General features: G+C 46.8%; 48 protein-coding genes. All 48 read left to right on the forward strand.

From position 1 onward, the window contains the following. Positions 1-164: 164 nt before the first annotated feature. The 48 genes from cpaB (at position 165) to lysS (ending at position 40672) form a co-directional block, all read left to right on the forward strand. On the forward strand, positions 165-893 hold the full coding sequence (gene cpaB / locus POF51_RS30985) for a Flp pilus assembly protein CpaB (protein ID WP_069853045.1): 729 nt from the start codon (positions 165-167) through the stop codon (positions 891-893). Continuing rightward, complete coding sequence (locus POF51_RS30990) at positions 890-2293, forward strand: AAA family ATPase (protein ID WP_069853043.1); 1404 nt, start codon at positions 890-892, stop codon at positions 2291-2293. The genes cpaB and POF51_RS30990 overlap by 4 nt, the downstream gene beginning before the upstream one ends. A gap of 11 nt (positions 2294-2304) precedes the next feature. After that, positions 2305-3792: a CpaF family protein gene (locus POF51_RS30995; protein WP_271756712.1), complete on the forward strand. Its 1488-nt coding sequence runs from the start codon at positions 2305-2307 to the stop codon at positions 3790-3792. 11 nt (positions 3793-3803) lie between these two features. Then, positions 3804-4700, forward strand: coding sequence for a type II secretion system F family protein (locus POF51_RS31000; protein ID WP_106835746.1), 897 nt, complete (start codon positions 3804-3806; stop codon positions 4698-4700). An 11-nt stretch (positions 4701-4711) separates the two neighbouring features. Next, positions 4712-5626 (forward strand): type II secretion system F family protein, encoded by a 915-nt coding sequence (locus tag POF51_RS31005; protein WP_271756713.1) that lies wholly within the window; start codon positions 4712-4714, stop codon positions 5624-5626. A gap of 90 nt (positions 5627-5716) precedes the next feature. Continuing rightward, on the forward strand, positions 5717-5893 hold the full coding sequence (locus tag POF51_RS31010) for a hypothetical protein (protein ID WP_012683911.1): 177 nt from the start codon (positions 5717-5719) through the stop codon (positions 5891-5893). Then, complete coding sequence (locus tag POF51_RS31015) at positions 5890-6387, forward strand: A24 family peptidase (protein ID WP_069853033.1); 498 nt, start codon at positions 5890-5892, stop codon at positions 6385-6387. The genes POF51_RS31010 and POF51_RS31015 overlap by 4 nt, the downstream gene beginning before the upstream one ends. Next, positions 6384-6815 (forward strand): TadE/TadG family type IV pilus assembly protein, encoded by a 432-nt coding sequence (locus tag POF51_RS31020; protein WP_069853030.1) that lies wholly within the window; start codon positions 6384-6386, stop codon positions 6813-6815. The genes POF51_RS31015 and POF51_RS31020 overlap by 4 nt, the downstream gene beginning before the upstream one ends. Further along, on the forward strand, positions 6812-7321 hold the full coding sequence (locus tag POF51_RS31025) for a hypothetical protein (RefSeq protein WP_069853028.1): 510 nt from the start codon (positions 6812-6814) through the stop codon (positions 7319-7321). Before POF51_RS31020 ends, POF51_RS31025 begins: the two co-directional genes overlap by 4 nt. Before the next feature lie 97 nt (positions 7322-7418). Then, on the forward strand, positions 7419-8036 hold the full coding sequence (locus POF51_RS31030; protein WP_069853025.1) for a hypothetical protein: 618 nt from the start codon (positions 7419-7421) through the stop codon (positions 8034-8036). A gap of 108 nt (positions 8037-8144) precedes the next feature. Next, positions 8145-8423, forward strand: coding sequence for a hypothetical protein (locus POF51_RS31035; protein WP_017246987.1), 279 nt, complete (start codon positions 8145-8147; stop codon positions 8421-8423). Positions 8424-8571: 148 nt separating this feature from the next. Beyond that, positions 8572-9336, forward strand: coding sequence for a hypothetical protein (locus POF51_RS31040; RefSeq protein WP_069853023.1), 765 nt, complete (start codon positions 8572-8574; stop codon positions 9334-9336). 2 nt (positions 9337-9338) lie between these two features. Next, positions 9339-10217 (forward strand): hypothetical protein, encoded by an 879-nt coding sequence (locus POF51_RS31045; protein WP_069853020.1) that lies wholly within the window; start codon positions 9339-9341, stop codon positions 10215-10217. Then, positions 10214-11002: an SAF domain-containing protein gene (locus POF51_RS31050; protein ID WP_017246990.1), complete on the forward strand. Its 789-nt coding sequence runs from the start codon at positions 10214-10216 to the stop codon at positions 11000-11002. Before POF51_RS31045 ends, POF51_RS31050 begins: the two co-directional genes overlap by 4 nt. After that, on the forward strand, positions 10999-12117 hold the full coding sequence (locus POF51_RS31055; RefSeq protein WP_271756714.1) for a hypothetical protein: 1119 nt from the start codon (positions 10999-11001) through the stop codon (positions 12115-12117). The genes POF51_RS31050 and POF51_RS31055 overlap by 4 nt, the downstream gene beginning before the upstream one ends. After that, positions 12117-13469 carry an ATPase, T2SS/T4P/T4SS family gene (locus tag POF51_RS31060; RefSeq protein WP_271756715.1) on the forward strand — a complete coding sequence of 451 codons (1353 nt, stop codon included), beginning with the start codon at positions 12117-12119 and terminating at the stop codon, positions 13467-13469. Before POF51_RS31055 ends, POF51_RS31060 begins: the two co-directional genes overlap by 1 nt. 191 nt (positions 13470-13660) lie before the next feature. Continuing rightward, positions 13661-14365 (forward strand): type II secretion system F family protein, encoded by a 705-nt coding sequence (locus tag POF51_RS31065; protein WP_238144591.1) that lies wholly within the window; start codon positions 13661-13663, stop codon positions 14363-14365. Next, a complete protein-coding gene (locus tag POF51_RS31070; RefSeq protein ID WP_069853010.1) occupies positions 14365-15204 on the forward strand; it encodes a hypothetical protein in 840 nt (279 codons plus the stop codon). Before POF51_RS31065 ends, POF51_RS31070 begins: the two co-directional genes overlap by 1 nt. Before the next feature lie 14 nt (positions 15205-15218). Further along, positions 15219-15365, forward strand: a complete 147-nt coding sequence (locus POF51_RS31075; protein WP_007725181.1) for a hypothetical protein — start codon at positions 15219-15221, stop codon at positions 15363-15365. Between the two features lie 29 nt (positions 15366-15394). Further along, positions 15395-15598, forward strand: a complete 204-nt coding sequence (locus POF51_RS31080; protein ID WP_016738853.1) for a hypothetical protein — start codon at positions 15395-15397, stop codon at positions 15596-15598. A gap of 251 nt (positions 15599-15849) precedes the next feature. After that, complete coding sequence (locus tag POF51_RS31085; protein WP_232030497.1) at positions 15850-16173, forward strand: hypothetical protein; 324 nt, start codon at positions 15850-15852, stop codon at positions 16171-16173. A gap of 3 nt (positions 16174-16176) precedes the next feature. Continuing rightward, the gene (locus POF51_RS31090; protein ID WP_007725191.1) at positions 16177-16329 is read left to right on the forward strand and encodes a hypothetical protein; all 153 of its coding nucleotides are present in this window, start codon (positions 16177-16179) and stop codon (positions 16327-16329) included. Continuing rightward, the gene (locus tag POF51_RS31095; RefSeq protein WP_069853008.1) at positions 16329-16745 is read left to right on the forward strand and encodes a hypothetical protein; all 417 of its coding nucleotides are present in this window, start codon (positions 16329-16331) and stop codon (positions 16743-16745) included. Before POF51_RS31090 ends, POF51_RS31095 begins: the two co-directional genes overlap by 1 nt. A 55-nt stretch (positions 16746-16800) precedes the next feature. Next, the gene (locus POF51_RS31100; RefSeq protein WP_069853005.1) at positions 16801-17364 is read left to right on the forward strand and encodes a hypothetical protein; all 564 of its coding nucleotides are present in this window, start codon (positions 16801-16803) and stop codon (positions 17362-17364) included. 137 nt (positions 17365-17501) lie between these two features. Then, positions 17502-17843, forward strand: coding sequence for a DUF3870 domain-containing protein (locus POF51_RS31105; RefSeq protein WP_012683929.1), 342 nt, complete (start codon positions 17502-17504; stop codon positions 17841-17843). A 163-nt stretch (positions 17844-18006) separates the two neighbouring features. Continuing rightward, positions 18007-18945: an ABC transporter permease gene (locus tag POF51_RS31110; RefSeq protein ID WP_017246999.1), complete on the forward strand. Its 939-nt coding sequence runs from the start codon at positions 18007-18009 to the stop codon at positions 18943-18945. Between the two features lie 26 nt (positions 18946-18971). Then, positions 18972-19859 carry an ABC transporter permease gene (locus POF51_RS31115; protein WP_371736826.1) on the forward strand — a complete coding sequence of 296 codons (888 nt, stop codon included), beginning with the start codon at positions 18972-18974 and terminating at the stop codon, positions 19857-19859. A gap of 5 nt (positions 19860-19864) precedes the next feature. Next, on the forward strand, positions 19865-20890 hold the full coding sequence (locus POF51_RS31120; RefSeq protein ID WP_069852998.1) for an ABC transporter ATP-binding protein: 1026 nt from the start codon (positions 19865-19867) through the stop codon (positions 20888-20890). Positions 20891-20993: 103 nt separating this feature from the next. Beyond that, positions 20994-22652, forward strand: a complete 1659-nt coding sequence (locus POF51_RS31125; protein WP_069852996.1) for a peptide ABC transporter substrate-binding protein — start codon at positions 20994-20996, stop codon at positions 22650-22652. Between the two features lie 148 nt (positions 22653-22800). Continuing rightward, positions 22801-23895, forward strand: coding sequence for a dipeptide epimerase (locus POF51_RS31130; protein ID WP_106835731.1), 1095 nt, complete (start codon positions 22801-22803; stop codon positions 23893-23895). Position 23896: 1 nt separating this feature from the next. Further along, entirely contained in the window at positions 23897-24814 is a 918-nt protein-coding gene (locus tag POF51_RS31135; RefSeq protein WP_069852991.1) for a C40 family peptidase, read from the forward strand. Between the two features lie 25 nt (positions 24815-24839). Further along, entirely contained in the window at positions 24840-25799 is a 960-nt protein-coding gene (locus POF51_RS31140; RefSeq protein ID WP_271756718.1) for an ABC transporter ATP-binding protein, read from the forward strand. Positions 25800-26049: 250 nt separating this feature from the next. Then, positions 26050-26994 (forward strand): sigma-70 family RNA polymerase sigma factor, encoded by a 945-nt coding sequence (locus POF51_RS31145; protein ID WP_017247006.1) that lies wholly within the window; start codon positions 26050-26052, stop codon positions 26992-26994. 187 nt (positions 26995-27181) lie between these two features. Then, positions 27182-28054 carry an Hsp33 family molecular chaperone HslO gene (gene hslO / locus POF51_RS31150; RefSeq protein WP_017247007.1) on the forward strand — a complete coding sequence of 291 codons (873 nt, stop codon included), beginning with the start codon at positions 27182-27184 and terminating at the stop codon, positions 28052-28054. 28 nt (positions 28055-28082) lie between these two features. Further along, positions 28083-28985, forward strand: a complete 903-nt coding sequence (locus POF51_RS31155) for a peptidyl-prolyl cis-trans isomerase (protein WP_069852987.1) — start codon at positions 28083-28085, stop codon at positions 28983-28985. 82 nt (positions 28986-29067) lie between these two features. After that, the gene (gene cysK, locus POF51_RS31160; protein WP_017247009.1) at positions 29068-30000 is read left to right on the forward strand and encodes a cysteine synthase A; all 933 of its coding nucleotides are present in this window, start codon (positions 29068-29070) and stop codon (positions 29998-30000) included. 120 nt (positions 30001-30120) lie between these two features. Beyond that, complete coding sequence (locus POF51_RS31165) at positions 30121-31614, forward strand: anthranilate synthase component I family protein (protein WP_069852984.1); 1494 nt, start codon at positions 30121-30123, stop codon at positions 31612-31614. Positions 31615-31631: 17 nt separating this feature from the next. After that, positions 31632-32216, forward strand: coding sequence for an aminodeoxychorismate/anthranilate synthase component II (pabA, locus tag POF51_RS31170; protein WP_017247011.1), 585 nt, complete (start codon positions 31632-31634; stop codon positions 32214-32216). 181 nt (positions 32217-32397) lie between these two features. Next, positions 32398-33759 carry an alkaline phosphatase gene (locus POF51_RS31175; RefSeq protein ID WP_069852982.1) on the forward strand — a complete coding sequence of 454 codons (1362 nt, stop codon included), beginning with the start codon at positions 32398-32400 and terminating at the stop codon, positions 33757-33759. 141 nt (positions 33760-33900) lie between these two features. Further along, positions 33901-34071, forward strand: coding sequence for a twin-arginine translocase TatA/TatE family subunit (tatA, locus tag POF51_RS31180; protein WP_012683944.1), 171 nt, complete (start codon positions 33901-33903; stop codon positions 34069-34071). Positions 34072-34109: 38 nt separating this feature from the next. Continuing rightward, a complete protein-coding gene (gene pabC, locus POF51_RS31185) occupies positions 34110-34955 on the forward strand; it encodes an aminodeoxychorismate lyase (RefSeq protein WP_069852979.1) in 846 nt (281 codons plus the stop codon). 52 nt (positions 34956-35007) lie between these two features. Continuing rightward, positions 35008-36204, forward strand: a complete 1197-nt coding sequence (gene folP, locus POF51_RS31190) for a dihydropteroate synthase (protein WP_170831642.1) — start codon at positions 35008-35010, stop codon at positions 36202-36204. Beyond that, positions 36197-36568, forward strand: coding sequence for a dihydroneopterin aldolase (folB, locus tag POF51_RS31195; protein WP_069852977.1), 372 nt, complete (start codon positions 36197-36199; stop codon positions 36566-36568). Before folP ends, folB begins: the two co-directional genes overlap by 8 nt. Continuing rightward, positions 36565-37095, forward strand: coding sequence for a 2-amino-4-hydroxy-6-hydroxymethyldihydropteridine diphosphokinase (gene folK / locus POF51_RS31200; protein WP_069852974.1), 531 nt, complete (start codon positions 36565-36567; stop codon positions 37093-37095). The genes folB and folK overlap by 4 nt, the downstream gene beginning before the upstream one ends. After that, a complete protein-coding gene (locus POF51_RS31205; protein ID WP_012683949.1) occupies positions 37047-37256 on the forward strand; it encodes a helix-turn-helix domain-containing protein in 210 nt (69 codons plus the stop codon). The genes folK and POF51_RS31205 overlap by 49 nt, the downstream gene beginning before the upstream one ends. A gap of 70 nt (positions 37257-37326) precedes the next feature. Continuing rightward, on the forward strand, positions 37327-38355 hold the full coding sequence (dusB, locus tag POF51_RS31210; protein WP_069852971.1) for a tRNA dihydrouridine synthase DusB: 1029 nt from the start codon (positions 37327-37329) through the stop codon (positions 38353-38355). Between the two features lie 217 nt (positions 38356-38572). Further along, positions 38573-39049 carry a transcription elongation factor GreA gene (gene greA, locus POF51_RS31215; RefSeq protein WP_007725265.1) on the forward strand — a complete coding sequence of 159 codons (477 nt, stop codon included), beginning with the start codon at positions 38573-38575 and terminating at the stop codon, positions 39047-39049. 102 nt (positions 39050-39151) lie between these two features. Beyond that, positions 39152-40672 (forward strand): lysine--tRNA ligase, encoded by a 1521-nt coding sequence (gene lysS, locus POF51_RS31220; RefSeq protein WP_069852969.1) that lies wholly within the window; start codon positions 39152-39154, stop codon positions 40670-40672. Positions 40673-40972: the final 300 nt, after the last annotated feature.

Raw genomic sequence — 40972 nt, forward strand, 5'->3', positions numbered from 1 at the left:
GAGACGAAAAGCTGTATTCCCGATTACTTGTAAAAAGTAATCGGGAATACAGCTTTTTTTGTGTAATAAGTGTAACCGTGCAGAATGAATGCACGGTTTTTTTGTTTTCTTTTTTTGTCCCTCTATCATCCCCTACGCTAGAAACAATGGAGAGGAGGGGGAGAATGTCTATTCATCCGTTACGACTGTTGGCTATATTGCTTCTCGCTACATGTATAGGTATAGCGTCTTTCACCATTTTGAAACCACATCAGGTGACCTATATACAATTACGATCATCAGTAGAAAAAGAAAGTGGCCAATTACTGGAAGCAAAGGATATGGAGCCATTGACATTGAGACTGGGAGGGATTTTTCAACGACCCTTTGCTCCAATTCCAGGCTTGATTCCATGGGAAGAAGGACAGAGTCTTGTCGGTTTAGCATTCACTCGTCACGTGAAGGGAGGCCGCCCGTTATTGCAAAGTGATTTGGAGCAAACAAGTAGTGTACAAGGCAGTGGGGTGATAACAGAAGAAATGACAGGTATGAGCATTCCCATAGACAATGTAGCAGGAGTTTCACCGCATGTATCAAGCGGAGAAAGGGTACACGTCTATGCTTCTTTTGAAGATGAGACAGGAGCACATTCTGGACTCCTATTGCAAAATATGCCGATCATTGGCATTCAACGCGAAATGGAAGGTGATCACCCCAATCTGGTAGCTGTTACTCTCTCCCTGACACGTGATGAGGCTGTTCTGCTAACACACGCACTTCATTATGGAAAAATCAGATTGGGCTTGGCTGCAGTGAAGGATGGGGGAAATCCGGGAATAGGAGACGCAAAATTCGCTGCAGAGTTAATGAAGACGAAAACACGCTGGGGTATTCAAAAGGAGGAGCAGGAGTGAAAAGGCGTTTGCTCATAGTAGATGATGATCGAGATTCAGCTCGTTTGTTAACGGCTCAACTTATTAACAGCAGATGGGTAGAAGTGTGCGGGGAAGCACTCGGAGTGGAAGAGGCATGGGCAAAATTACAGGCAAACCAACCCCATTTGGTATTGCTCGGTGGTATAAAGGGAACGGAAAGAGGTGTGTTGTGTCAGCAATTTCGGCTAGCCTTTCCTCATCTTTCATTTATTGCCGCTTGCTCAAGCGATGAACTGATGTGGGAGCCGTTTTTCCGGAACTTAGGCTTATGGGTTATTGCCAAGCCCATTGAACCAGGGCAAATCGAAGCGTTAGCAATGATGATACAGCCTCAAGGCATGGGAGCAGAAGCTACGCCACAACAACACCAGTATGTAATCCAGGAACAAACCAAGAGCTATCCGAGCCAGCCGCCTTCATTCTCAGAGCCGATTACAGATAGACAAGTCCCTGAAATGACTCGTTCCAAACAGCTTATTACTGTTTACGGTCCAAAAGGTGGCGTAGGAAAAACATTTATTTCTCGTGAGCTAGCGGTTTTCTTTTCCATGCAAAAAAAAGAAGGTCTCCCATTGCGGGTAATTGCTGTTGACTTCAATCTGGATCTCGGTACATTTGCAACTACCTTGAATCTCCCTCGTACCCCTAATCTTTTTACGTGGGTAAAGGATCTTGATGCTCAGTTGCATTCGTTTATTCAGAGTCAAGAAAATGACCCTTATTCCATAAGCAGTGAGGAATGGCAGAAATACGCACAAGCCTTGCCGTTATCTCCACAACAAATCGAGAAATATGTGGTTGCTCATTCTGATACGGGATTGCATGTACTTACCTCCCCCCGTGATATTCGACAAAGCTTTGAAATCCGTGACTATCATTTATATCTGATTCTCGAAACGTTAAAACAAAGCGACTACGACGTCATTCTGATCGATACGGCTCCTGATACAACAGATGCAACGATTCAAGCTCTGTTTTTTGCAGAACATGTCGTGATGGTGGGAAATCCGGTGGTAGACTCCATTGAAAATATTCAACGATTGCTGAAACTGTTGAGAGAAGCAGAGTACCCTGAAGAACGCATTCAAATTTGCATGAATCGGTTGCAACGGAAAGAAATGTTTACCTTAGATGAAATTCGTGCCTACTTTCAACTTCACTCTAGCAAAAAAATCTTCTCAATACCTGACGATGTAGAAGTAAAAAAATCGATTAACACCGGAACGCCAGTCATGCTCCAGTCAGGGAGAATTCCGGCCAAGGAAGCCATTAAGACACTAGGAAAAGCACTGTTTCCTGTAGATGGGGAACAAGTTAAGGCTATTGGAAAAGAGAAACAAAAAGAGAAAACATCTCTCTTCAAGTGGTTATGGGGATAAGGGAGGGTATCATGTTCGATAAAAAACAGTTACTAGGCATTTCTAATCAAGTCCGCACAGCGCAAGAATTACGGTCAGCGGGGAGGGGAATGGCGGGAGTACCTTCGACGCTTCACGAAAAAATGCATGCCCCCGACCACGAGCGGACGAATGAAAAATGGGTCGGGACAGATAGGGAAACATCGATTCGTACCCAGATTGTTGAGAAATACGGAAAACGATTATGGGAGGAAAAGCAGTCCCCACTCTTTTTAGATGAGTTGATGACAGATCTTCGAATGCTGTTGGAGTCGCAAACGACACTGACATCCATACAAATGGAAGCAGAAGTAAAACGATTGCTGCATTCTTTGACGGGTTGGGGGCCATTAGATGCTTTGTTAGAGGATAACGACATTACGGAGATTCTTTTTCATCGCTATAACTATCTCGTCATTGAAAGAAAAAGTACTGGTCGTCTTGAATCGCCAGACATTGCTGTTTTTCGCGATGAGGAAGAGCTGCTGCGCTTATTGGAACAAATTGCAGCGACAATGGGGCGTGAGTTTAATGAAACAAAAGCAGAGCTGCATACACAGCTTCCGGACGGTTCCCGGGTTGCTGCTACGCATCGCTCTATTTCTCCTGATGGTCATATGCTCACGATCAGAAAACACCGTGAGTTATTCAGCGAGTCCGACTACTTGCGGTATGGTTCCATTTGCGAGCCGATGCTTCTCTTTTTAAACAGAGCCGTCCGATTATCTCGTGCATCTGGCATTGTTAGTGGAGGAACAGGCTCAGGCAAGACACATATGCTCAATCTCATCTCCCAATATGTTCCTAATCATTTAAGTATTATTACGATCGAGGATGTTTTGGAGATGAAGCTTCAGCATCCTTTCGTGCGCAGATTTTTAGCGAAACCTGCGAATTATGAGGGGAAGGGTGGGTTTTCGATCAAGGATTGTGTTCGTTTGTCCTTGAGAAAAAGGCCGGATGTCATTATGGTCGGTGAGACACGAGGTGGCGAAATCGTAGATATGCTTTGGGCGATGAATACGGATCACCCTGGTAGCTGGAGCACAGCACATGCAAACTCACCGCGAGCTTTGGTCGATTCAACATTGCCCATTTTATTTGGAAAAGTAGATGAAGGGTATAGTGCTGAGGAGCGCAATTTAATGATCGGTTCAGCACTGGATCTGATTGTTCAAGTAAAACGTTTTGAAGAAGACGGCAGTCGCAAGGTGGTTGCGATAACGGAGGTAGTGGGGACGGGTCAATCGCATGAAGAATGGATAAAACGAGCTTGCAACATTAAACAGGTTCTCCCTGATCGGGTGTACTTACAGGATATTTACGTGTACGAAGCAACTGGGGTGGAGAATGGGAGAGTAAAGGGCCACTTCAAATGGACAGGCTATCGCCCAGAGCGACTGATTAAGCGATGGCTAGAGAAAGGCCTGTCACGAGAGGAGATTGAGCAAGTCTTTTTCACCACACCAATACCGCTATAGGAGGAGAAGGCATGGATATTAGCTTACCTATTGCGATAGGGATGGGGATGGCCATCCTGTTATTGATCATGCCCAACAAATTGTATATGCGAGAACCGACGGGGAAGCACGAAATTGTAGAAGTCCTGCAACAGGACAGAAAAACAATTTGGAAGCAGTTTGAGGAGAGGTTGGCCAAATCGCGCTCAGGATGGGGGATAAACCAGTATGTGACCCTCTCTTTTTTATTGGGGATCGCGTCCTTTGGTGTGAGTAGTCAGATCCTACAGTCTTGGTGGATGGCATTGCCTGCTTTGCTGGCAGGGATTATGTTTACCGAACGGTTGGTGAGTGTATGGGGAGCTCGTCGAAAGGACGATTTCGAAGCAGGCAATGTAAAAGCGATTCGTCTCATGGCCAGTTCTTTACGTACTTCACCATCGTATTTGCATGCGTTTGAACAGGTAGCGGCTAGTCCATTCTTATCAGAAATTGTATTAGAGGAATACAGGCGTATTGTAGAGCTATTGCGGGCACAAGTCCCGTTGGAGCACGTAATGAATCGATTCTTTGAACGTACAGGATCAGCAGATGTCAAATATTTAGCGACCATTGTCCACATTCAACGTGAGATGGGCGGAGATATGGCCAAAACGCTCGATTTGGCTGCCTCTTCGATATTGCGGCGCCGACAGTCGCTCCGTAGACAAAAAGCAGCAATGGCGCAGATCGTCGCACAAGTGAATTTACTAAGTGTCATGCCGTTTGTTTTTGTCATTGCGTTGTATGTGAATAATCCTAATCATTTCGACCCACTAACGGCCACAGTGGGGGGAAGATTGCTTATTTTGGGAAGCTTGGCTTCTATTTTGATTGGGGGAGAAGCAATTCGTTATGTTGCGCAAAAAAGCATAAGCAGGGGAGCATAGGAGAGGGTGCAATGTTCGTTCTCGTTACTAGTATATTGGTGAGTGTTGCTATATTTCTGTACGGTCTTCCGTCATGTGTGAGTAAGGAAGAACCATTCTCCGCCACGCTTTTGGGCAGGATTGATTCCGAGAAACAAGCCAAGCTTGAGCAATCTTTTCAACATGGACGAAAAAGGTGGACACTGGTTCGAGGCTTGGAGAAAAACCAGGTACTGCTACAGCATTTTTACAAATGGACGGGTGTCGATAAGAAAAAAATAGAGGAAACATTGGCTCGTTTGGGGATCGAGATAAGCCTGACAGAGATTGTCTTGTTCCGGCTCATCAGTATGTGTTTCATAGCTTCATCTCTAGCTTCATTGGCAACAAGCATGGTTAACGGTGAAAAAATCGGTACGGTAAATGGTCTCCCCTTAACGTTTAGCTTATTTTTGTACTTGCTTCCAAACATGCTGCTAGATTGGGCGGACAAGCGGGCAAAAGCTGAAATTCGTGCGCAGGTTCCTATTTTTTTCAGCATAGTGCAATCACTGGTGGAAGCAGGCATGCCATTGCAGCAGGCTGTTAAGCAGACAGCGAGACGGTTTGATGCAAGACTGGGCAGAGAGCTTGCGAGCCTAGAAATGGGAGAGAAAAGGCATGGGAACTGGAGAAAGGCGCTTGAAGAGTTGGCCTTTCGGTGGGAGGTAGATTCGTTGACTACCATCGCGCTGGAGATGAACGAGGCGATGAAAAAAGGGGTTAGCCTATCACAAATGTTGTCTGTCCAAGTAGAGGAGCAAGTGAGACACCAAGAAGACGAAGCTACTACCCATATGAATCGGTTAAATATCAGGTTATTGCCTTTTGTCATTTTGTTAATGGGCCTGCCGCTGTTGTTCTTGGTGATGGGTCCTGCATTCATCGGCATCGGAGAAAGCTTGTAGAAAAATTAGCGAATGTAAATATTTTTGCGAGAGGCACTGTCTTTTGGCAGAGTGAAAATAGAACCAAAATCTCAATGAGGAGTGAATGGAATGGGAACCATCGCAGATTACGTCAAGCGTTTTTGGTATGAGGAGGACGGTGTTACGATCGTGGAAATGGTCATTATTATTGCCGTCATCTTGATTGTACTTATTCCGACACTGACACAACTAGGCACTGCCGAAGACGAGAAGCTGAAGGAACTGCAAGAAAAGATAAGCAAATGACAAACGTAATCTTGCTGGGCGTGTTAGGAGCGGCAGCATGGACGGATTGGAGACTAAGAAAAATACCGAATACTCTTGTTTTTCCAGCGATTACTGTCGGCTTATGGTATCAGTGGGAAGGTGAATTATTAGCCGGAGCATTGTTAGGTGTGGCAGGAGCCTTTTTGTTGACAGTTGGTCCCGTAATCTTAAAAGGGATGGGGATGGGGGATCAAAAGTTGCTGATGGCTGTTGGTGCTTGGACGAGCTGGAGTGTGGTGTATTCTTTGTTTTTGCATTCCATCGTTTTGTGCCTGCTTGTTATGGTGTTCTATCCGCAAAATTGGGCTCGCTTATGCAACAATCTTCAAATCATAGCAGCCGGATGGTCAGCTCATCGACAAGTATGGCTTCCAGGCAGGGAAAAAACAGCCTTTTCATTCCCCTACGCGGTATATTTGCTGGTTGCTTTTGTGTTCCAATCCGTACGAGATGTCATCGGAGCAAGCGGATGATCACACGCATGGGACGAGTGATACGTGCGAGGGTGAAAGATGAGCGAGGCAGCCAAATGATTGAGTTTATTTTGGTGTTTCCTTTAGTTTGGATCTTGATCGTATTCTCCTTTGACCAATTCAGCATGATGTACAACAAGCAAAAGGCATTGGCGGCTGCGTATGAGGCAGGGAGAATTGCTGCAGTGCAGCCCAATTTCGGGTTGGCCAAATTCCATGCGAAAGAGCGAGGTACATCAGAATTAGAACAAGGTATCGGAGTCCTTCACAAAGATGTGCACCTGGAGCTTGATGGGAACGGCTGGAGAAAAGGCAGTCATGTAAAAGCTGAAGCAACAGTTTCATTTCGGCTTCTCGCTACGGGGGAATTATACGAGATAACCGAAAGCTATCACCTGATGGTTGAAAATGCGGAGGAGAAGCAATGAATGATCAGTTGCACCATTTTTTGTTTCGAGTGAAGGAAGAGCGCGGGGCAACCATGATTACTGTGCTCTTCTTTCTCTTCTGCTTAGGCAGCCTGCTCTCTATCCTGTTATTTTTGGAGCAGACAGATTATCTAAAAATGAAGATGCAACATACAGCAGATCTGATTACCAAAGGATCGCGTGCGGCTGGAAAATGGGAATACGAGGATTCAAACGGTGATAAGCAAATCAGATTGTTTGCGACAACAGAAGAAGCAGAACGGCGTGATGCGGATATCATTCGTGGGGCACGTGAAGAAGCTGGGATTCTTTGGAGATTAAACAGGCCGAATCTGGAGGGGACAAGTGATGGGGTCTCTGTCATTCACCAAAAAGGTGAACGGCCTTATTTGTACTTGCAAGGAATCTATCATTTAGAAGTAAAGGTTGAGAAGAATATACCTGTATTTTGGGATGAGCTGTTTGTAAAAATGAACAGAGTCTCCCAGTCTGGAGTCTATGAATAAAGTCACAATTTTGAACAAAGGTACTGTTATTTTTGTCCTAATCCCGCATGGTAATTTAGTAGTATATTCCATAAATGGGGATAGGAGTGAGATGACAGTGCCTTCAAAAATAGTCGATCGGTACAAACGAATTCTTAACGGAGAGCAAAAGCGTTTTTCCCCGTATGAGTTCGAAGATGTGCAGTACCGTAAGCAAAAAGTCCAATTAGTTGTCAGATATGCGATTGAAAATGTGAAAAGATGGACGCCAGAGCAGGCGCGGCGTGAATTGAGCTTGCAAGATGTTAAAGAATTGAAGCTGCATTTAGTAAGGGAATTTATTGAACCGCCTATCGAGGCAAAGGCTGAGGATGTGTATTATTTCGTCGAATTTGCTTATCCGTATTTACCTCGGCTTTCAGAAGAGCAACGAGTGCTATGGGTTTACCAAGAAGTGCTTTCAGGCATAAGACGTCATTTTCCCCCATCTTATTTTCAGAGCATAAAGGGTGAGGAACGGGCAAAAATATGCGTCGACTATATGTGCAGGCATCTACTAAAGCTGACAGATTTGCGTCAACTGCCAAGTATCTTCAGCAAAACAGAGAGAGCATATACGCTCCTGAAAACATATAAACTCAAGATTCTCGTCGATACACTCTACTTTTCACCATTTGATATGGTCACGGAAATGTATCCCGAACTTAGTGATCCCTCTTATTGGGAAGAGTTATAAAAATATTTGCACAACCCTGCTGTCTTTTTTTACGGTAGAGATAGTTTCATAGGCTTATAAGCAGATGAAACGGCCGTACTCTACAGGTGAGAGAAGGAGGCGTTGCGTATGGCAACAGTAGAGGCTCACCAGAAATGCTCTGCATCCGTGGAGCAGCTTCTAGGGCGACAAGTACGCTACCAGAAGCACAAACCCGGCAGGTATCTTTCAGTGGAAAGAGTTCCGCAGGGAGCGTTCCAGATCGAATCCGTACATCGATTTGGAGACAGAGTAGTACTCAATGACGGACTGATTGTAATGGAGAATGCTCCAACCGTCATGGAGCGCGGGGGAAGGATCGCTCTTCTTTTCGCGACCGGAGAAGAACTTTACTTTGTAACTGAGTAGGTTCTCTTAATCGCCTTGCACGGGTGCGTGTGAGGCGACCCATAAAGCGAAATGCCTGGTTTATCAGGCTAAATAAGATTCGACGAGTCGAGAATGCTGTTGGAGAATATCTATCGCTCTATAATAAGGAAAATGGGGGTATATTGACGTGTTGGCAAAGAGTGCAATCGAATTAGTCAACCGCTGCTATGAGGAGACAAACAAGCTGACATTGTTGTCATTGGAAGAGTTTAAGGAATCCTTTATTGCTTTTGTTTTTGGAGATTACCAGGAAGAGTTTATGGTTCAGTATGATCTGGAAGAGTTTTATGAGCATCTGAATCAGCTTCAGTTATCGAATTGCCGGAGAGATTTTGATCGAGCAGTTGAGGAATGGTACATCACAGAGTATGGAAGCGGGTATAAAGGCGTCAGTTATCATGACATTTTGTTTACGCTAGTAAAGGAAGCAGTCGTTCAATATCAATCGCCCAATCGGATAGCACTCATCCGGGACGTAACCAAGCTCCTTACTATGCCAAATGGATTCCTTGCCCGTTGGCAAAATGGGCAGATACGTGAGCGTCCCATCCCCACATATTTTAAATACTTGATGAAGCTTGGAGTACGTACACATGAAGATATTGAAACGTTGGTAGACATGTGGCTGGTAGAGTACCCAAACGCATTTAATAAAAAGCAGCAGGAGCTATTTGCCAATCCACCGAGAAGAGGAAGACCTAACAACGTCGAGCTCGCTCTGTTAATCGAGCTAGCCATGAAAGTGAGACCAGAAATGACAGCTCAGGAACGAGAGCGGCTGCGCAAAATATACTATTATCATCGCAAGTCCCTCACTGTTCGAGAGATGGTTGAGAAATTTGAGAAATACATTGCCAGTAAAAATAAATCAAATGATTCCCAGGTGGGATAATCATGTTTCACCAAATGAGCCGCTTTGTCTCCAGGTTCCGAGATTTGGAGCAACAGGAGTTTTCACAGTCAATTGAGGAAGAGCGGCATTGGAGAGTGCTTAAAGAAAAGCTTGCTTCGCCACAAATAGTTGAGCAACAGGAGTCGTATCAGCGTAAATGTATTGCTGTTATGAGTTTGTATGCACAGGCTGGAGCTAGTTTTCTTGCAAGTAACCTAGCGTATGCATGGTCAGGAAAAGGCATTCCTGTCACCCTTTGCGAGTTACCAAAAGTGACTTCCTATTATTATTTTGCACTTGATTTTGAACGTAGAGTTCGACAACAAGTAAGAGATTCTCCTACACCATCGCTCCTCATGCAGAATAACCATCTTCGCATCCAGATAGATTCCCCAGCACAACTTCAGCACGAATCTTCTCAAACAGATACAGCCAACTGGTTACTACGGATTTGTAAGGATAGTCCCCTTGTTGTCATTGATGTTTCTTCCTACTGGAATGATCTCTACTCTAAACAAATTTTTGAGCATGCCGACGAAATATGGGTAGTATTTGATGCAGATTTGGCTAGACTTACCCGTTTGTTCCTGGTAGATCAAGCCCCTGCTTGGTGGAAGACAGAAAGAAGAAAAATAAAAATGATAGCAAACAAGTGGAATAGCCAATTGTCTCGGACAAGCATCATGAAAAAAGTAGAAGGAACGCTCTCATTATGGGATCAGCAGCCTGGAGCTGCACAGGTAACTGACATGATTCCGCTGATGGATGGAGAGAAAACAGCAATGGCAAGTGCTAAAGCCAACCTACTATTGGAGCTTTTCCCAGAGGAAGAGATTGAGTTTCAGTCATTGATTCATGCTTATAAAGGAAGGATGTTATGAAGAAGCAAACATTGCTTGTCATTTGCTTAATTTCGTTTCTGCTAGCAGGGTCGTCCTTTTATGCAGCCACTCAGTATATTGACGCGATGGCTGCGGAAAAGCTGTTTGCCCCAGTTGTAAAAGTAGCTGCTGGGAAAGAAATATCAGCTTTCGAGCCGATTACACAAGATGATGTGATACTTGTACAGGAAGAAGTGGATGAAATTCTTCCAGGCTCAGCACGTGATTTGGATACTGTTCTGGGGAAAAGGAGCACGCAGACTATATATGAAGGCGAACAATTATTAGTGGAAAAGCTGACAGATACGCAGCTTTTACCGGAAAAAGGGGAGGCGCGCTACGAGTTCCCCCTACTATCCATTCATCCTTTAACGGAATTACGCAAAGGCGATCATGTGAAAATTTGGGTCAAATACAAGAATCTCTCGGAGCTGCAAGACTATCCTGCACCACTGCATTTTCGAAAAACCAATGATACGGCAGATTTGTTATTTGAAAGTCAGCTTGCAAGCGTGAGGGACAGTAATGGTATTGAGATCTATACATTAAAGCCGAGCTTGTTGCCATCGCCTGATCAGATGGATTCCATCTTTCATGGATCACGAGAAAAGCCGTTGCAGAATGGCGAAAAACGATATCGTGACTACCGAGTTCAGCCAACAGCACTACCAGCTTTTATCGGCTTTAATTTGACAGACGAGGAGTATGTGATAGTAAGCGAGGCAATGTCATATGGGATGCTTCAGGTAGGTCATATCATGGGTTCAAAGGAGCAAGCGTCATGAAAATTTTAGTTTGTTATCCGATGAAGTCACTCGCCAAGACGTATATGCCTGTGTACAGTGATGTACTGGTAGCTGAGTCGGCGGCGGAGTTTTCGCGGCTTGTGCAGCTTTATATGCCAGAAGCTACCGTGATCTTTTCTGAAATGTTCACCTCTCCCGTTTGGGAATGGCTTCCGGCTCTGAAAGCACAGCTCCCGCCTAACTCACCGTTAATTATTGTTCCTCTCTATCGGGATGAGAAGATGATTGAGAAGGTAGCGGAGGAGTCTGAGCTAGAGCATGTATACCTGTTATCAGCCCATTTATCTCAAGAAGAAATACGCCATCAAATCAGTCTGATTCTAGGCCTTGTGCAAGAGTGTGCAGATATCGGATCGTCAAAAGAAAAGGGGCTGGTTTACGCTTTATTGAGCTACGGAGCTTCTGGCATTACTACCTTTTGTATTAATTATCCCGTCATACTAGCGAGACAGCATCCTGAAAAGCGAATTGTCGTACTTGATATGAATGACGCTAAGCCGGATTTAACACGTTTCTTCAAACTCCAACAACATCAATTATCTTCATTTCGTCCTGACTTTATCGATATACAAACAACTGCCAAGCGTAACTGGAGCAAGGTCTGCAAACAGAGCGCACACTTGCCTAATCTGTATTACGCACATGCTGCTAGCAAATGGAAAAGCTCAGAATTAAGCAATCTAATTAATGTGTTTCGCATGCAATTTGACTTTGTCTACGTCGATTGGGGTTACTGCTTTCCTGAGTCTGAGACTCTACAGCGATTGCTTCATACCGTTGACCGCAATCTTTTATTCGTGAGAGCTGATCCCTTTAGTATCGATAGTGCCAGAGAGTGGCTGCATAAATGGAGAAAAAGAGGAGTGAAATGCGAGGTTCTGCTCAGTCATTTAGAGCCTGGGCAACCCTTTCGAATCGGGGAGGATGTTTCGGTCTACGGTGTAGTACCACGAATTTCGGAGAGCAGGCTCAATCAATCTCATCAGAGCTGCAGTGTATTAATAGAAGAGTTTTTCCCTCCCAAATCCTACATCAGCAGTTTGAAGGAAATTGCTAAGGCACAATATATGGATAAAAGTGCGGTGTTTTGCTGATGAGAGGGATAGAACGAGAACAACCAGTTGGATCGGGCATCCAAACCATCGAGGACATTAAACAAGCAGCAAGAGATTATTTAAATCATTTTGGCAAAACGCGAGAAGAGAAGCTAGAGATGCAGCGAATTCTCGCTTTGGCAGAACAGGGAGATCGTGATAGTCACAACCATATTATTCTTCGCTTGCAGCATTATTTTGAGGAAGTCCTCCAACGACCAGTGACCGAACAAATCTTGCCGCATGTCAACGGTTACGAAGGGCTCACCTTTTCTACATACGGGTGGGGCATACTCGATGTGGTCCTCCATTTGTCTCCGTGGGTAGAGGAAGTGCGAATTTCTGCAAATCGCAACATTGCCTACTTGGAGCAAGGGGTCAAAAAATTTCTCTCTTACACACCAAGCTGGAAAGAGGTTGAAACCCTCCAACAAAAGTTGACCAATACAGCGGGGCTATCTTTTAACGAGAAAAAACCTAGATTGAGCGGATACTTACATTCACTAAAAGCGAGACTGACTATGTTTACTTTCCCTTATTCCAGAGTACCGACCATTCTGGTTAGACGATTTACAACGCCTACCTTTTCACTCGACCAACTCCGTACACAGCAACAGCCAGCCTTCGACGAAAGAATTCAATGGCTAATGGAACAGCAAGTGTACGGACGCAGCAATGTACTGGTTATTGGACCGATGGCTGCAGGGAAAACAACATTGATGATGTGTATGATGAAGCTGAAGGACCCTCGGACAGAATATGTCACGATCTTTGAAAGTGAACATGAGATGCGATTTGGTGATATTTGGCCAGGTGAAGTGATTGAACTCCAAAACGTGGAGGAAATCGGCATTGAATTAGAGCATTGCTTCAAAGACATGTACCGATCAACCGCAAATACGATTTTGATTGGAGAAATTCGCGAGCCTATAGAAGCGTACCATTTTATAAATGCCGGAATCAGAGGGACGGACGCTACAATCGGAGCGATGCACGAACGATTTGCGCATAGAGCGTTACATGATTTGACCGATCTTGTTTATCAATACGGAGGGCGGAGTGTCGAATTGACCCAGGAGCGGATTAGCAGGGCAGTCAATTTTGTCAATTCGCTTACATACCGCAACAGTGGTCACCGTTTTATTGATGCCATTCATACGACGGAGTGGAATTCATCTTTTAACCGAGTGGAATCTATTCCACTAGTAGGTCGCAACATGCAGACGGGAGCTTATGAATGGACGGGAAATCAACTGAGCCCACATTTAGTTGAATACATGTGTTACGTCGGCAAAGCAGACATTGAAGTGTTGAAAGAGCTACGTCTTACCGATATAGGCAGGCAGCTATGATTTACACATTTCTTTTCCCGGTGTTTCTATGTCTCTTCTCTGGCTTTCTGTTTCTCGGCTTACACCTGTATAAGGGATGGAGAAGTCCACGCGTATTCTTCCCGCGTACAGTTGAGGTATGGAGAGAGAAATTTTTAAGGCATTCAACCCGGCGCATGATGTATGAACGTTGTGAGCGTTGGTGTCAAATCGTGGGAGGTACACCAGAAGGGTACTTATTACTATCCATGATTGGCGGGATAGCGGGATTCATCTCGGGTATTTTGTTAGGAAATATGATTGTATCCTTGTCGCTTTTTCTCTTATTCCTCTTGCTGCCAACACTGATTCTATACGCACGCTATACCGTACAAATGAATAAAAAAATCAGCTCCTTCTGTCGATTCGTAGAGTTGTTTGCCCGTTATTATAACAGTCGCAAAAACATCGTTCTTACCTTTCGCGAAATGATAGAGGAATGCCCCAAAGAGTTATTACCTGACCTCCTTCTGCTAAACAATAGCCTTTCGGATGGGGGAAACTCGGTTGCGGCAGTAGAACAATTTGCGAAGAGACTGGACCATCCGTGGGCTTTTGATTTTGCAACGTATATTTCCAGCGGTTTGGAAGGAGAAACAGAAGATATTCAATCACCTTTAAACCGGTTAACGAATGAGATGTTTGTACAACAAGATGAAAAGCATGAGCGTGATAGTGAAATATACTCCATTTGGATCAGCCTGCTTATCGTCATAGCGATTTGCATTTGTTTGATCCCCTATAACCAGGGGTTGCTTCGAGATTCCTATCGTCTCTATTTCTACACGCCAGATGGACAGGCCATATTAGCAATTGCGGCGACTGTGTGGACTTTTTCGATCCTGTTGGCGTTTATTTGGGGAAGGAGATATCGTTAATGCCAATGCTAGTCATGTATACCTACCTTGGGTTAGGCGCTCTATTTGTTTTTAGTGCGACGTTTATGATCGGGAAGTATTTGTTTCACAAGCAAAAGCCGAGGCTGTTTGTTTCCGGGGCGTGGTGGGGAAAGTGGGAGCAGGCACTCAAGCCTGACGAAAACGACAAATGGGATCAGTTACTATCACGAGCAGGAAGGCCTTTTGGATGGGGAAAACCGGAGTGGGTGTTTCTGCAATTGTTGACTGGAAGTACCGTTTGCATCCTGATTCTTATGTGGGTCGTCGTGAGTCGAATGGAATCATTTCCACTTCTGTCGATGTGCCTGGCATCTGCAGGGAGTTACATGCTTCCGTACATGGGCTTGAAGATGTGGGCAAATCACAGGGAGGATATGCTGAGCACAGATATCGCCAGATTTATCAATCGCTATGTGACCCTTCTAGAAAATCAGGTGCCCATTTACAATGCCATGGTCAAGGCAGCAAGACCGACTAGAAAGCTAAAGGAGTATATCCCTACTTTATCTGAGTGGAACAGGGACTCTAATGAAGCACTTGAGAGCTTTAAACGCAAGATTGGCGTCGACGACGGAATTATCCTCGTATCGAGTATGCGTACAATTGAGACGCTGAGCGAAGGACAAGTAAGTGCAACTATGCAACGAATGGAGTGGGCTGTCGATCATCGACGAATGTTCCGTCATCGAAAAAAGATAAAGTCTTTGGGGATCGGCTACACGGTTATTGTCTACCCGGCATTTTACATGGGATTATTGGTCGCCATGTTTCCCTGGTACAAGCTGCTTACAGAAATTCTGGATAAATATTTAATCTGAGGAGGAGAAAACTCATGACCAAGCTATTATCTATCATCATGTGCATCGTTTTCTCTTTAGGAATAATCGTTTCTAGCTTGTCCGAAATAAACACATCGGTAGTGAGAGAAGACGGGCTGAGAGATCGAGCAGTTGGGTGGATCGACAAAGCCATACCTTAAATCACGTAAGAGAAAAGGGGAAATTCGAGATGTCGAAAATGTTTTTTATATTTTTAGCATGCGTCATGGTGTTAGGGATCGGTGTCAGCAGCTATGGCAATGAGTTAAGCCCGGCGGCAAACGATTCTGCCGAGAGCATTAACCAATCCATCACATCGCTGAATTACGATACCCGAAATGAAAACATCAACTTCAGGATGCAAAACGGCACATCTTATACATCGTCAAAGTGATGCTGCACATCCACGTTCTTCTCATCATTTCGATTATGGTAGGGAGTTTGTGCGCGGTACTTTGGAATCTCCAGCCAGAGGAGCAGCTTAAACAGACACAAAAAGAAAGGGTGTATCGAGCAGCGACGGTCATCTTCCATTAAAGAGGAGCTGGCGTTTCTAAAACGATGGTGAAAGCAAAAGTCTTTCTTATTTGTCTACTGGTCCTTCTATTGGTCACTTCCGCATTGGGAGCTTACCACTTGTACGCAATGGAAAGGGCGATTGCCCGTGGAATCTATGCTGACTTACTGGATGATATGCAGGACATCGGGTATTTGGAGCCGACGTTAGCAGATTACTATCTTCTGAAAATGAAAGAACTGGGTTGGGAAGTGACAGAGGATGCGTTTGCTGGGAGCTGGCCTCGAACTGAGAGCGAGCGAGCTCGCAAAGAGCGGCAGGAGGCGATTACCTTGTCGGTTACCATCCAGCCTTCAAAAGTGACCCAATGGCTGCACAAATTTGTGGAGGGGGATACATCCTTTTCCTTTACGGGAAGCCGGCCGTCCGAATACTTTGATCCAGGGTGGTAGTGCATGAATAAAATGATTAGCATTTTGGCTGTAATGGCTATTGTTTTGCCTTTGACGGTAGGCTTGCTTCTCACCGGTCCGCAAAATCTCCTTTCGGCATGCACGCAGTTTTTCGGTGATTTGCTCGCTGAAGTCACGCGTTTTGGTACAGGCTAATGGGTCAATTAATCGCTGTGATTCTGAACATTATGGTTATGCTACTCGTTCCATTAGGACTTTTACAGGTACATACGGTTGTTCAGGCCAGAAACGAATTATTGGAAGTGAGCGCGGCCGCTACAAAATACGTCAGCAACCACGGGGGGACGAGTGAAGCCAACCTGCAACAAGAGGTTCGGGCATTGATCACTCGGGAGCTGAGGGAGAAAAAGTTTTCCGTGTCAGATCAGGACCTGTCTGTCAGTGTCACTCGTACTCGTTCACTTGATCCCGTCCTATGGAGCCACGAAGATGAGTTTGTTGTGGAGCTGGCAATTCCATACCCCCGCTTTACCTCATGGATTCCAATGCCGGCTGATTCCTTGCAAGTTCAAAGAATAGGTACAGTTAACATCATGGACTACGATCTGTAAAAGCTCCCGTTAGGAGGCTATCGTTACGGGTATAAACATCTTATCGATTTCTACGATGCTGTTCTTTTTGCTGGTAGGTATGTTTATTGTCGATGCAGACATCGCCATGCAGAAAAAAACAGAAGTGAAGATACTTCTGGAGTTGTCTAATCATCACGCCACCTTTGCTGTTGATCCTGTATTGAAAACAGAGGGAGTGATTGATCTGCTCGAAGACGAGGCTCTTGAACGTTTTGATGACAGAATGTACGAGAATGGTGGCTACCGTCGTGAGCAAGCCATGTTCGTCCCTCAAGCAGACAGTGTGACCACTGATCCCATTCCTTTCTCGCGCTATTATGTGGATTTCCGTTCGTGGCGCCATGACCTCCAATTACGCCTACAGTACAATGGGACAACCCTCGTGACAGAGCGAGCAACGGAAGGGCCAGCTCATCCTGGAGGTGGCATGCTACAGATTACCGTCGTAACTGAGCATGGGGAAGAACTGCAGCTCGCACCGAAAACAATGGTCGGTCCATCCCATGTAGTAGTTGCCTACATCGATGAGCAACCGTTTCTGCCAATGCTGCCCCCACATTCGTTTCCAGTCGTATCTGTAGAAGAACTGAAAGATTAGTCAGACTTATTTACAAATTGCAAATTCTTCTGGTACTATGTAGGAAAGTGCTTACCCAGCTTGCGATTGTGAGGAAGTCGCTCTCCGAACATCCCGTTTGCCGGTCCGTTAAGCATAGTAAAAGTGGGGTTATTGATTTGTTTGATAAAGATACCATTTATATCGTAGGCGATGCACAGTCCTCTTCGAACAATCCGATTACACAGCAATTCAGTGCTTTTTTTATCGGATTGGTTGTCGATACTTCCAACGACAAGATCGTAGATGCGGCCTGTTCCTCCACGGTTCAACTGACGTCTGATTTTGCTCGGTCGATCTTTATCGGTCATTCTATTATGGCGTCGGAGGAAATTGGCGAAGAGATTCGCTTTCGGTATTTTGGATCTTCCCAAAAAACATTGATCGCAGCGTTCAAGGACGCGCAAAAGAAGTACAAACAAGCAGTTTCCACGAGAAATAAAGCCACAGTCACCAAATGAATACACCCGCTGCTTTATTTATTCGTATGCACGGCATACACGTAAGTAAAACCCAGCAAATGCCATGATCGCGTGCATTTGCTGGGTTTTTTGCTTATTACGAGAGTTCAGTCACTGCCACCAACATGGTTTTACGGATTTTTGATGAAAAGGAGGAGAGTCCTTGCTATCTTTTGTCTTCCGCAGATTTATCTCCATGATCGTGACGTTATGGCTCATCATTACCCTCACCTTTTTCCTGATGCATGCCGTTCCAGGATCTCCTTTTGAAAAAGAAGGAAAGGCATTAAACGAAGCCGTTGCTGCGAACCTCAATGCCTACTACAACCTGGATAAGCCACTACTCGTCCAATATGGGCTGTACTTGCAAAAGCTGTTGCAGTTTGACCTTGGGCCATCGATTGCCAACAGCTCAGATACGGTCAACAAAATGATCGCCCGTGGATTCCCGGTTTCTTTTCAACTCGGTCTGATTTCTGTCGTCTTTGCGATTGTCACTGGTATCGCCCTTGGTGTGATCGCCGCGCTACGACATAACCGTCTCATTGATTACCTTGCCATGATTATTGCTGTTATCGGGATATCTGTTCCCAGCTTTGTTGTCGCTTCCTTATTAATCAAATATTTGGCGGTCGAATGGAAGCTGTTGCCGACCGCAACATGGGGAACTTGGCAGCATGTGATTATGCCAGCGCTTGCATTGGCATTTGGTCCGATTGCGATTATCGCTCGTTTGACCCGTACCAACATGCTGGAAGTGTTGACCCAGGAATATATTGAAACCGCTCGTGCAAAAGGGCTGTCTCCGGCGACGATCGTGTTGAAGCACGCGCTACGTAATGCAATTTTGCCTGTCGTCACGCTTTTAGGTGCATTGATTGCCAACGTTTTAACGGGAAGCTTTGTGATCGAAAAAATATTTGCGATTCCTGGGATGGGGAAATATTTCGTGGCTGGTATTAATAACCGTGACTATTCCGTCATCATGGGAACGACTGTCTTCTATAGCGCACTTTTGATTTTCCTGATGTTTGTCGTCGATGTCCTGTACGGCATCATTGATCCACGAATTAAGCTACATCGAAAGGAGAGCGAAGGATGATCGTTTCTGATGATTTATTTATCCCCATGCGTAAAGACAACCTCAATGCGGAAGCGATTGTGCGACCTCAACTGACGTTTTGGCAAGAAGCTTGGCTTCGTCTGAGAGGAAACAAGCTGGCCCTGATGGGATTGGTAGTTATTATCTTGCTTGGGGTTATGGCTACGATTGGACCGATGATCTCTGGTCATGAATACGCCAAACAGTCGATTATTATGAAAAACAAACCGCCATCGGAAGCGAATTGGTTTGGTACTGATGATTTTGGCCGTGATGTGTTCACACGTGTTTGGTATGGTGCTCGCATTTCTCTGTTTGTCGGTTTGACAGCAGCTCTTATCGATTTTTTCATTGGTGTCTTGTATGGAGGAATTGCCGGATATTTGGGTGGGCGAATCGATAATATCATGATGCGCTTCGTCGACATATTGTACGGCCTTCCTTATTTGTTGGTTGTGATTTTGCTGATGGTCGTCATGGGACCCGGACTTTTAACCATTATTATCGCATTAAGTGCGACAGGCTGGATCGGGATGGCCCGGACTGTGCGTGGTCAGGTCCTGCAAATGAAAAACTCGGAGTACGTACTAGCGGCAAAAACAATGGGGGCAAAGCCTTTCTACATCATTCGCAAGCACCTGCTGCCCAACACAATTGGCATCATCATTGTCTATGTCACGTTATCTGTTCCATCTGCGATTTTTTCAGAGGCGTTTCTGAGCTTCCTCGGTCTCGGTATTCAGGCGCCAATGGCTAGCTGGGGTGTGATGGCGAACGATGGACTCCCCACCATTTTGTCCGGTCATTGGTGGCGGCTCTTTTTCCCTGCTTTCTTAATCTCGCTGACGATGCTCGCATTCAACGTGCTCGGTGATGGCTTGCGCGATGCGTTCGATCCGAAGTCAAGGAGGTAGGCAACATGGATAAAACGGAAAAGCTGCTGGAAGTCAGTGGGCTTCGGGTCACATTCAAGACGCATGGCGGTGAAGTGAACGCGGTTCGGGACGTGAACTTTACCTTGAACAAAGGGGAGACACTGGCGATTGTTGGTGAATCCGGATGTGGGAAAAGCGTGACTGCAAGGAGCATCATGCGTCTGATCCCAGAGCATATCGGAAAAATCGCAGGTGGAAGTATTCATTTTAAAGGGCAGGATCTGGCAAAGCTGCCGGAAAAGCAAATGCGTGAGCTGCGTGGGAAAGAAATCTCCATGATCTTTCAAGATGCGATGACGTCGCTCAACCCGACCATCACCATTGGTGAACAGATTATGGAAGGAATCATTCGCCATCAAAAGGTCGCCAGTAGCGAAGCCAAGCGGCAAGCAATTGAAATTCTCACCTTGGTAGGGATCGCCAATCCAGAAAGTCGTCTCAAGCAGTACCTCCATCAGTTCAGTGGCGGGATGCGCCAACGGATCATGATTGCGATTGCGCTTGTCTGTAAGCCGTCCATTTTGATTGCGGATGAGCCTACGACAGCGTTGGATGTAACGATTCAGGCGCAAATCATCGAGCTGTTCAAAAGCATTCAGCAAAAGACGGGAGTCTCGATCATTATTATCACGCATGATTTGGGAGTCGTCGCCAAGATTGCGGATCGGGTCAATGTCATGTATGCCGGAAAAGTGGTAGAGTCCGGTCCTGTTCGCGACATTTTTTACAATCCACAGCATCCATACACCAAAGGTTTGCTGGCGTCGATGCCTCGTTTGGATGCGGATCGCTCTATTCCGTTGAGCCCCATACCTGGAACACCTCCAGATTTGTTTCGTCCGCCAATTGGCTGTGCATTCGCTGCGCGTTGTGACTATGCGTTGGAAGTATGTCGGAATTACCAGCCTGCGGAGACCCATGTCCATAGCAAACACGCGGTTTCTTGTTGGTTGCAGGACCCACGGGCGAAGAAGTTGCTGGCGTCGATGCAACCGCCAACGGGGACCTGATTCATAGTTTTGGAGGGCAGTGCTTTCGTGTAAAAGAGGGTGTCGTCTGACGGCGCTATCCTTTTACGTCATACAATAACAAATAAATAAGGGGGAAGAAACAGTGAAAAAACTATCAACATTGTTGCTGACGGCTACGCTGGGTGTGTCCATGCTCATGGCTGGATGTACATCGGGTCAACCAGCTGCACCGAGTGAGCCTGCACCAGGCAACACGGCTCAGCCAAACGCTCCGACGCCGGGCGATCAAGCGGCAAAGCTCCTCTTGCTGAATAATATCAAGGAACCGACGTCATTGGACCCGCCGATTGGTTTCGATGAGCCGTCCTATAACATTTTGAACAACTTGATGGAAGGTTTGACCCGCCTGGACGAAAATCAAAAGCCTCAACCAGCGGCCGCTTCCGAATGGACAATCTCCGAGGATGGAAAAACCTACACCTTTACCCTGCGTGACAACAAATGGTCCAATGGTGAATCGGTAAAGGCTCAGGACTTCGAATTCGCGTGGAAACGCATGCTTGATCCTGCCCTGGCATCTCCGGCAGCATCCCTCGCGTACATTATTGAGGGTGCGGAGGCATATAACAGCGGGAAAGGACCGGCGGATGGCGTAAAAGTAAAAGCCGTGGATGACAAGACACTAGAGGTTGTGCTCGCTCAACCAGCTTCTTGGACGCTCCTGTTGGCATCCAACCCAGCTTTCTTCCCTGTACACAAAGCAACAGTAGAAAAAGATCCGAAATGGGCAGCAGAAGCAGCAAGCTTTGTCGGAAACGGACCTTTCAAGCTGACAGAGTGGGCTCATGACAGTGAACTGAAAATCATGAAGAGCGATACCTACTGGGATGCAGCCAACGTAACTCTTCCTGGTGCCGTTTGGAAAATGATTGATGACGAGAATACCGAGTATCAAATGTTTACAAACGAAGAGCTGCACAGAACAACAACCGTTCCTGCAGACATGGCGGACCAATTGTTCAAAGAAGGCAAAGTATTCGTGCGTGACGGAGCAGGTACAGAGTTCTATCGTTTTAACGTAACGAAGGAGCCATTTGATAACGCCAATATTCGCAAAGCCTTTAGCTTGGCGATTGACCGTAAGACACTGGTCGACCTGGTGCTGATGCGTCAGCAAAAACCGGGAACAGGCTTCGTATCTTTTGGTTTGCCTGATGCCAACGGTGAAGGACAATTCCGTGAAGTGGGCGGAGAACTGGTAAACTTCAACCCAGAAGAAGCGAAGAAGCTCCTGGAACAAGGAATGAAAGAAAAAGGCTACACAAAGCTGCCAGAGGTTACTCTCACGTACCGCAGCGGAACGGCTAACGAAAAAACGGCACAAGCCGCACAAGAAATGTGGAAGCAAACATTGGGCGTTGATGTGAAGCTGCAAAAGGTAGAAGGAAAAGTTTTGACCGATATGCAAAAGCAATTGCAGTATCAAATTGCTCGTTCTTCCTGGTTGCCTGACTTCGGTGATGCGATCAACTTCCTCGACATTTTCCAATCGAAGGCAGCAAGCAATCGTACGGGTTGGAGCAATGCGCAATTCGACAAGCTGATCCAAGACGCATACAAAGAGCCAGACGATGCAAAACGTCTGAAGCTGCTGCATGATGCAGAAAAACTCTTGTTGGATGAAGCGCCAATCGCACCGCTGTATTTCTACAACACTTCCTTGCTCTCAAGCGACAAGGTGAGTGGGGTACAAAGCTCTTCACTTAGCTACACAGACCTGAGAAAAGCTGTCGTGAAGTAACAAGAGTGAGTTGGGAGAAGTCATTTCAGGCGGCTGGAATGACTCTCCCCCCTTTTTTGCTAGAATTTTTAATAGTGCTATAATTTAGTATGTCTATTAGAAAAAACAGTTAAAGAAAGCACAAGTGCTGGAGAAGATGGAGGAAAACATGATTATTCAAGCCATCGAAGTAAAACGAATATCTGTTCCTTTGAAAAAGCCTTTTAAAACGGCTTTACGTACGGTGCATAGCTTGGAATCGATTCTGGTGAAAATCACCTGCGACAACGGTATGGTCGGGTGGGGCGAAGCTTCGGCTACTGTCGTCATTACCGGAGACAGCATCGAGAGCATCGAGTCGGCGATTATGAACACGATGAGACCTCAGCTCATCGGTTTGAATTTGCTTGCCTATGAACGAGTTTTCCAAACCTTGCATCAATCCATGGTAGGGAATACGAGTGCGAAGGCAGCAGTAGACATTGCATTGTACGACCTCATTTCTCAGCGCGCAGGAATGCCGTTGTATCAATTCCTGGGTGGCTACCGTGACCAATTGGAGACGGACTATACCGTCAGCGTAAACTCCCCGAAAGAAATGGGCGAGGATGCGGCTGCCTATCTCAAGCAAGGCTTCAACGTACTGAAAATCAAAGTCGGCAAGGACAATATCGAGGATGACATTTTGCGCATCCAGGAAATTCGCAAATCCGTGGGCAATCAGGTGAAGATTCGTCTTGATGCCAACCAGGGATGGAATGTAAAAGAAGCGGTGCAATCCATTCGAAAAATGGAGGACATGGGTCTTGGCATCGAACTCATTGAGCAGCCTGTAAAAGCGCATGATCTGGAAGGCTTGAAGCGGGTAACAGATTCGGTTGATACGCCAATCATGGCTGACGAGAGTGTGTTTTCACCAGCGCAGGCCCTGCAGGTTTTGCAAAACCGTGCGGCTGACATGATTAATATCAAGCTGATGAAAGCTGGCGGCATTTACAAAGCACAATTAATCAACCAATTGGCTGAAGAGTACGGTATTCCATGCATGGTTGGCAGCATGATCGAATCACGTCTGGCTGTATCAGCAGCAGCACATTTTGCAGCCAGTAAGAAGAACATCACCCGCTTTGATTTCGATGCTCCGTTGATGCTTTTGCACGATGGCATAGAAGGTGGCGTAACGTACGAGGGCCGCGTGATGCGCATGCCAGAAGAGTCTGGTCTCGGTATTCGTTCCGTCAGCCTGTGGGAGGGGGAGAACTAAGATGAAATCTGCCATTGTTTCTGTCTCTGTTGCCACTGTGTGGACCAAGCCGGAGTCACCGCGTGATATTGACCAAGTAGCACTCCAATCCCCGGTAGATGTACGAAGCTGGCTCGCTTCCCTTACTGTGGAGGAGAAGCTTGGTTTTTACGACCAAAACGCGATTCAAACTCAAGCGCTGTACGGTACGCGTGTGGAGGTAGTCGAGGAGCAAGGGGAATGGTCACAAATTCTGATTCCTGATCAGACTACGAACAAAAACACAACAGGCTATCCGGGCTGGATGCCGTCTCGCCAGCTAGCACCGTGGTCAGATGCTTTTGAGGTACAGCAAGGCCAAAAGCTGGCGATGGTCACGGCGGCGTTTACCCGTCTACATACACCTGATCAAAAGCCAGACATGGAGCTTGCCTTCTTGACCAAACTACCGCTAATCGAGGAAATCGCGGACTGGGTAACGGTAGCAACACCGAACGGCACAGGACTTTTGCCAAAAGCAGACGTCCAAATCGTGAAAGCAAACGAGCCCATCGAGCTTTCCGGTAATCGTGGAGAGGCAATCGTAGAAGCGGGTAAGCGATTCCTCAATCTGCATTATTTATGGGGCGGCATGTCCTCTTACGGGTATGACTGCTCAGGATTTGCGTACAACATGCACCGTTCTGTCGGTCTCCAGATTCCGCGTGATGCATCTGATCAGGCAAAAGCCGGACAGCTTGTGGAAAAAGAAGCTTTGCTTCCAGGCGATTTGTTGTTTTTTGCCCATGAAGAAGGGAAAGGTAGAGTCCATCACGTGGGCATTTACATGGGCAATGGCGAAATGATTCATTCTCCGGATTCGAGAAGTGCCATCGAGATCGTCAAGCTAGATGGCTACAAGCTCGAAAAGGAACATTGCGTCTCCAGACGATACTGGTAAACGGATAACGGGGAGGAGTGGCCAGATGGAACGAAAGAAGCTGGTTCAGGTAAAGAACCTGACAAAAACCTTTACGTTGGGTAAAGGGCTCTCACTTACGGCAGCGGACAATGTTTCCTTCGATATATACGAGGGGGAAACGTTTGGACTGGTAGGGGAATCTGGCTGCGGCAAATCGACCACAGGCCGTACAATCATCGGATTGTATCAACCGACGACAGGTGAGGTCATTTTTGACGGGCAAAACGTCCATCAGGCATCATCTGCTGTGCGGAGTAAGCTGACACGCCAAATGCAAATGATTTTTCAGGACCCGTATGCTTCTCTGAACCCCCGAATGAACATTGCGGAAATCATATCGGAGGGCCTGTATCTGAACGGGCTATATAAAGGGAAGGAACGGATGAACCGTGTGATTGAGCTGTTGGAGATGGTTGGTTTGCAGAGAGAGCATGCCAACCGTTTCCCGCACGAGTTCAGTGGTGGTCAGCGACAGCGGATTGGGATTGCCCGTGCGCTTGCCGTGAATCCACCATTCATCATTGCCGATGAGCCGATTTCTGCACTCGATGTTTCGGTTCAGGCACAGGTCGTTAATTTAATGAAGAAATTGCAGCAGGAACAAAAGCTGACGTATTTGTTTATCGCGCATGATTTGGCGATGGTCAAGCACATCAGTGACCGTATTGGCGTCATGTATTTGGGTAATATGGTCGAGTTGAGTGCCAGTGAAATTCTCTACGAATCACCGAAGCACCCTTACACGCAGGCGTTGTTGTCGGCCATTCCTGTCCGCGATCCCGACTTGGAGAAAAGCCGTGAGCGCACCATTATCGAAGGTGACGTTCCCAGCCCAATCAATCCACCTAGCGGCTGTGTGTTCCGTACACGTTGTCCGGTAGCCAAAGCAGTATGCGCCGAAAAGAAGCCTATCTGGCAGGAAGTAGACATCAACCACTTCGTCGCCTGTCACTTGTATCAATAGTCTTCTATTTTATCAGAAGATTCGACATTGTCTTTTTGCCATCCTTGATTAATGGGGATGGCTTTTTCTACATAAACTTTTAACTTTAACCTATGAAAGGGCTTTCATCAACTATTCGGAGAGGAGAACTGTTAATATTCTGTTAACTGGCAGGAATCGAACAGGTTTTGTCGAAATACGGATACAGTAAAACATTCCGTGACTCACCTACTTCATCGTGAACTTCATTCCAGAGAAGTGAGGGTTGCATATGACTCTGAGTACCTCCTCGTTCCATTCAACTCCCCGTCGCTGGCGGGAAGTGGAGACACAGTTGGGAATTGTTGTCCCTAGATCGCTTCGATCGGACACTTCTGCTCTACTGTTTTTGGAAAGCGTCGCTGCAACACCCATGTTGGACAAAGAAGAAGAGCTTGCTTGCCTGATTCGCTATCAAAGGGATGGCGATCTTGAAGCACGTGAAACGATTGTGCGCGCCTATTTACGATACGTAGTTAGTACCGCTTTGCGCCATTTGAAAAGAGGGATGCCGTTCCTGGATTTGATTCAGGAGGGCACGATAGGTTTGTTTACCGCGATTGACAAATTTGATGTGGGACGTGGCGTGCGTCTCTATCATTACTCACACTGGTGGATCTCTCAGGCGATCACCCGTGCCATCAACGACAAAGCAACTTTGATTCGCATTCCTGTCCACATGCATGAGCAGATTCGCCAGTATCAGAAGCAAGTACTACATCTCGTTCATGCTTTGAATCGTACGCCTGATCGGCAGGAGATTGCCGTACTCTTGGATATCCCACTAGAAAAGGTGGATGCCATCGAACTGGCTTTAATGATGAAGATGGAATCCATCGACGCTGAGCTGGATAGTGAGAAATGGCAGGCTTGGCATGAAGACGAGAGCTTGAGCTACGCAGAAATCATGGATGATGGGTTGTCCTCTCTGGACGACTGGATTGAAAAGGTAGACCTTCGCTCGCAGATGCGTGCAGCGTTGGAGCGACTTAGTCCCCGGGCCCAAGAAATTATCTCTATGCGTTATGGTCTCTATGATGATCAAGTGTATACGCTGGAGGAAGTGGGGAAAATGTTTGGTCTTACCCGCGAGCGTATTCGCCAAATTGAAGCGACGACGATTGACCGATTGCGAACGCAAAAAGCTTCACACGTATTAAAAGATTATTTAACCTAACATAGGATTTGATATTTCAGCCCCTCTTTATACAGAGGGGTTTTTTCTGTCAGAAATGGTCGAATTCACAAAGTGTCAGACTCACAGTGGGAGAAGCGTAGTCTTTTTCTCCTTGTGGTAAACTGGTAAGATAGCTTCATGATTTTTTCACTATGTAAAGAGGTAGTTTGAAAAGGAGGATCGCTACATGGGCGATTATATGATAAGAGCAACTGGTTTTAATGGGCATGTTCGTGCATTTGCCGCACGCACGACAGAATCTGTCGAAGATATGCGTCGTCGTCACGACATGTGGAATACAGCGACAGCAGCAGCGGGACGTACGCTGACCATTACCTTGATGATGGGGGCTATGCTAAAAGGAAACGAGAGCCTCTATGTCAAAGTAAAAGGAGGCGGACCAATCGGGCAGATCATCGCGGAAGCAAACGCACATGGTGAAGGAATCGCTTATGTATCCAACCCTCAGGTCCACTTTGAGCTAAACGATAAAGGCAAGCTCGATGTAGCGCGTGCAGTGGGAACAGACGGGTTTGTGTACGTAACGAAAGATCTCGGTCTCAAGGAGCCGTATCAAGGCAGTGCGCCGATCGTCTCTGGTGAGATTGGGGAAGACTTCACTTATTATTTTGTGATGTCCGAGCAAACGCCTTCAGCAGTAGGTGTGGGTGTACTGGTTAATCCTGAGGACCGTTCTGTTTTGGCTGCGGGTGGATTCATTCTTCAGCTGTTGCCGAATACGCCAGAAGAGGTTGTAGCAGCAATTGAAGAACGTTTGGGGCAGCTTCCGCAGGTTTCTCGCATGATTGGCGAAGGATTGACTCCGGAAGAGATTTTGGCCCGCGTATTGGATGAGCCAAAAATCCTGAGCCGCACGGAGATTCAATTTAGCTGCAAATGTACAGCGGATAAGGTGGTTCAGGCACTGATCAGCATGGGACGCGAAGAAATGGAAGGTCTGATTGAAGAACTGGGCGAAGCAGAAGTACACTGTCATTTCTGTAATGAACGTTACCATTATGACAGATCCGCGTTGGAAGACATCCTGAAAGACATGTAAGCGCGGCGTCAAGTAGGGGAGTGTTGGCATGACCAACGTAAAAGGGTTGTGGGCATTCATTGGGGCGCTTGTATTGTTGCTGCTTGCCGTTACCTGGGCATGGTACCAGGCATCAGGCAAGCTGCAGCCTGCCGCCATCGTAGGGGATAAGACGATTAGCAACGATGAGTATGTAACGGCGCTGAAGCAAAAGTTCGGTAAGCAAGTGCTAAACGACATGATTAATCGGGAAGTCGTTTTTCAAGAGGCGAAGCGATCCGGCATTACGGTTGATCAGAAACAGCTGGAGCAAGAGCTTTCCCAGATTCGCGACAGTTATGGCAGTCGGACAGACAGCGAGTTTGAGGCTGCGCTGTTAAAACAAGCGGGAACGACCGTGGAAGCCCTCAAGCAGGAGATTTCTTACCAAATCCTGCTGCAAACCTTGGCAACGAAGGACATGACCATCGAGGATGAAGAAGTGCTAAACGTCTACAATAGCCGATCTGACCGCTATACCCGACCGATGCAGATGCGTTTAGGACAAATCGTCGTGGCGTCACAAAAAGAAGCGGAACAAGTTTTGGCTGATTTAAAAAACGGGGCCGGCTTTCAGACGATTGCCAAAGAACGTTCGATTGATGCGGATACAGCTGTGAACGGCGGCGATGTAGGCTGGGTTTCCATTAAGGATAATCGATTGCCTGACGAGGCGAAGCCCATCGTAGAAATGCTGGAGAAAGACAAATATAGCGAAGCGATCAAAATAGAAGATCAATACGTCATTTACCAACTGACAGAGCGCAGGGAAGCCAGTCAACGAACATTTGAAGAAGTAAAAGATGAGTTACGCCGAGAGATCGCATTTGCCCAGGTCGAGTCATTGGATGTCGTGCTGGAGCGGTTGCGAACATCGGTAGGGGTCCAGATTTCTGGGCAAATGCCTCATTGACCAAATAGGCTACCGTTGATATAATTATGTCAATAAATCCTAGCGTTTTACTCGGTTATTAAAAATAGGAGGGGCAGAACATATGCGCGTGGCTAATTCCATTACCGATTTGATTGGATTTACTCCGCTTGTGAAGCTGAATCGTGTTGTCACCGAAGATATTGCAGACATTTACTTGAAGCTGGAGTTCTTCAACCCGGGCAGCAGTGTAAAAGACCGAATTGCGTTGTCGATGATTGAGGCAGCAGAGGCAGATGGAAGTCTGAAACCGGGTGATACTATCATTGAACCTACGAGCGGAAATACCGGTATTGGACTCGCGATGGTTGCTGCTGCAAAAGGATATCGTGCTATTCTGGTCATGCCAGAGACGATGAGTATGGAGCGACGCAACCTGTTGCGTGCGTATGGTGCGGAGTTGGTTCTCACACCAGGCAGCGAAGGGATGGGCGGAGCGATTCGCAAAGCGGAAGAGCTGGCGAAAGAAGATAGCTCGTATTTCATTCCGCAACAATTTAAAAACCTGGCAAACCCAGCCATTCACCGTGAGACAACTGCGCGTGAGCTGTTGGACCAAGCGAAGGAAATCGGCGGCGTAGATGCGTTTATTTCCGGTATTGGTACAGGCGGAACGATTACGGGTGTAGGTCAGGTTCTTCGTGAACACTATCCGAATGTTCAAATCGTGGCTGTTGAGCCTGCTGCTTCGCCAGTTTTGTCTGGCGGCAAACCAGGTCCACATAAGATCCAAGGTATCGGGGCTGGCTTTGTCCCGGATATTCTCGATACACAAATTTACGACGAAATCATTAAAGTAGAAAACGAGGACGCTTTTGAAACCGCGCGTCGTGTTGCTCGTCAGGAAGGTATTCTCGGCGGGATTTCTTCTGGAGCAGCGATCCATGCGGCTCTGCAAGTAGCTGCGAAGCTCGGCAAAGGCAAAAAAGTGATCGTTGTCATTCCTTCGAATGGTGAGCGCTATTTGTCCACGCCTCTGTATCAGTTCGAAGACTAATGGTAAAAAGATACCGCAAGACCATGGAGCGCCACGTTGGCGACGTGGTCTTTTCTTTTTGTGTCAGGCAACTATATAATGAACGGATAAATTGTGAAAACCGGAGCGTGAAGAGGAAGAATGTTCCCTACCTTTGCTGATTGTCAGACGTATGCCTTATCTTATCCGTTGGTTCCCCTTGCCCTGCGTAAACCGTGGTCTTCAACGATTGATCCGTGGCAGGTGCTCACAAAGCTACAGCCTTCTCTGCAAAATGCTGTCCTGTTGGAAAGTGGACGAGCTGGGCGGTATACCTTTTTGGCATATGAGCCTATCGCTACGCTGCGCAGTCAGCGAGGAGAAACCATCGTTTCGTACCCAGAAGGGAAAATGGAGAGCATAGAGACTCACAACCCATTGAATGCTTTACGAGAGCTGCTCTCTCGTTACCGTACGCCGATGCTTCCAAGTATGCCAGATTTTGCTGGAGGCGCCGTAGGCTATATTAGCTATGAGATGAACCGCTTTTTTGAGCCTAGCTTGCCACAGATAGCGACTGACGACTTACAGTTGCCAGACCTGTATGTTATGATAATGCAAGACCTTCTTGTCTTTGATCATGAGACCCGAGAGATCATTTGCCTGACGCATTTGCGCGCGGACAATTTGACCGAAGAGAGCTATCGACAAGCAGCACTCCACCTGGAAAAACGCATGGACTTGATTGCTTCATTGGCAATGGATCGCGATGAGACAGATTGGGAGGCTTTGCGCAAAAGACCGCTTGCCAAGCTAGTGCCAGCGTCCGTATCCTTTGCCAAAAACCAATTCGAGGATGCCGTTCGTCGGGTGCAGGAGTACATCGCCCAAGGGGATGTTTTTCAGGTCAATCTGTCGGTACGGCAAAGCAAGCCGGTGCAGGTGACAGCCCCAGAAGTGTACGATGTGCTTCGCAAGCTGAATCCCTCTCCTTATATGGGCTATCTGAGCTTCCCTGAATTTCAATTTGTTAGTGCCTCGCCAGAGCTACTTGTAAAGGTAAAAGGCAAGGAAGTGCATACGCGTCCAATCGCCGGCACACGTCCTCGTGGATTAACGGACGAGCAAGACGATGCATTGGCACGTGAGCTGATTGATAATGAAAAGGAACGCGCAGAGCATGTCATGCTGGTTGATTTGGAACGCAATGACATGGGCCGTGTCTGTCGCTTTGGCAGTGTAGAGGTCAGCGAATTCATGGTCGTGGAGAAATATTCCCACGTCATGCATATCGTCTCTCACGTCAAAGGAGAGCTGGCAGCAGGCAAGGATGCGCTTGATGCGATCGAAGCGACTTTTCCGGGAGGGACGATCACCGGAGCGCCAAAAGTTCGCACGATGGAAATCATCGAGGAACTGGAGCCCGTCAAGCGAGGCGTCTATACGGGATCAATCGGCTGGTTTGGCTTCAATGGTGATATCGAGGTCAACATTGCCATCCGTACCATGGTGATCAAGGATGGCGTAGCTCATGTGCAGGCTGGAGCGGGTATCGTGATTGACTCGGTTCCAGAGGCCGAGTATGCCGAGTCATTGAAAAAGGCAGAAGCGTTGTGGAAAGCGCTTGAGTTGAGCGAGCAGAGAACGATGAGTTGAGAGGAGATGAGTGTACGATGATATTGATGATTGATAACTACGATTCCTTTACCTACAATTTGGTGCAGTATGTGGGAGAGCTTGGGGAAGAGCTGCAAGTGTATCGCAATGACAAAATTACACTGGAAGAAATCGAACGGTTGGCACCGGATTATTTGATGGTGTCTCCAGGACCGTGCACGCCAAATGAAGCGGGGATCAGCATGGATGCGATCCGCCATTTTGCCGGAAAAATTCCGATTTTGGGTGTTTGTTTGGGCCATCAGTCCATTGGGCAAGTGTTTGGCGGAAAAGTCATTCGGGCCGAGCGCTTGATGCATGGAAAAACGTCGGAAGTTTTCCATGATGGCAAAACCATCTTTCAGGACATCCCTTCCCCGTTTACGGCGGCACGCTACCATTCCTTGATTATTGAGGAAGCGTCCATTCCGAGTGAGCTGGAAGTAACCGCACGGACAGCGGAAGGTGAAATTATGGCTGTGCGCCATCGGGAGTTCCCAATCGAAGGCGTCCAGTTCCACCCTGAATCGATTATTACGGAGCACGGCAAGCAATTGCTGAAGAACTTCCTTACCGCATACGCGCGCCAAACGACAGGTTAACGCATAGATACGACAGGAAAACCGCCTTTTTTCGAGGGCGGTTTTTTGTGTTCATCGACAATTGTAAATCTATCTTTACTGTTTCCATAAACTTCTTAACATTCTCCACGTCATTTCTCAATATTGGAAGATTACAATCAAGCTGAAATTAAACAATAATTCATTTCTTAGGAGGTACATGATGTTTCGTACATTCCCCAAAAAACTCGTTCCAGTAGCAGTAATCTCCTCGCTGGCTTTTACAGCGTTTTTCGGTCCTACTACAGGTCTTGTAAAAGCAGCAGAAAATAATAACAACGCAAAAGTGAAAAATGTAATCTTCTTGATCGGTGACGGCATGGGTACTGCTTACACAACCGCACATCGTTACATGAAGGACGACCCTTCGACCCCATTGATGGAGCCAACAGAATTCGATAAATATTTGGTCGGTGCACAAATGACTTACGCAGAAGACCACAAGCAAAACATTACAGACTCCGCTTCTGCTGCTACGGCGATGTCTTCTGGTAAAAAGACATACAATAATGCGATTGCGGTAGACAACGACAAATCAGAAGTAGAGACCGTACTCGAGCGTGCGAAAAAAGTAGGCAAATCTACTGGCTTGGTAGCTACCTCCGAAATTACTCATGCTACACCTGCTTCTTATGGTGCCCATGACGAAAGCCGCAAGAATATGGATGCGATTGCAAATGACTACTATGATTTGAAAATTAACGGCGAGCATTCTATTGATGTGATGCTTGGCGGTGGCTTGAAAAACTTCGTTCGTAAAGATCGTGACCTGACGAAAGAGTTTAAGAAAGATGGCTTCAGCTACGTTACTTCGAAGAGCGAACTATTGGACGACAAAAACGGCAAAATTCTCGGATTGTTTGCAGATGGCGGAATGGATAAAATGATCGACCGCTCCAAGGAAACACCTTCCCTGGAAGAAATGACAAATGCTGCGATTGATCGTCTGAGCAAGGACAAGGATGGATTCTTCCTGATGGTAGAAGGAAGCCAAATTGACTGGGCTGGACATGACAACGATATTGTTGGTGCAATGAGCGAGATGGAAGATTTCGAGCGAGCTTTCAAAGCAGCGATTGATTTCGCGAAGAAAGATGGCCATACGCTGGTTATCGCCACTGCTGACCACTCCACAGGTGGATTGTCCGTAGCGGCTAAGGATGAATACAACTTCTTGGTAGAGCCAATTAAAGCAGTGAAACGTACGCCTGATTTCATTTCGACTGAAATTGCAAAAGGTGCAAATGTAGAAGAAACACTCAAGAAGTACATTGACCTGGAGCTGACCCCGCAAGAAATCGCATCTGTGAAGAAAGCTGCTGAAACGAAAGACCAAGTGAAAATTGATAATGCCATCGAAGCGATTATCGATATTCGTTCCTTTACAGGTTGGACAACCGGTGGACACACAGGCGAGGATGTAAACGTCTATGCGTATGGCCCTGGAAAAGAGAAAGTGTCTGGATTGATCGACAACACAAAAAATGCGGATGTTATCTTTGAAATCTTGGGTGGGAAAAAGTAAGCGAGAGTAAGCTTTCGTGAAAAATTGGCTACCATGCTTCTGTGGTAGCCTTTTTCGCTTGCGGCTGGGAGTAGATCGGATGCTTTATGCACATCCTTTGAAGAGACTGGGTATTTGACAGGAAAAGGAGTGTTGCCAGCAATGCTGTCGAGCATCGGTATTCCCGGATTGATTTTGCTCTTGATCATCTCCTTGTTGCTTTTTGGACCGAAGAAGCTGCCGGAGATTGGTCGTGCAGTCGGACAGACTTTGAATGAGTTTAAGCTGTCGATGAAAGATTTGACGCCGGATGAAGAGGAGAAAAAGATGTGATATGATGCTCTCGACTATATTATCGGGAGAGAGCGCAGATGCACGTTTATGTTAACGGGACGATTTGTCCGGCTCACGAGGCTACAGTATCGGTATTGGACCACGGGTTTTTGTACGGTATTGGTTTCTTTGAAACGTTACGTGTATACGACCGCAAGCTATTTTTATGGGATGCTCATTACGCCCGGCTTTGTTCCGGGCTTTTTGCGTTGCAGATTCAACCTGCTTGGACAAAGGAAGAGCTGGCTGAAACCATCTTAATGACCATAGATGCCAACGAGTTGCGTGATGCTTACGTCCGCTTGAGTATTACGGCTGGCGCAGAAGGAGTGGGCTTGGTAGCAGGGGAGTACGAGCGTCCTTCCTTATTCGTATTTGCCAAACCCGTAGCACCTCTAGCGGTACCTCCTCCGTCAAAACGATTGCAGACATTGGCGTTGGCTAGGCAGACAGCAGAAGGCCACCAGCGCTTTAAATCGCACAATTACTTAAACAATGCTCTTGCTCGCCAAGAACTCGGTGCCCGTCCTGATGTGGAAGGTCTATTTTTGACGCATGATGGCTTCGTGGCGGAAGGAATTGTGAGCAATGTGTTCTGGGTCAAAAACGGCCAGTTGTTTACTCCTTCTATTGATACGGGCATTCTTGATGGAGTGACGCGGCGACATGTTTTGACTTTGGCACAGCAATTATCGATGCCTGTCGAAGAAGGGCGATATCGCTTGGAAGATCTGCTCAACGCCGATGAAGTCTTTACGACAAATTCCGTGCAAGAGATCGTTCCGATTACCGAAATTGACGGGCATTGCGTCCCTTCGACATATAGTACATATTCGTGCGAACTGCACCGCGCCTACCGTCAGTCTGTAGCGGCTAGCGAGTAAATTATGGTATGCTACTATTCAATGTGCGAAGACGGGAAAAGGGAGTTTGATCATGAAATACAATTCATTTCGAATCCATGCTGCGACCTTCGCTGAGATGGTATCGGAGCTTGTCAAAAGGGGTGTTCCTGTTCCAGAAGCCGAACGCATGGCGGAAGCGGGGACGAGCCTGAACATTCACACGGAAAACATGAGTGTGGCAACAGCACAGAGTGTGAGAGAGATTATGCACTCTTTCGATGCGGAAGCCATTATTTCAGACCAACCAGGTACTGCCGACAAAAAATACGTGCTGCTGTTGGCTTCACAAAAGAAGATAGATTTGGCGTTGGAGCATATGAAAACCCAAACAGAAGAACTACGAGCGTTGGCGGCAGAGGTACGGGAAGTTTTAGCTATGCCTGCCAAGCTTCGTGCGCGCCGCGAGCTGAACTGTGGCCAGTATGTCCTGCCACTGGGAGAGCGTACGCTAGTCATGGGCATTTTGAATGTGACACCTGATTCATTCTCGGATGGCGGTCGCTATGTCGATGTAGACGCAGCACTGGCACAAGCACGTGTGATGGTTGAGGCTGGAGCGGACCTGATTGATATCGGGGGAGAATCGACACGTCCGGGCTCGGAAGCAGTCGATGAGGCGACGGAGCTGGATAGAGTGCTGCCAGTCATTCGGACACTTTCGCAGGAATTGTCTGTTCCGCTGTCTATTGACACATACAAAGCGGCGGTTGCAGAACGGGCTATTTTGGAAGGGGCACATATCATTAATGATGTATGGGGAGCGAAGCGTGACCCGCGGATGGCAGAGGTAGCTGCTCGTCTCGACGTGCCCATTATCCTGATGCACAATCGCGAAGACACGGACTATCACGACTTTTTCCCAAACTATATCGAAGACCTGCGTGAGTCCGTACAGATCGCTTTGCAGGCAGGGGTAAAACAGGAGCGAATCATCCTTGATCCGGGGATCGGATTTGTAAGGACTGTCGAGCAAAATCTCGAAACGATGCGCAGGCTGGATGATCTGGTAGGGCTGGGCTATCCTGTTCTACTTGCCACTTCACGCAAGCGGATGATCGGTCATGTTCTCGATTTGCCGGTAGATGAACGTGTCGAAGGTACCGCAGCGACAGTTGCCCTCGGGGCGGCAAAAGGCTGCCATATGGTACGGGTGCATGATGTCAAAGAAATGAAGAGAGTTACGAAGATGATGGACGCGATGCTAAAAGGGGGCTTTAACCTTGGATAAAATCTACTTCAATGGCATGTCTTTTTACGGATATCACGGTGTGTTTGGAGCAGAGGCTGAGCTGGGCCAACGGTTTTATGTCGATCTGGAGCTATCGCTCGATTTATCCAAAGCTGGAGCTAGTGACAATCTTCACGATACAGTCAATTACGCCGATATCTTTACTTGTGTGCAAAAAATTGTCGAGGGTGAACGGTTTCACCTGGTAGAAAAACTGACCGCTGTGATAGCAGAACGTCTACTTACGCAATTCCCTTTGCATGAAGTCAAAGCAAAAGTGACCAAGCCGAATCCGCCGATCAATGGGCATTATGAGTCGGTTGCGATTGAGATGATCCGTAGAAGAGAGGATTTTGCTTCATGACAGTTTGTGCGTATTTGGCGCTAGGCTCCAATCTCGGGGATCGGGCACAAAACTTGCGCCTGGCGATACAGAGATTGAACGAGCAACCTGGAATTCGCGTGCTTCGTGTCTCCTCTGTTTATGAGACCGATCCATTTGGTTACGTCGAACAAGACGCATTTCTGAATATGGCGATCGCTGTGGAAACAGAACAGACCCCGGATCAGCTGCTAGATACGGCTTTGTCAGTAGAGCGAGAGCTGGGTCGTGTCCGAACAGTTCGATGGGGTCCGCGCACGATTGATATTGACCTACTGTTGTACGGGACATCTCGTGTTTCGCAAGACAATCTCATGATTCCTCATCCTGGGCTGAGCGAGCGTGCTTTTGTACTCGTGCCGCTTCGAGACGTTTGGGAAGGCGGCGTTTTACCTGAGCATAACCAGACCATTGATCATTATCTTTCCTTATTGGTAGAGGATCACAAGGGGGTACGTGAGTGGGGAGCAATCAATTGGGAAATCGAATCCGGTCCTTCCGAAAGCTAAAAGGGTATACGCAACAGTCCCTTTCGGACAAGATGGGAGTGTCACTGTCGTTTGTTGGATCACTAGAGAGAGGAACTCGTACGCCAACAGAGCCTGTATTACGGAAGATCGCCAGCACTTTACAGGTAGACTACGATGAATTATGTGCTATAAATAAGTGATGTAATGAAGTTTGGATAGGATTGTCCTCTCCAAGACCCCGACTAAGCGGGAATAAGGAGGCGAAAATAGATGAAAATCGGCAATATCGAATTAAAAAACAACGTAGTTCTTGCTCCAATGGCAGGTGTCTGTAATCCTGCTTTTCGTCTGATTGCAAAGGAGTTCGGTACTGGATTGGTTTGCGCCGAGATGGTAAGCGACAAGGGCATCGTGCACGGAAACAAAAAAACGATAGACATGCTGTTTGTCGACGAACGCGAAAAACCACTAAGTTTGCAGATTTTTGGTGGAGACAAGGAAACCTTGGTGAGTGCGGCGAAATATGTAGACCAGCATACGAATGCGGATATCATTGATATCAACATGGGCTGTCCTGTGCCGAAAATTACGAGCTGTGATGCAGGTGCGCGTCTGTTACTCGATCCAGATAAAATTTACGAAGTCGTATCTGCTGTGGTCGATGCGGTCGACAAGCCGGTTACCGTGAAAATGAGATTAGGCTGGGACGAAGATCATCTGTACGTACTGGATAACGCCAAGGCAGTAGAACGTGCAGGCGGCAAAGCGGTTGCTGTTCATGGACGCACCCGCGTACAAATGTATAAGGGGCAAGCTGACTGGGAATGGATCCGTCGCGTGAAGGAAACCGTTTCGATTCCGGTGATCGGAAACGGGGATGTGGCTACTCCTGAGGATGCGAGACGCATGCTGGATACAACGGGCTGCGATGGTGTTATGATTGGACGTGCTGCGCTCGGAAATCCGTGGATGCTGTATCGCACCATTCAATACCTGACGACGGGCGAGCTTGGTCCGGAGCCAACCGCACGTGAAAAGATGGATATTTGTTTCTTGCATGCAGAGCGTTTAATCGCGCTGAAGGGTCCGAGAGTGGGAGTCCTTGAGATGCGCAAGCACGCGGCGTATTACTTGAAAGGCTTGAAGGGCTCGACGCACACGAAAAATCTCGTGAATGCGGTTGAGACAGAAGAGGAGCTTCGTCGCGTCCTCATGAACTATGTCGACTGGATCGAAAACTACGCCGATGACAGTGAAGAGCCGCTGGAAACAGCGCGTGATGAGGCTGTCAGCTACTAAAATTGGTGGTTCATTCCAGACATTGACAAGGGTTCCTTCATATCCTATAATACTCCGTAATATTGGGAGCCGAGCTGCCAGTCCACACTGGCAGCTTTACCTTTGAACCTCACAGACGATTGCATTCTGCTGTATATTGTATAGAACATCTACATATAATCCTTTGTACTTTACCCAGTATAAATGGAATCATTTTTTAAAACGGGGGAATTGAACCATGTCTGAAAAAGAAGTCATCCTTACACCAGAAGGTTTAACAAAGCTGGAACAAGAGCTTGAAGATTTGAAAACGGTTAAACGCAAGGAAGTAGCTGCTCGTATTAAAGAAGCGATTAGCTTTGGAGATATCAGTGAGAACTCTGAATACGAAGAAGCAAAGAATGAGCAAGCGTTCATTGAAGGCCGCATTCTGACCCTGGAAAAAATGCTGCGCAATGCCCGTATCATCACAAATGAAGATGTAGATACAGGTGTTGTAAGCGTTGGTTCCCGCGTGAAGCTGAAAGATCTCGAGTTCGGTGATGTTATGGATTACACGATTGTAGGTTCTGCTGAATCCGATCCGATGAACAACAAGATTTCCAACGAGTCCCCGGTAGGTCAAGCGCTCCTCGGCAAAGCAAAAGGCGCGATTGTTGACGTTAACGTACCGGCAGGAGTCATTCAGTACGAGATTCTTGATATTAACCTGTAAGCAGTCGATCTATGGCGTACCTTTTGCGAGGTACGCCGTATCGCTATTATAAAAGTCTGTACAAAATTGTTAATGCAGGTATTTTCTAGAGGAGTGAGTGAAATGGCAAACGAGCAAGACCTACAGCAAGAAGAACAGCAACAGGAAGGGCTCCACGAGCTTCTTCAAGTGCGTCACGACAAAATGAATCAATTGCGTGAGTGGGGCTTTGATCCGTTCGGTAAAAAATTCGAGCAAACGCATCACGCTGCAGATATAACGAAAGCTTTTAGCGAAAAGAGCAAGGAAGAGCTGGAAACGGAAGAGAACGTGGTTACGATCGCAGGCCGCTTGATGGCGAAACGTGGAATGGGTAAGGCGAGCTTTGCTCAACTGCTGGATCGTTCCGGTCAGATTCAAATCTACGTCCGTCAGGATACTGTTGGCGAAGAGCTGAGCAAAGTATTTGATTTGGCTGATATCGGTGACATGGTCGGTGTAACTGGTGTTGTTTTCAAAACAAAAACCGGCGAGCTCAGTGTAAAAGCAAAGGAACTGACCTACCTGACCAAATCACTGCGTCCACTGCCTGAGAAATACCATGGCCTCAAAGATATCGAGACTCGCTACCGTAAGCGTTACGTGGACTTGATTGTGAATCCAGAGGTTCGTGATACGTTCATTACTCGTAGCCGTATTCTGACTTCGATGCGTCGTTATTTGGACAACCTTGGCTATCTGGAAGTAGAAACACCTACACTCCATGCGATTGCTGGTGGTGCATCTGCTCGTCCATTTATCACGCACCACAATGCATTGGATATGCAGCTGTATATGCGTATTGCAATTGAGCTGCACTTGAAACGTCTGATTGTCGGTGGCCTGGAAAAGGTGTATGAGATCGGTCGCGTATACCGCAACGAAGGGATCTCTACTCGTCACAACCCTGAGTTCACGATGATTGAGCTGTACGAAGCGTATGCTGACTACCAGGATATCATGAGCCTGACTGAAGAAATGGTTGCTCATATCGCACAGGAAGTATTGGGCACCATGAAGATTCAGTACCAAGGCAATGAGATTGACCTGACACCAAAATGGCGTCGTGTACACATGGTAGATTTGATTAAGGAAAATCTTGGCGTCGATTTCTGGAAGGAAATGAGCGACGATGAAGCGCGTGCTTTGGCAAAAGAGCATGGCGTATCCGTTGAGCCTCACCATACGTTCGGGCATGTAGTGAATGAATTCTTTGAGCAAAAGCTGGAGCATACGTTGATTCAGCCTACCTTTGTTTACGGTCATCCTGTGGCGATTTCGCCATTGGCGAAGAAAAATGACCAGGATCCGCGATTCACGGATCGTTTTGAGTTGTTTATCGTAGCTCGTGAGCATGCCAATGCATTTACTGAGCTCAACGATCCAATTGACCAGCGTGAACGCTTTGAAGCACAGCTCTTGGAAAAAGAAGCTGGTAACGACGAAGCGCATGATATGGACGATGATTTCATTGAAGCGCTTGAGTACGGTATGCCGCCAACCGGAGGATTAGGAATCGGAATTGACCGTCTGGTAATGCTGTTGACCAACTCTCCTTCTATTCGCGACGTACTGCTGTTCCCTCATATGCGTAACCGCGACTAGTCTTTCTGAATAGAACCATCTGAGAAAAACTCAGGTGGTTTTATTTTTTTACTTGCACTTAAAAAGGTTAAGTGTTATATTAATATCTGTTCTTCTTTTTTACTTAATCGATCACAAAAAATGATGTGAAAATAGTTCTTGCTTTTCCTTTAAGGTATGTGGTAGATTAATGAGGTCGCTGAAAAACACGTTAAAAAAACTTGTTGACACGACCTGGACAACCTGATAAGATGAAGTGGTTGTTGCGAAAAAATGCTCTTTGAAAACTGAACAGCGAAAGCGTTAATGAGTCTATCATTG

The sequence above is a fragment of the Brevibacillus sp. AG genome, assembly GCF_028369215.1.
In the GTDB taxonomy this organism is placed as follows: domain Bacteria; phylum Bacillota; class Bacilli; order Brevibacillales; family Brevibacillaceae; genus Brevibacillus; species Brevibacillus porteri.

Excerpts from the sequence above, each read along its gene's own strand:
- pabC (WP_069852979.1), top strand. The coding sequence starts at position 34,110 with ATGCACGTTTATGTTAACGGGACGATTTGTCCGGCTCACGAGGCTACA.
- POF51_RS31085 (WP_232030497.1), top strand. The coding sequence starts at position 15,850 with ATGGAAAGGGCGATTGCCCGTGGAATCTATGCTGACTTACTGGATGAT.
- hslO (WP_017247007.1), top strand. The coding sequence starts at position 27,182 with ATGGGCGATTATATGATAAGAGCAACTGGTTTTAATGGGCATGTTCGT.
- POF51_RS31005 (WP_271756713.1), top strand. The coding sequence starts at position 4,712 with ATGTTCGTTCTCGTTACTAGTATATTGGTGAGTGTTGCTATATTTCTG.
- POF51_RS31165 (WP_069852984.1), top strand. The coding sequence starts at position 30,121 with ATGTTCCCTACCTTTGCTGATTGTCAGACGTATGCCTTATCTTATCCG.
- POF51_RS31120 (WP_069852998.1), top strand. The coding sequence starts at position 19,865 with ATGGATAAAACGGAAAAGCTGCTGGAAGTCAGTGGGCTTCGGGTCACA.
- cysK (WP_017247009.1), top strand. The coding sequence starts at position 29,068 with ATGCGCGTGGCTAATTCCATTACCGATTTGATTGGATTTACTCCGCTT.
- POF51_RS31095 (WP_069853008.1), top strand. The coding sequence starts at position 16,329 with ATGGGTCAATTAATCGCTGTGATTCTGAACATTATGGTTATGCTACTC.
- POF51_RS31130 (WP_106835731.1), top strand. The coding sequence starts at position 22,801 with ATGATTATTCAAGCCATCGAAGTAAAACGAATATCTGTTCCTTTGAAA.
- tatA (WP_012683944.1), top strand. The coding sequence starts at position 33,901 with ATGCTGTCGAGCATCGGTATTCCCGGATTGATTTTGCTCTTGATCATC.
- POF51_RS31000 (WP_106835746.1), top strand. The coding sequence starts at position 3,804 with ATGGATATTAGCTTACCTATTGCGATAGGGATGGGGATGGCCATCCTG.
- lysS (WP_069852969.1), top strand. The coding sequence starts at position 39,152 with ATGGCAAACGAGCAAGACCTACAGCAAGAAGAACAGCAACAGGAAGGG.
- POF51_RS30995 (WP_271756712.1), top strand. The coding sequence starts at position 2,305 with ATGTTCGATAAAAAACAGTTACTAGGCATTTCTAATCAAGTCCGCACA.
- POF51_RS31135 (WP_069852991.1), top strand. The coding sequence starts at position 23,897 with ATGAAATCTGCCATTGTTTCTGTCTCTGTTGCCACTGTGTGGACCAAG.
- POF51_RS31050 (WP_017246990.1), top strand. The coding sequence starts at position 10,214 with ATGAAGAAGCAAACATTGCTTGTCATTTGCTTAATTTCGTTTCTGCTA.
- POF51_RS31035 (WP_017246987.1), top strand. The coding sequence starts at position 8,145 with ATGGCAACAGTAGAGGCTCACCAGAAATGCTCTGCATCCGTGGAGCAG.
- POF51_RS31140 (WP_271756718.1), top strand. The coding sequence starts at position 24,840 with ATGGAACGAAAGAAGCTGGTTCAGGTAAAGAACCTGACAAAAACCTTT.
- POF51_RS31155 (WP_069852987.1), top strand. The coding sequence starts at position 28,083 with ATGACCAACGTAAAAGGGTTGTGGGCATTCATTGGGGCGCTTGTATTG.
- pabA (WP_017247011.1), top strand. The coding sequence starts at position 31,632 with ATGATATTGATGATTGATAACTACGATTCCTTTACCTACAATTTGGTG.
- POF51_RS31070 (WP_069853010.1), top strand. The coding sequence starts at position 14,365 with ATGCCAATGCTAGTCATGTATACCTACCTTGGGTTAGGCGCTCTATTT.
- POF51_RS31060 (WP_271756715.1), top strand. The coding sequence starts at position 12,117 with ATGAGAGGGATAGAACGAGAACAACCAGTTGGATCGGGCATCCAAACC.
- dusB (WP_069852971.1), top strand. The coding sequence starts at position 37,327 with ATGAAAATCGGCAATATCGAATTAAAAAACAACGTAGTTCTTGCTCCA.
- POF51_RS31080 (WP_016738853.1), top strand. The coding sequence starts at position 15,395 with ATGTCGAAAATGTTTTTTATATTTTTAGCATGCGTCATGGTGTTAGGG.
- POF51_RS31020 (WP_069853030.1), top strand. The coding sequence starts at position 6,384 with ATGATCACACGCATGGGACGAGTGATACGTGCGAGGGTGAAAGATGAG.
- folP (WP_170831642.1), top strand. The coding sequence starts at position 35,008 with ATGAAATACAATTCATTTCGAATCCATGCTGCGACCTTCGCTGAGATG.
- POF51_RS31055 (WP_271756714.1), top strand. The coding sequence starts at position 10,999 with ATGAAAATTTTAGTTTGTTATCCGATGAAGTCACTCGCCAAGACGTAT.
- POF51_RS31090 (WP_007725191.1), top strand. The coding sequence starts at position 16,177 with ATGAATAAAATGATTAGCATTTTGGCTGTAATGGCTATTGTTTTGCCT.
- POF51_RS31045 (WP_069853020.1), top strand. The coding sequence starts at position 9,339 with ATGTTTCACCAAATGAGCCGCTTTGTCTCCAGGTTCCGAGATTTGGAG.
- POF51_RS31100 (WP_069853005.1), top strand. The coding sequence starts at position 16,801 with ATGCTGTTCTTTTTGCTGGTAGGTATGTTTATTGTCGATGCAGACATC.
- POF51_RS31015 (WP_069853033.1), top strand. The coding sequence starts at position 5,890 with ATGACAAACGTAATCTTGCTGGGCGTGTTAGGAGCGGCAGCATGGACG.
- POF51_RS31075 (WP_007725181.1), top strand. The coding sequence starts at position 15,219 with ATGACCAAGCTATTATCTATCATCATGTGCATCGTTTTCTCTTTAGGA.
- folK (WP_069852974.1), top strand. The coding sequence starts at position 36,565 with ATGACAGTTTGTGCGTATTTGGCGCTAGGCTCCAATCTCGGGGATCGG.
- POF51_RS31145 (WP_017247006.1), top strand. The coding sequence starts at position 26,050 with ATGACTCTGAGTACCTCCTCGTTCCATTCAACTCCCCGTCGCTGGCGG.
- POF51_RS31025 (WP_069853028.1), top strand. The coding sequence starts at position 6,812 with ATGAATGATCAGTTGCACCATTTTTTGTTTCGAGTGAAGGAAGAGCGC.
- POF51_RS31175 (WP_069852982.1), top strand. The coding sequence starts at position 32,398 with ATGTTTCGTACATTCCCCAAAAAACTCGTTCCAGTAGCAGTAATCTCC.
- POF51_RS31115 (WP_371736826.1), top strand. The coding sequence starts at position 18,972 with ATGCGTAAAGACAACCTCAATGCGGAAGCGATTGTGCGACCTCAACTG.
- cpaB (WP_069853045.1), top strand. The coding sequence starts at position 165 with ATGTCTATTCATCCGTTACGACTGTTGGCTATATTGCTTCTCGCTACA.
- greA (WP_007725265.1), top strand. The coding sequence starts at position 38,573 with ATGTCTGAAAAAGAAGTCATCCTTACACCAGAAGGTTTAACAAAGCTG.
- POF51_RS31010 (WP_012683911.1), top strand. The coding sequence starts at position 5,717 with ATGGGAACCATCGCAGATTACGTCAAGCGTTTTTGGTATGAGGAGGAC.